Source organism: Brevundimonas sp., assembly GCF_036676055.1.
Lineage (GTDB): Bacteria > Pseudomonadota > Alphaproteobacteria > Caulobacterales > Caulobacteraceae > Brevundimonas.
This window is the reverse complement of sequence record NZ_JAKFDS010000055.1, coordinates 55,404-109,456: the sequence shown is the minus strand read 5'-3', so window position 1 is coordinate 109,456 and position 54,053 is coordinate 55,404. Positions and strand designations below refer to the sequence as shown.

Below are 54,053 nucleotides of genomic sequence, written 5' to 3'. Positions count from 1 at the left end.
CACATATATAATGCTCGATCTGCTGGCATCTAACCAGACACATCCCGATCATGGTAATAAGGTGAACGTCGGGACCAAACCATTCGTCGTCTTCGTCGTACTCAATCCGACCTTCACCAGAATCCATAGCCTTTAGCTCATCGGTTGCTTTTCTGCCTATAGATCGCATCCGCTCTATGCCGCACGGGATAAACTCCGTTACCTCATAAACGACGTCACCGAGGAGCATCTCCTGCTTGCCGCCAATCGTGCGGAAATCTGCTCCCAAGCCTTCAAAAAAGGCCCGGCCGTAAACGTACCAAGGCCATCTTCGGTCCTTTGGCTTCAGGTTTCGAATATATCGCCTTGCGACTTCGTCAGGCACTTCCTGGATATAGTCAGCTTCGACTTCGTCGAAGTCGAAGCCGTTCATGTGATACTCGACAGAGCGAGCACTACGGGCGTTCTTTGCGACTACGAAGCAATCCTCTAGACCGTCAGAGCTGACCCAGTAGAGTCGCCACGGACGGGGTTTCCGATGTGCCATAAGGATTCCTGCGCTTTTCCGTCGGGGCTAGGAACACGCGACTCACCTCAACTTTCAAGAGCGACTAGCCGCGCTGGATTGAGATGCACAATTCCCGCCCACCCCCCTTTCATCTTCCTTGGGTCTGGGCGACTGCGCCGCTTGCCCCGGGATGACGAAAGGGAGGATGCTATCCCTCCCCCTTCCCGCTCTCCAGCTCCGCGATCCGCGCGCTGATCTGCTTCTCGAACTTGTAGATGTCCGTCAGGTCGCCGAGCAGGTGCCGCTCCTCGTCCTTGGCCTTGAAGGTGCCGAGGTATTTCGTCGTGATGCCGTTGAAATGCAGCCGCGCCAGCGTCCGCCGGTTGTTGTCGTCCAGCAGGATGGCGCAATAGGATTTGGCGTCCCGCATGATGACCCGCTTGGGATCGACGTGGCGCGAGGCGATGGCCTGGACGATGTGAAAGCCGGAGATTTCCTCGGCCGTCGTGGAGATTCCGATGTCTTCCACATCGGCAGCTCCGCCCGCATCGCCGTCGCTCTTGGGCGAAGAGGCGTTGAGGGCTGAAGAAAGCCGGTCGTTGACGAGGTCCCGCACCAGCGAGGCGATGGACGCGACCACCAGCTTGGCGAAATTATCCTTCACCGCCGAGGTGACCCGGCCATCGTGCACCCGCTTGGCCAGCAGGCTGACGAACTCGTCCGAGGGCTCGGCGAACTCGTGTTCCAGCTCCTTGCGGATCAGCGACTGAAGCTTGAGATTTCCGGCTTCCTTGACGATGCGCTCGATGTCGAAGGTGGCCTTGGAGAAGGCCTCGATGGTCTTCACGTCGCCCGCCTTCAGGGCGGCCATCGAGAAGGTGAAGAACGGCTTGTCGTCCATCTTGTTGGGACGTTCGACGTCCGAATAGAACTGATAGATGACGCCGTTGGTCAGGATCGCCAGCCGCGCCTCGGTCACGCTGAAATAACGGAACAGCTGGCCGGCGTGGTTGATGCCGAGCTCCACCGAGGCCGGCTTGCACTCGACCAGAATGGTGACCTTACCGTCCTTGCAGATGGCGTAATCGACCTTTTCGCCCTTCTTGGTTCCGACGTCGGCGCAGAATTCCGGGATGACCTCGGAGGGATTGAAGACGTCGTAGCCGATGGCCTGAATGAACGGCATGACGAGGGCGTTCTTGGCCGCCTCTTCGGTCAGCAACACTTCTCTGTGCTGCAACGTTCTCTGCTGAAGCTCCGCCAGCCGCGACGCCAAATCCATCCGCCCCTCCCCAGGTACGTTTGAGAACGCATCATTGTCTTGAACGATAGCGCGCGTCCACCCGAGATTGTGGACTAACACACTCGACGGAACAAACTGGCAACGGCTACGTTCATTTTTCCACCGCATGGTGCGGCAGGAGACGATCATGGCGAAGAACGAACAGACGGGCTCCAAGGCCGGCAAGGCGGCGTCCAAGGTGCTGAAAGACGGTCGGACGGGCAAGGATTCCAAGACGGCCGCCAGCTCCGCGCTGTCCCAGCGGCCCGACAAGAAAAAATAGCGACGTCTCCCATCTCCCATTGGGAGCGGGCTTGAGCGCACGGCGGCGCAGCCGTCGTCCTGGCGCTCAAGCGCGAGGGTCGACCGTCCGGGGGCGGCTTCGCGTTCCTTCTCCCCTTGAGGGAGAAGGTGCCCCCGGAGGGGGCGGATGAGGGGTGAGACACCGCTGCCTCCGGTCAGCCGCTAACCGTCCCGCAGCGAACGCGCTGAAACAGCCCCCTCATCCGGCCCTCCGGGCCACCTCTCCCTCAAGGGGAGAAGGACGAGGCCTACCCCGTGAACCGCATCCACGCCCAGACCCCCAGTCCGATCACTGCCCCGGCCGCGAAGAACTGGTTGATCAGAATGTCCCATCGGCGGGCGGGCAGGATGTGGTCGGGATAGGCGATCGGCCAGCGCTTCGTGCGGACCGCCTCGGTCAACACCGCGACCGTGATCGGCATACGCCCGAAGCGCCGGTGGATCGGTTTGTAGAACAGGGCGCCGATGCTCCACCCCTCCTCGCCGTGGTGGAAATACCATCGGTAGTTCCCGGCCTCGACGTCGAACCGGGCGACGAAGGCGTCCATGAATTCGCCGGCGTCGTCGCCCTCGATTCCGAGGACGTCGAACAGGTCCGCGTCATCCGCGAGCGGCGCCTTCCAGCGCCAGAAATCTTCGATGAAGTTCAGAACCGCCGTGCGCGCGTCGCTCATGGCGCCAGCCTGGACCGAACGCCGTCATCCGCCAACACCGGGCCGTGCGATAGCCCTCGGGCCGCCCCCCTCTCCCATTGGGAGAGGGCTTGAGCGCACGGCGGCGCAGCCGTCGTCCTGGCGCTCAAGCGCGAGGGTCGACCGTCCGGGGGCGGCTTCGCCGCGTCCGCCGGCCCATTCCCTCCCTCCCTTTCGTCATCCTCCGGCAAGCCGCGCCTTCGCGGCGCAGACCGGGGGACCCAGCGGCGCGCGCGAGTGCGACACTGTCGGGAGCGCCGCGGCTCAACGCAGCCTGCGTGAACAGATCGCCTTCGGCGCCGCTGGGTCCCCCGGTCGCGCTACGCGCGCCGGAGGATGACGAAAAGGAGGGATCGCGGCATAGGTCCAAGACGATTCTCAGGAGCTGACGTGGACTTGCATTCTTTCGTCTCGCGGGGACCGAAGACCGGAACCCTGCTTTTTCCTCACCTGCACGAGGACGGCTCATACGTCGTGTCCAGGACCCGGTTCGAGAAAGACTACAAATTCGTCAGGGATCCGACGGAACTGCTTGGCTGGCTGGAGAGGGGCTACAAGCTCAGGATGTCCAACCCAGCCGAGGGTATCCCGGCGGCGAGCTTGATCTCTCCCAAATCCATCTTTCGCCCCGTGTCGATCTAGCCTCCCTTTCGTCATCCTCCGGCAAGCCGCCGGAGGCGGCGCAGACCGGGGGACCCAGCGGCGCGCGCGAGCGCGACCCTGTCGGGAGCGCCGCGGCTGAACCAGCCTGCGTGAACAGGTCGCCTTCGGCGCCGCTGGGTCCCCCGGTCTCGGCTTCGCCTCGCCGGAGGATGACGAAAGGAAAAAGAACCTCAGCGAGAACCCACCACCCGCTCCCCCGCTCCGGATGCAGATCGTCGACGCCCGCCCTCGCCGGACATACCCTGCCCGCATGGGGACGCACCGGACCTTCATCGCCACCTACATCATGGGCAGCGGGCGGAACGGGACGCTCTACGTAGGCATGTCCTCCAACCTCGTCGCCCGGGCGTGGCGGCACAAGACCCACGCCTTCCCCGGCTTCACCGACGAACACGACTGCACCCGCCTGCTCTGGTTCGAGCGCCACACCTGGGTGACGGCCGCCATCCGGCGCGAGAAGCGGATCAAGAAATGGCTGCGCGACTGGAAACTGGCCCTGATTGAGCGGGACAATCCCGGCTGGCTCGACCTCGCCGCCGACTGGTTCCCGCAGAACGACCCGGACTGGGTCCCGCCAGAAGAGCCGGACTGATCCTCGCCTCCACCCCCCATGACGCTGTGCTGACAATCCGCGGAAACATAGTCCGGCTCAGCCGAAATTCCCCCGCCCTTTCAGCACCCCGGCCGTTTTCAGACCCTGTCTTCCCGCCTGAGGAAAAAACCGGTCCAGACTCTCCCCGCGTCCGCCCGCCGGGCCCGGTCTTTGACAATCGCATCCCCGCCGAGAGGTGGACGGTTCGGACGGTTCGGACGGTTCGGACGGTGTTTTTCCGTTTTACCCGGGTAAAACCATCCGCTCCCTTCCCGCCCCCCGACCGGCTATCCTCCCCCAATGTGCGCCTCCTACGAAGCCCGGTTCTCGGTCACCCAGCTGGTCGAGGCCTTCGATCATCACGGGGCGCCGCTGCGCTTTCCGCGCGGCCTGCCCAATATCGAGCCGGTCGAGGAGGTCCGCCCCACCGACCTCGCGCAAGCGGTCCGCGCCGCGGCGGACGACGGCACCGCCGAGCTGGTCCCGATGCGGTTCGGCTTTCGCGGTCCCGCCCGGCCGGGAGGCGGCAAGCCGCCGCCGGTGATCAATTTCCGCTCCGAGGGGCGCAGCTTCGGCAATGGCGAGCGCAGCGGCCGCGCCCTCGTGCCCGTGTCCGGCTTCTATGAGTTCACCGGCGACAAATACCCCAAGACCCGCTGGATCCTGCGCGGCTTCGACCAGCCGTTCCTGGCCCTGGCGGCGCTGTGGCGGGCCGGGACCGAGGGCGAGCCGGACGCCTTCTCCCTGCTGACGGCCGCGCCCGGAGCGGACGTGGCGCCGTATCACGATCGCGGCGTCCTGCCCCTGCCGCCGGCCGCCTGGGCCGACTGGCTGTTCGACCGCCGGCCGGCGCAGGACCTGCTGACGCCGCCGCCGGCCGGGACCCTCGTCGCCGGGGCCGCGCCGCGCGGAGCGTAAGGCCTACTGTTCGGCCGGGCGGAACAGCAAGGCCGAGACCTTGCCCTCGGGCGTCAGGGCGATCATCCACTGGGTCGCCGCCTCGGCGAAGATGACGTTGAACAGGTCGATGCCGTCGCGGCTGCCGGCGAAGCTGACCGAGACCACGGCGCCGAAGCCCTGGACCATCGGCGTCACCGTCGCCTCCTGCTCGCGCACCGCGGCGGCGAGGTCGTCGGTCATCCGGCCATAGTCCAGCTCGCCGGCCTGCAGCTCGGCGATGATCGTCCGCAGCGTCTCTTCCGAAGCGGCGTTGGCCGGCTCGGGCGCCGCCTGGGGAGCGGGCGCCGAGACCGTCTGGGCCCGGGAGCCCGGATTGTCGAAGGTGTTGGGCACCGAGCCGGCGGCCACCTGGGCCTGGGCCGCGACGGGCGAAAGCAGAAGGACGGCGGCGGCGAGCAGAAGCGGCTTCATGGGGTCGTCTCCGGAGTGACTTCAGAGAGTGAGGGGCCAAAGCGACAGAACAAGGGCGGCGGCCGAGGCGGCCACGGCCAGGGTCACGCCGACGATCACCCAGGCCGGGGTCCGGGTCTCGCGGATGACCAGGGTGCGGGCCTCCGGCGGGTTCTGGGCCAGTTTCGACAGGGCCCTCAGCGTGGCCCGCAGCTCCTCCAGGGCGTCGCGGACCTGGGCCTGCGGCCCCAGCTCGCGCCGGATCCAGCGCTCCACCACCGGCTGGGACGCGGCCCACAGGTCGTGATCCGGGTTCAGCCGTCTGGCCACGCCCTCGACCGAGACCATGGTCTTCTGCAGCAGGATCAGCTCGGGCCGCAGATGCATGTCGAACAGGGCCGTGATCTCGAACAGCTGGCCCAGCAGCCGCCCCATCGACACCTGGCTGGCCGCCTTGCCGATGACCGGCTCCCCCACCGCCCGCAGCGCCTGGGCGAAGGCCTCGACCGAATGCTCCGGCGGCACATAGCCGGCCTCGAAATGGACCCGGCTGATGCGGTCGTAGTCGCGGCTCAGGAAGCCCCACAGGATCTCGGCCAGATAGCGCCGCTCCGCCGGGCCCAACCGCCCGACGATGCCGAAATCGATCGCCGTCAGCTCGGCCGGGGCATGGCAGAACAGATTGCCCTCGTGCAGGTCCGCATGGAACGTCCCGTAGTCCAGCGCCTGGGTCAGGAAGGCCTGGACCACATTGTCGGCCAGGGCGTTGCGGTCCAGCCCCGGCTGCTCCACCGCCGCCGGATCGGTCATCGGCAGGCCCGGGGCCCACTCCAGCGTCAGCACCCGCTTGCCGACCCCGTCCCAGACCACCGCCGGCGCGGTCATGTGGCCGCCGTCCCGGTCGCGGGCCCGGTCCATGATGTCCTTCAGCTCGGACGCCGCCGCCGCCTCCAGCCGCATGTCCAGCTCCAGCTGCAGCGCCCGGGCGATGGTCTCGACGAAGGCCGAGGGCTCGAGCCGCCGCGCCGGGGCCACGAAGCGCACCGCCAGCCGCGCCGCCAGCCGCATCGAATCCAGCCCCTGGGCCACCCGCCGCTCGACCCCCGGCCGCAGCACCTTGACCGCCACCTTGCGCCCGTCGGCCAGCCACGCCGGATGCGCCTGCGCCAGCGAGGCGGCGGCCACCGGCGGGCCGAAGTCGGTGAACAGGGCCTCGACCGGCCGGCCCAGCGAGCGCTCGACCTCGCGCCGCGCCTGATCCAGCGGGAAGGGCGCCAGCGCGTCCTTCAGCCGCCCGAGGTCGCGGGCGAACTCGACCCCGAAGATGTCGGCCCGCGTCGCCAGCACCTGACCCAGCTTGATGGCCACCGGCCCCAGATGCTCGAAGGCCTTGCCCAGCCTCTGCCCCGGCCGCCCGTCCCGGCTCTCCCGTCCGGCGAAGGCGTGCAGCAGATGGGCGATCCCCCTCACCCACACCGGCAGCAGAGGCGTGATCTCGCGCGGCAGCAGGGCGTCGTGCCGCACCAGCACCCAGCCCCAGCCGAGCAGACGCACGAAGGCGTCGACCGGCCGCCGCACCGGCACGGTGACCGGCGGCGGCGGCGGGGTCGCGGGATCGATCCGGCGGCTCAGATCGCCCACCCGTGATGGATCGCCGCCACGCCGCCCGACAGATTGGTCACCGTCACGCGGCTGAAGCCGGCGTCCTCGATCATGGCCTTGAAGGTCGCCTGATCCGGGAACCGCCGGATGCTCTCGACGAGGTACTGGTAGCTGTCGCGGTCGCCCGCCACCCAGCCGCCGATGCGCGGAATGGCGTGGAAGGACCAGGCGTCATAGGCCTTGCGGATCGCCGAGGCCGTCGGTCGCGAGAACTCGAGGCACAGGAACCGCCCGCCCGGCTTCAGCACCCGCCGCGCCTCCGCCAGCGCCTGCGGAATGTCGGCCACATTGCGGATGCCGAAGCTGATCGAATAGGCGTCCACCGAGGCGTCGGGCAGAGGCAGGGCCATGGCGTCGCCGACGCTCCACGACATCTCCGGCTCGCCGCCCTTCTGAACCCCGGCCATGATCATCTCGGCGTTGTAGTCGAGCACGATGACCGAGGCGTCCTCGCCCCCCCGCCGCTGCTGCGCCGCCCGCGCCATCTTCGCATAGCGCCGCGCCATGTCGCCGGTCCCGCCGGCCACGTCGAGGATGGTTTCGCCCGGCCGCGGGTTCAGCTTCGCCGCCGCCGCGTCCTTCCAGAGCCTGTGCACGCCCGCGCTCATCAGGTCGTTCATCAGGTCGTAGTTCGACGCCACGCTGTCGAACACGCCGCGCACCATCTGCACCTTCTCCTTCGCGTCGACATCTCGGAAGCCGAAGGAGGAGGTCTTGCCTGTGGAAGCGTTGGGAGCGGCCGCGTCGGTCATGCCAGCGGTCTAGCGCCTCGCCGCGGCGGCGTCATCCATCCGCTTGGCCGCAGGGGCCGCCGCCCGCTAATGGGCCGCCGCCTTGGGCCGCGGCACGCCCAGATCCTTCATCACCCCGCGCATCAGGGCGTAACAACCGCACGAGGCCCCCTCCAGCGCCTTGCGGTCCAGCACCTCGACCCAGCCGCGCCCGCGCCGGATCAGCCCCTTCTCCTCAAGCGCGGAGCCCACCTCCGACACGGTGGCGCGGCGAACGCCGAGCATGCCCGCAATGTCCAGCTGGGTCAGGGCGAACCGGTCGGCGTCGGAGCGATCGTGAATGGTCAGCAGCCAGCGCGCCAGCCGCTCGTCCAGCCGGTGCTGGGCGTTGCAGGCCGCCACCTGTTGCACCTGGGCGAACAGGCTTTCGGTGAATTTCGACAGGGCCGTCCGCATGCCCTCGCTGTGACTGAGCGCGTCGGCGAACACATCGGCCGGACAGCAGGCTGAGACGCCGTCGACCTGGGCGATCGCGCGGCTGGCGGCGCGGGCGTTCAGCGGGCCGCAGGTGACCCCGACCAAGCCCTCCCGTCCGATGGCCGCGGTCTCGATCATCCGGTCCTCGTCGACGAGGGTCATCAGCGAGACCACGCCGCTCATCGGGAACCAGACCTCGTCCACCGACTCGCCGGCGTCGTACAGCATCTGTCCCTGGCTGAAGGGCTTTTCGGTCAGGTGCGGCTCGATCCGCTTTCGATCGGCGGCGTCGAGCGCGGCGATCCACAGATTGTCCATGTGCAAGAGCTCCGCGTTCGAAAGGCGACGCCCCGTAACGCTCAAGCTTTCGACTGCGTTCCGGAGTCGGAATTTGGCGTCTTGTGGCAGGGAAGCGCGCGCGATACGGCTCTGGACGGACGACGAAGGACGACAAACATGGCTGAGCGGCTGGACGTGGAAGAAGTGCTGAAGGCCCTGCCTTTGTGGCGGTCCCATGAAGGCGACCGGCCGGCCATCGAGCGCAAGCTGGTCTTCGCGGACTTCAACGCCGCCTTCGGCTTCATGACCCGCGTCGCCCTGCTGGCCGACAAGGTCGACCACCATCCGGAATGGTTCAACGTCTACAACCGGGTTGAGGTGGTGCTGACCACGCATGACGCCGGCGGCGTAACCCGCCGCGACCTCGACATGGCCCGCTTCATCGACGAGACCGCCAGCGCCCTCGGAGCGAAGGCGTGAGCGGCCGGGTCTCCGGCAAGGCGGCCCTGATCACCGGCGCCGCCGGCGGGCTGGGCCAGGCCATGGCGTGGATGCTGGCGCGCGAGGGCGCCCGGGTCGCAGTCACCGACATGAACCTCGAGGGCGCCCGGGCCCTGGCCGCCGCCATCAACGCCGAATGCCCGGGCATGGCCTTCGCCTTCGCCCATGACGTCACCGACGAAGCCCAGTGGATCTCGGTGATCGACCAGGCGGTGGCCGCCATGGGAGGCTTGTCGATCCTCATCAACAACGCCGGCATCGGCTGCGATTTCGTCTGGGCCGAACAGGACACGCTTGAGAATTGGCGCCGGGTCCAGGCGGTCAACGTCGAATCGATCATGCTCGGCTGCAAGCACGCCATGCCCCACCTGCGGACCTCGGGCGCGGGCTCGATCATCAACATCAGCTCGGTCGCCGGCCTCGCCGCCGCCCCGGGCATGGGCGCCTACAACGCCACCAAGGCCGCCGTCTGGATGTACACCAAGACCGTCGCGCTCGAGGCGGCCAAGGCGGGCTGGAACGTGCGCTGCAACTCCGTGCACCCGGTGTTCATCAAGACCCCGATCCTCGACCCGTTTGTGGCCATGGCCGGCGGCGACGAGGGACTGGCGCACGAGAAACTGGCGCGCGGCATTCCGCTGAAGCGTATCGGCGAGCCCGACGACGTGGCGTATTGCGCCCTCTACCTCGCCTCGGACGAGAGCAAATTCGTCACCGGCGCCGAGTTCAAGATCGACGGCGGCATGCTGGCGCAGTGAAGGTCAGTCGATATCGGCCGGCAGAATCTGGCTGCTGAGCAGGGTCTCCATCGCGTCCCAGCGGTTCGGACCCTGCCGCTCGACCCAAGCCTGGACCACGTCTCGACCGAGGCCGTAGTTGATGATGTAGCTGCGGTAGGTGTCGATGAAACGCAGCCGCTGCGTCGCCTTGGCCCGGTCCGCCAGACTGTATTTCATCAGCAGTTCGATGGCCGCGTCGCGGTCGATACGGCCCGCCAGATAGCCGTCGGCGATGGTGTACTCGGCCCGCGCCAGGCGGCGGGTCAGCGCCTGCAGCTGCGCCTTCTTCTCGGCCGTCGAGGGATCGAGGCCGGCCAAGGGGAACAGAACTTCGCGCTCGAAATCCGTGCCCTCGTTGTCCGGGAAGGCCAGGTCGATGCCGTAGTTGGCGCTGCCTTCGGCCACGAACGACATCGGCGAAAACAGCGGATAGACGCTCATCTCGACCCAGCCGCGCTCACGAACGAAAGTCTGCTCCAGCAGGGCGTTGTAGACGTGGTGACCCGGATAGCCCTCATGGCAACCCAGATCGATCGCCCGCTCGGTGTAGATCGGGAAGTCGGCGTTGATCTCGATCTTCGACTGCGAATTGCCCTGGTAATAATTGTACCCGGACCACGGCTTGTCGCCGACGAAGGCGAGGGTGAAATTCTCATTGGCCGGCAGGGCGATATGCCGGGCCGTGCGGCGGCGGCATTCGGCGATTGCGGCGTCCATGACCACCTGGAGCCGGTCCTTCGGGATGACGTAGTGGGATTTGAACTCGGTCACGCGATCGGCCAGCGATCCGGGGCCCGGCAACAGGGCGTCGATCTCGGCCAGCACAGGGTCGTAGGAGGACAGCGGGGCCAGTTCCGGACGGACGCCGAACAGCGCCTCCGCCTCATCGGCGAAGTTCATTTTCTCGCCAGACAGCATGCGCAGCCGCGCAGCCGCCGCAGAAATATGGGCCAACAGATAGGCCTTGCGCTGGGCCACGACGGAATCCGCCCCGGCCGTCGACACCGCGTTCAGCCGGCCGGTCAGGGTGGCGGCGCCCTGGATCAACTGGGGCACGGTGCGAGGATTGGCCTCGGCGGCGGCGGCCCATTCGGGCGGCCCGTAGTAGGCGTCAACATAGCCCTCCTCATGCTCGCCGATCTCGAGGATCAGGGCCACATAGTCACGGGCGATTCCGTCCAGGCTGTCGCCGGAGCCGTCGGACGCGGCCCGTGGCGCGGAGGCGCAGGCCCCCAACAGGCACAGCAGGCTGATCAGTATCGCGCGCATTCAGGACCTCCCATCGGTAAGCGGTCGCACGCTAGGGCGTAGGGCGGGCTTCGCCAAGCCGTTGCGCATTCGGGATTGAGGGCGGGGCGGTCCTGCTGTAAGGCCCTTCGTCCGGCGTTTCGCCGCCAGACGCACCCGTAGCTCAGCTGGATAGAGTACTGCCCTCCGAAGGCAGGGGTCAGAGGTTCGAATCCTCTCGGGTGCGCCATTCTTCCCTCCGGATCGTCCCGACCTACGCAGCCCCTTGCCAAGCGCACGGCGTGGAGCATCATGTCGGTGTTGATCTGGGGAGGTCGCCATGAAAATCGCAGCTTGGGCAGGGGTCGTCGCACTGGCGCTGGGAGGGCCGGCCGCAGCCGAGACGTGGCAGGCGTTCTCGCGTAGCGCCGCCAACGCCTTCATGGCTGATGTGGACAGCATCACGACCGAGGGAGACATCACCTCGATCAAGGTCGCCACCGTGCCCCGGCAGGGCGAATCCGGCGACCTGAGCCATTCGATCGAAACCTACCAATTCCGCTGCAGCGCCGATCAGTGGCGCACCGCCGGCGTGGTCGAGCTGGGACCGGACGGAAGCGAGGCCGCCCGGTACCCGGAAGAGGGCTCCCCGTGGGAGCCGCTGCGCCAGAACACCATGCCCAACTATCTGAAGGAGATCGCCTGCGACGGCGCGCGGGCCACGCCGCCGCACTGGCCGTCGATACAGGCCTTCATCGAGGCCGGGCGGCCGTAACGATCGTCAGGCGTCGACGGCGGCGTCCAGGGCGTTGGCCTGGATGAACTCCCGGCGCGGCTCGACCACGTCGCCCATCAGCTTGGCGAACAGGTCTGAAGCGTCCTCCTGGTGCTCGACCGAGACCTTCAGCAGGGTCCGGGCGTTGGCGTCCAGGGTGGTCTCCCACAGCTGTTCGGGGTTCATCTCGCCCAGACCCTTGTAGCGCTGGATGGCGATGCCCTTCTTGCCGGCTTCGAGAACCGCCTCTAGCAGATCGAGCGGTCCCCGGATGGTCACGGTCTTGTCCTTGCGGCGATAGACCGCCGGCTTGTCGAACAGGCCTTCGAAGGCGGCCGAGCGTTCAGCCAGACGACGGGCGTCCAGCGAGCGGATCAGGGCCTCTTCCAGAACGATGCGCTCGCTAACGGCGCGGCGGACGCGTTCGAACACCACGGCCCCCTGGGCCCCCGGCGCCCCGGCCCAATCGCCATCGCCTTCCTCGGCGTAGAGGTTCAGGCGGGCGGCGGCCCTCGACGGATCGGCGGCCTCCTCGTCGAACAGGCCGGCCAGGGCCGCTTGCTCCACCGCGAAGGCGGGCGCGCGCTGGCTGAGGCGGTCGACGCCAGCCTTGAAGGCCTTGGCCTCACGCACCAACGCCTGCAGGTCCAGGCCGACGCGGCGCTCGCCGTTGGGCAGGTCCAGCTCGGCCTCGGCCGAGCCTTCCTCGATCAGGTAGGAATCCATCTCCGCCTGGTCCTTGAGGTAGCGCGACTGCTTGCCCTTGGAGACTTTGTAGAGCGGCGGCTGGGCGATGTAGACGTGCCCGCGCTCGATCAGCTCCGGCATCTGCCGGTAGAAGAAGGTCAGCAGCAGGGTCCGGATGTGGGCGCCATCGACGTCAGCGTCCGCCATCAGGATGATCTTGTGGTAGCGCAGCTTGTCGGCGTTGAAGTCGTCGCGGCCGATGCCGGTGCCCAGCGCCAGGATCAGGGTGCCAATCAGGTCGGAGCTGAGCATCCGGTCGAACCGCGCCCGCTCGACATTGAGGATCTTGCCCCGCAGCGGAAGCACCGCCTGGTTCTCGCGATTACGGGCCTGTTTGGCGGAGCCGCCGGCGGAGTCGCCCTCGACGATGAACAGTTCGGACTTGGCCGGGTCGCGTTCCTGACAGTCGGCCAGCTTGCCGGGCAGGGAGCTGATTTCCATCGCCGTCTTGCGGCGGGTCAGGTCGCGGGCCTTGCGGGCGGCCTCGCGCGCGGCGGCGGCCTCGATGATCTTGGCGACGACGGCCTTGGCCTCGACCGGATGCTCCTCAAACCAGGTCGACAGGCCTTCGGAGCACAGCCCCTCGACGGCCGGACGGACCTCGGAGGAGACCAGCTTGTCCTTGGTCTGGGAGCTGAATTTGGGGTCCGGCACCTTGACCGACAGGACGCAGGTCAGCCCCTCGCGGGCGTCCTCGCCCGAGACCGAGACTTTTTCCTTCTTCGCGGCGCCGGCCGCTTCGATATAGCCGCCCATGACGCGGGTCAGGCTGGCGCGGAAGGCCGACAGGTGGGTGCCCCCATCCCGCTGCGGGATGTTGTTGGTGAAGCACAGCATGGTCTCGTGGTAGCTGTCGTTCCACCACAGGGCGAGATCGATCTCGATCCCTTCCTTCTTGCCGCGAATGACGATGACGTCCTTGAGCAGGGGCGTCTTGGACTTGTCGAGGTGGCGCACAAAGGCTTCGACGCCGCCTTCGTAGTGCAGGACTTCCTCGAACGGCTCCGCGCCCCGGTGGTCCTGCAGCTTGATAACCACGCCCGAGTTGAGGAAGGCCAGCTCGCGCAGCCGGTGCTCCAGCGTCTTCAGGTCGAAGTCGATGTGCGAGAAGGTCGTCACCGACGGGAAGAAGGTGACCTCGGTGCCGGACAGCACCTTGCCGTTGTCACGCAGCGGCGCGTCGCCGGTGACGCGCAGGCTCTCGACCGTGTCGCCGCGCTCGAACCGCATCTCGTGGCGCTTGCCGTTGCGGTAGATGACGAGCTGGAGCCAGTCGCTGAGCGCGTTGACCACCGAGACGCCGACGCCGTGGAGGCCGCCGGAGACCTTGTAGGAATTCTGGTCGAACTTACCGCCGGCGTGCAGCTGGGTCATGATGACCTCAGCCGCCGAGACGCCCTCGCCCTCGTGGATGTCGGTGGGGATGCCGCGCCCGTTGTCGGTGACCGTGACCGAGCCGTCGGCGTTGAGGATGACCTGGACCAGGTCGGCATGGCCGGCGAGGGCCTCGTCGATGGCGTTGTCGACCACCTCATAGACCATATGATGCAGGCCCGAGCCGTCGTCGGTGTCGCCGATGTACATGCCGGGGCGTTTGCGCACCGCGTCCAGACCCTTGAGGACCTTGATGGAATCGGCGCCGTAGGCGGCCTCTTCGGCGGTGTCGACGTTGCGCGCGGTCGGGGTCTGGTCGGTCATATATTCGGTCGGATCATCGCCCGGTTCGGGCCGGAAAGGGCGACGCTGGAGCCGCCCGGAATCGCAGGTTTCCAGACGACGAATCTGATCCGCGCCTGAACCGCCAAGATATAGGATTTTCCGGGGGAATTGCGAGCGAAACCGACGCCTTTCCGGGGTCGACGAGCGGCGTCGGGAAGACGGGCGCGGGCGACCGCGGCGGCGGCCGGAAGGCCGCCGCCTTCAGGGCGTCAGGACAGCGAGCTGTCGATGTCCTTGCAGGCCTGAATCAGGCCCTGGACCGACTCCACCGACTTGGCGAACATCGCCTTTTCGTCGTCGTTGGTGGTGAACTCGATCACCTTCTCGACGCCGCCGGCGCCGATCAGGGCCGGCACGCCGACGTAGAGGTCCTTGAGGCCGTATTCGCCCGACAGCCAGACGGCGCAGGGCAGGACTCGCTTCTGGTCCAGCAGATAGGAGCGGGCCATGGCGATGGCGCTTTCGGCCGGGGCGTAGAAGGCCGAGCCAGTCTTGAGCAGGGCGACGATCTCGCCACCGCCCTTGCGGGTGCGATCGACGATGGCGTCCAGCTCGGCCTGCGACAGGAAGCCGGCCTTGACCGCGTCCGGCAGGGGCAGGCCGCCAACGGTCGAGTGGCGCACCATCGGCACCATGTCGTCGCCGTGCCCGCCCAGGGTCCAGGCATTGATGTCCTGGATCGACACGCCGGTCTTCTCGGCGAGGAAGTAGGCGAAACGGGCCGAGTCGAGCACGCCGGCCATGCCGACGACCTTCTCCTTCGGCAGGCCCGAGAATTTCTGCAGGGCCCAGACCATGGCGTCGAGAGGGTTGGTGATGCAGATGACGAAGGCGTCAGGGGCGTGCTGTTTGATGCCCTCGCCGACGGCCTTCATGACCTTCAGGTTGATGCCGATCAGGTCGTCGCGGCTCATGCCCGGCTTGCGCGGCACGCCGGCGGTGACGATGCAGACGTCGGCCCCGGCGATATCGGCATAGTCGTTGGCGCCCTTCAGCGACACGTCCGTACCGATGACGGCGGTGGCCTCGGCGATGTCCAGCGCCTTGCCCTGGGGCGTGCCCTCGGCGATGTCGAACAGGATGACGTCGCCCAGCGCTTCGCGCGCCGCGACGTGGGCCAGGGTGCCGCCGATCATGCCGGCGCCGATAAGGGCGATCTTCGCGCGAGCCATAGTGTCGTCTCCGGGAGGATGGATCTTTGCGGTTGCGAACCGCGGTCGGGCGGGGTCTAGACCCGGGAGCGCGGGCCTGCAACCGTGACGCCGCGTCACCGGAGCGCCCATGGCCCGCCCGCCCGAAACCCGTCCCGAGTTCGTCGCCGCCGACGCCGTGCCGTCGGACCTGACCACCGTCGTCGACGAGACCACGCTGCGCGCCGAGGTCGCCGCGTGGAGGGCGAAGGTGCTGAAACGACCGGGCCTGTGGGACAGGGCGACCCGCGGGACCCAGGACCGGATCAACAGGATTATTCCCGAGGGGGTGCACGCCGTCATCACCGCGGGCGTCGAGGCGATGACCAAGGGGATCCTGTTCGGCTCGGACCTGATCCAGACCCGGCCCGCGACCGACGGATCGCTGGCGGCGCGGGAGCTGCGGGCGCGGGCGCTCATCCGGACGTATCGCAACACCGCCAGCGTCGAGGGCGGAGTTGCGGGCGCCGGCGGCTTCGTCCTGGCGGCGGCGGACTTTCCGGCCCTGATGGCGATCAAGGTGAGGATGCTGGGCGACGTGATCGGAGCCTATGGCTGGGGCGGGGACACGGTGCGCGAGCGGCTGTTCCTTCTGCACATCTTCCACCTCGCCTTCGCCAGCGCGAAGCGACGGCCCGAGGCCCTGGCGGAGCTGGAGCGCTGGATCGCCGACGCCGACCAGCCCGAGGCCATCACCGAATACGACTGGCGGCGTTTCCAGATCGAGTACCGGGACTACATCGACCTGGCCAAGCTGGCCCAGCTGATCCCCGTCGTCGGCGCGCCGATCGGGGCGGTGGTCAACTGGCGACTGGTCGACCGGCTGGGCGAGACGGCGATGATGGCCTGCCGCATGCGATGGTTCGACGCGCCCTGAAGGCACGCTTGGAAATAGGACCAGTCGATTGTTTTTGAATCCGGAATAGCAGGAGCCTATCTAGAACGCATGCTCCCCACCTTGCGCCAGCTCCACTATCTCAAGCTCCTCGCCGAGCACGCCTCCTTCAGCCGCGCGGCGGAGGCCGCCCATGTCAGCCAGCCGGCCCTGTCCGCGGGCGTGCAGGAGCTGGAGAAGATTCTCGGCGCGCCGGTGGTCGAGCGCACCCGCGGCAATGTCCAGCTGACCGCCGTCGGCGCAGAGGCGGTGCGGAGGGCCGAGGATGTGCTGGCCCGCACCGAGGATCTGGTCGAGGCGGCCCGGAACGCCGGCAAGCCGCTGTCCGGCCGGTTCCGGCTTGGCGTCATCCCGACTGTCGCGCCCTTCCTCCTGCCCGCCAAGCTGCCCGGCCTGAAGGACGCCTATCCCGCCCTGCGGCTGTTCATCCGCGAAGATCTGACGCCGCGGCTGGTGGCCGGGCTGAAGGCGGGGCAGCTGGACGCGGCGGTGATCGCCCTGCCCTACTCCGCCCACGGCATCGACCACGCCCGCATCGGCGACGACGAGATTCTGGCCGCCGCCCCGGTCGGCCACGCCCTGGCGGGCTCGGGCCCGATTCCGCCAGGGTCGCTGAAGGCCGAGGATCTGATCCTGCTCGAGGATGGTCACTGCCTGCGGGACCAGGCCCTCGCCGCCTTCGACATCGATCCGCCGAAAGGCGAGGACGTCTTCGCGGCGACCTCGCTGCATACCCTGGTGCAGATGGTGTCATCGGGCCTCGGCGTCAGCTTCCTGCCGGAGATGGCGGTGCGGGCGGGTCTGGCCGACATGCCCGGCGTGGTGGTCCGCCACATCTCGGCCAAGGCGCCGCGCCGCGAGATCGTCGTCGCATGGCGCACCGGATCGAGCCGGGCGGCCGAGGCCAAACTGCTGGCCGAGGCCCTGCGGATCGACTGAGCGGCGCATTACGACTCCGTAAGGTGCGCCCGCTTTCGGCCCTGATAGGGTCGGCCCCGCCCGCACCCGACGGGCGTCCGGAGCCGCCCCCATGAAGTCCCGCCTGATCCTGACCGTCGCCGCCTCGGCGCTTCTTCTTGGCCTGCCCGTCGCCGCCCCGGCGATCGCCCAGATCGCGCCAGCCGCCGCCCCCGCCTCGATCACGGTGCCGCCGCTGGGCTTTGCGGAACGGACCCTGCCGAACGGGCTCAAGGTCTACACCGCGCGCGACACGGCTACCTCCAACGTCACCGTGCAGGTCTGGTACAAGGTCGGCGCCAAGGACGATCCGGAGGGGCGCTCCGGCTTCGCCCACATGTTCGAACACCTGATGTTCAAGGCGACCCGCAACCTGCCACAGGAGACCTTCGATCGCCTGACCGAAGACGTCGGCGGCACCAACAACGCCTCCACAGGCCTGGACGTCACCAACTATTTCGAGACCGTCCCGGCGCAGCACCTGGAGCGGATGCTGTTCGCCGAGGCCGAACGTATGGGCTCCCTCGTCGTCGACGAGACCTCATTCGAGAGCGAGCGCGACGTGGTCAAGGAGGAGTTCCGGCAGCGGGTGCTGTCGACGCCGTACGGGCGGTTCCAACGCCTTCACTCCCAAGCCTTCATCTATCAGACCAGCCCCTATCGCCGGCCCGGCATCGGCTCGATCGCCGACCTCGACGCCGCGACCATGGACGACGTGCTGCGCTTCCACGAGACCTTCTACCGGCCCGACAACGCCTATCTGATCGTCGCCGGCAATTTCGATCAGGCGCAGCTGGACCGGTGGATCGACCAGTATTTCGGCGGCATCGAGAACCCCGACCGGCCGCTGCCGGAGAACGACGTGGCCGAGACCTTCGGCCCGGCTCGTGAGGCCACCTTCTACGGACCGAACGTGCCCCTGCCGATGGTGCAGATCACCTGGCCGACCGTGCCGTATGATCACCCGGACCGGGCGGCGCTGGACGTGCTCGACGGCATCCTCTCGACCGGCGAAAGCTCGCGACTGTATCAGTCGCTGGTCTACCGCCAGCAGATCGCGACCCAGGCCAGCTCGTCGAACAGCCAGCAACAGCAGGTCGGGGTGCTGAACACCTTCGCCATCATGAGCGACGGCAAGACCCCGGACGAGGGCCTCGCGGCGCTGCGGGCCGAGGTCGCCCGCCTGCGCGACGAGCCGGTCACCGCCGCCGAACTGGCCGAGGCCAAGACCGAGCTGACGGCCCAGGCCCTGCGCGGACTGGAAACCATCGACGGCCGCGCCTTCCAGCTCGGCTACGCCCTGATCATGACAGGCGACCCGACCAGCGCTGATCGGGACATCCCGAACATCCAGGCTGTCACCGCCGAGGACGTTCAGCGGGTGGCGCGGCAGTATCTGCGCGAAGACCGCGCCATCGCCATGAGCTATCTCCAGGCCACCGACGAGAACCCGCCTTCGGAGGTGCAGGAGGTCTTCACCGCGCCGGTCACCCTGGCTGCCCTGGCCCCCGCGGGAGAGCCGGTCACACTGCTGCCCGAAGGCCAGCGCACGCCCCTGCCGGAGCCGGGCGCGGCCATCGACGCGGCCACGCCGGAGGTGGCGGAGCGCCGGCTGGCCAATGGCCTGCGGGTCCTGGTCGCGACCAGGCCGGGGCTGCCTCTGGTGTCCGCGCGGCTGAGCTTCAGCGCCGGGACCGCGGACGACGCGGCTGCCGGCAAGGCGGGGGTGGCCAATTTCACCGCCTCGCTGCTGACCCAGGGAACGCAGACCCGAACGGCGCCGGAGATCGCCACCGAGATCGAGCGGCTGGGGGCGGACATCGGCGCCGGGGCCGGCGTGGACTTCACCAATGTCTTCGCCTCGTCTCCGGCCAATGTCTTCCCGCAGACAATGGCGCTGATGTCCGACATCGTGCGCAACCCGGCCTTCACCGCCGAGGACCTGGAGCGCGAGAAGACCCAGACCCTGAACGGCCTGCGCGTGCAGCTGGCGCAACCGGGCCCCGTGGCCGGTCTGGCGGCGGCCCGCGCCGTCTTCGGCGACGCGCCCTATGCGGTCCCCGGATCCGGCACCCCGACCTCGATCCCTTCGATCTCGCGCGGGGACCTCGTCGCCTTCCACAGCGGCCTGTATCAGCCGTCCAACGCCACCTTGGTGTTCTCGGGCGACATCACGCCGGACGCGGCATACGCGCTCGCCGAACAGGCGTTCGGGGACTGGCAGGTTGGTCCGGCCGCCACGCCGACCGCCGATCCGGCGGGCCCGCCCGTAGCGCCCCGCGTCATCGTCATTGACCAGCCGGGCGCGGGACAGGCGGCGGTGGTGGCGGCGATGCGCGGCGTCTCCCGGATCGACGAGGCCTACTTCCCGGTGCTGGTGGGCAATGGCGTCATGGGCGGGGGCTTCTCGGCCCGCCTGAGCCAGGAAATCCGCATCAAGCGCGGCCTGAGCTACGGCGCCTATTCCAGCCTCAGCGCCCGGGAGGACGAAGGCCTGCTGTCGGCCTCGGCCCAGACCCGCAACGACGCCGTGCCGCAGGTGGCGGAGCTGATTCTGGCCGAGATCAGCCGCCTGTCAGAGACGGAAGCGACGGCAGATGAGCTGGCCCCGCGCAAGGCGACCCTCGTCGGATCCTTCGGGCGGGCGCTGGAGACTGTGGACGGGCTCGGCGGACTTGTGGCCGGGCTCGCGCTTGCCGGCCTGCCGATGTCCGACCTGGCGACCTACGACGACGATGTGAACGGCGTCACCCCGGCACAGATCCAGGCAGCCGCGGCGGCGCACCTGCCGCCCTCGAACGCCAGCCTTGTCATCGTCGGCGACGCTTCGGTCTTCATCGAGGCGCTGCGGGCGAAATATCCGAACGTCGAGGTCATCCCCCTGTCGGAGCTGAACATCGACTCGGCGACGCTGAGGTAGATCAGGCCGACAGGCAGACGACCTGGGCCACGCGCAGGTCGCGGCGCAGGTCGTCGGCGACGAGGCCGTAGTTGTCGATGGTGACGGTGCGGCCCGTCAGCGGCTCGTCGGCTCGCTGCAGGCCGCGGACGGCGGGACCGAAGGTGTCGGGCGCGGTGGTGTAGATGCGGCCGCGCCGCGGGCTCTCGGCGATGGTCACGCCGACGGCGCGACCCTGGCGGTCGAGCGCCGGGGCTCCGGACAGGCCGGACAGGGTGCCGCCCAGCCGGTCGGTGCGGCCCACCTCGGCCCAGGCCAGAACCGGTTCGTCGCGCTGCCCCCGGCCGCGAACCCGGAGCGTCTCGCGGCCGAGCAGGCGCGAGGTGACCTCGCCGGCGCGGCCTTGCGGATAGCCCGGATGGAAGGCGCGCTGGCCCTTGCGCAGGGGCTGGCCGACGGCGACCGGAACGGCTGCGGGACCACCGGCCGTCTGCAACACAGCGATGTCGGCGCGGGGGGCGAGGCGGACATCGGCGGCGACGGCGCGACCGCCCCCGACCATGATGGCCGGGCGCCGACAGCCCTCGACGACGTGCCGGGCGGTGACCCAGCGGCCCTCGCGCGCGATCGAGAAGGCGGTGCCGGCGGCCGGCTGGAACGGGATGTCCGGGGCGTTGACGGTGACGGCGGGGTCGAACGGGGTGACCGGACCCAGCAGGGCGCCCTCCATCTCGTCGGGGGCCGGCGGGGCGGGCGGGGCGTCGGCGTTTTCACGCTGTCCCAGCGAGAGGCCGATCAGGGCCGCGAGCACGAGGGTGTAGATCACCCAGTCGGGCGGACGGGCCATCGCCTCAACCGGTCAGGGCGGCGGCGAGGATGACCGCGGTCGCGAGCTTGGCGCCGACCAGCAGCACCGCGGCCGAAACCTCGCCCTCGCGAATGCGCTGGGGCAGGCCGGTGAGCAGCAGGTCGACGATGCGGAAGGCCAGCAGCTGGAGAACCACGGTGGCGACGCCCCAGATCAGGATGTCCCGCACCGAGGTCGAGACGCTGAGGCTGACCGCCAGCGGCACGGCGAGGCCGACCAGGACGCCGGCGAAGGCGACCGAGGCGGCGGCGTTGCCCTCGCGGATCAGGGCGATCTCTTTCCACGGCGTCAGCAGGGCGTAGACCACCGCGCCGAGGACCAGCAGGCCGAGCGTCACCCCCAGATGGGCCACGGTCGTGGGGAAGCCGGTCGCGAAGGCCTGGACCTCGGGGCTTTCAAGCACGGTGGTGAGAGACGGGGAGTCCATGGCTGTCCGGGCGGCTGACACAGCCAAGGCTGTGCCCCATTGCGGCCCCAATCCGCAAGCGCGGCGGGGCCACAGTTGGTGAGGAATTGTTACAAACCTCGGGTTGTAGCGCCCCCGCAGTTCTACCGAAGGATCAGGCCGCCTCGACCGAGCCGGCGACGGCGGCCTGTTCGGCGCGGCGGACGCTGGCGCGGACCTTTTCGCTCTCGGACTTGAGCTGGCCGCAGGCGGCGAGGATGTCGCGGCCGCGCGGGGTGCGGATCGGCGAGGCGTAGCCGGCCTTGTTGAGGATGGCCGCGAACCGCTCGATCGTCTTCCAGTCCGAGCATTCGTAGTCGGTGCCGGGCCACGGGTTGAACGGGATCAGATTGATCTTGGCGGGGATGCCCTCGATCAGCTTCAGCAAGGCGCGGGCCTCGTCGGGGCTGTCGTTGACGCCCTTCAGCATGACGTATTCGAAGGTCACGCGGCGGGCGTTGGAAAGGCCGGGATAGGCGCGGATGCCGGCCATCAGCTGGGCCAGGTCGAACTTCTTGTTCAGCGGCACCAGCACGTCGCGCAGGGCGTCGTTGGTGGCGTGCAGGCTGATCGCCAGCATGGCCTGGGTGCGGGTTCCCAGCGCGTCCAGCTGGGGCACGACGCCCGAGGTGGAGACGGTGATCCGGCGGCGCGACAGGGCGATGCCCTCGTTATCGCTGATGATGTCGATGGCGTCGGCGACGTGGTCCAGATTGTAGAGCGGCTCGCCCATGCCCATGAAGACGATGTTGGACAGGCGGCGGTCTTCCTTGGGGGACGGCCATTCGCCGAGGTCGTCGCGGGCGACCTGGACCTGGGCCACGATCTCGGCGGCGGTCAGGTTGCGGACCAGCTTCTGGGTGCCGGTGTGGCAGAAGGTGCAGTTGAGGGTGCAGCCGACCTGGGACGAGACGCACAGGGCGCCGGCGCGGCCGACGTCGGGGATGTAGACGGTCTCGATCTCGATGCCGGGGGCGGTGCGGATCAGCCATTTGCGGGTGCCATCGTTCGACACCTGACGCTCGACGATCTCGGGGCGGGCGAGGGTGAAGCGCTCGGCCAGCTTCGCCTGCATGTCCCTGGCGACATTGCTCATCGCTGCGAAGTCGGTGACCCCGTAGTGGTGGATCCAGCCCCAGATCTGGCTGGCCCGCATCTTCGCCTTCTCGGGCGGGCAGACCCCGGCGTCGATCAGCGCCTGACGCAGGCCCGCGCGCGTCAGACCGGACAGGTTGACGGGCGCCGCCGGGGCGGTCGCTGACGTGCGCGAAAGGTCGAGCGTGAGGCTCAAGGCTGCATCCTTGGGTGGCGGGAGGCGCGGCTTATACCACAGATCGGGAAGGATTTAAGGCGGGAGCCGGACGGGGGGCGTGGGCTTGATATTACCCGGGTAAAACACAAAAACACCGTCCGAACCGTCCGAATCGTGCGGACCGTCCGGTTTGACCGCCGGGCGACGGCGGAAGGTTCGAAAGACCGGCGCGATCCTACCACCGTCCCCTCCTATGGCGGGTTCAGGACGCTGGAGCGGGAGCTGTGTTGAGGAAAAACAACCGGTTGGCTGGCAAGATTGTGATGGCTGGCGGCGGATTTGCAGCGCAGCAATCCGGCTCAACCGTCCGTCAACCGACCGGATGCATCTTGTCCCGGATGAACCGGTTCCGGCGGAGGATGGCGGCCAGGGATGCGCGCGAGGCGCAACGTCTGACGCGTATCCAGCGCCGCTTCGGCAACGTTCATCGCCCGCATAATCGGAGGGTGGCCGCGCATCGATTTGGACGCTTCGCGCGGTCGTCAGCCCCCCCGTTTCTGATCGTCTTCGGCGGCGTGTTTATAGCGCTGGTTCTGAGCCCATTTCCGCCGCTCCAGTCGATCCGCCACGTCGCAGCGGCGCCGGGCTGCACGGCAAGCCGCGCCGTCGGCCTGGCGCCGGCGGTTGCAGGCGCCGCCGGTTACTGGACACGAAACGACCAAGACGGCGACGGCGTAGCCTGCGAGGCGCTTCCTCCAGCTCAGGCTGAGCGGGGCATGCCCTTTGCCAACTGCACGGCCGCCCGCGCGGCCGACGCCGCCCCCGTTCGCTGGGGCCGGCCGGGCTTCGGACCGCATCTCGACGCCGACGGAGACGGGGTCGGCTGCGAGCCTCACGGCCTCCGCTGATCCCCTTCAGTCCGCCCCCTCCTCGATCACGTCGATCCGATCGTCGTCGAGGCCGAAATGGTGGCCGATTTCGTGGATCAGGACGTGGGCGATGATTTCCGACAGGCCGACATCGCCGCGCTCGCACCATTCGTCGAGAATCGGCCGACGGTAGAGGAAGATGCGCGACGCTTCGGGGGCGGGACCCATGCCGTCCCGCAGGCCGATGTCGACGCCGTGATAGAGGCCGGTCAGCTCGAACGGGTCCTCCATCTCCATCATCGCCAGGGTCTCGTCGTCGGCGAAGTCGTCGACGCGGATGACCACGTCTCCGGCCAGGGAGCGAAACGGCTCGGGCAGCGCCGCGAACGCCTCGCGCGCCAGCCGGGCGAAGTCGTCGAGGGAGGGGGCGGGTTGGTCGGTCCACTTCATAGGAGGCAGTAGGCAGGAGGCAGCAGGAATTAGGAAGGGCGAACCTGGCTGACCTTACTGCCTGCTGCCCACTGCCTAATCCCTAGCCCCTGCTCCCTCATCGGGTATGGTTACCGAATCAGGGCGTGGGAGCTGATCAGACCAAATGGCCGAGGCCGACATCGCCTATGTCGCGACCGCGGGCGCCGCGGGGCTGGCCCTGGCGCTCAGCGCCTGGGCCGCGCGGCTGCGTCGGCGGCTGGCCGACCGGGTCCACGCCGCCGAGGCCGAACTGTCCGCGGCCCGCATCGCCCTGGCCGATCGGGATGGCGCCCTGGCGGCGTTCGAGGACGCGCGCCTGGCCCTGACCCCCGACGGACAGACCCGCCGGCTCGGGGCCCCGGCGGCCTGGACGGCGATCACCCGCGAACTTGTCGGCGAGGCGGCGGCCGACGCCGATCCGGCGCTGGCGGTGCTGGACGCCGTGCGCGCGGCGGCGGGGCCGCGGCTCGACGCCCTGATGGACCAGGGCGAGGCTTTCGACGCGGTGCTGGACGGCGCGGGCGGCGCCTGGGCGGTCGAGGGCCGGTCCTCGGCGGGCGCGGCCTGGCTGCGGCTGTCGCGGCTGGGCCTCGTGGGCACGGCGGCGGAAAGCGGCCTGGGCCTGCTGGCTGACGCCTATCCGGCCCCGACCTGGATCACCGACGCCGCCGGGCGGCTGGCTTGGGCCAACAAGGCGTGGCTGGCCGAGATGAAGGCCGACAGCATCGAGGCGGCGCGCGACAAGGGCCTGACCTTCGACCGCGGGGCCGACGCCATCGTCGCCGAGGCCGGGCGGCTGCACCAGCGGCAGGAAGGCTTCCGCTGGACCACCGGCGGCGGGCGGCGGCGGGCGTGGCGGATCGTGGCCGAGCCGGCCCCCGGCGGGGCCGGGGCGGTGCTGGCCTTCGCCCTCGACATGACCGAGGCGGAAGAGACGCGGGACACCCTGCGCCGCCACGTCGAGGCCCATGACGAGACGCTGAACCACCTCGCCGACGCCGTGGCCATCTTCGGCCCGTCGAAGCGGCTGGCCTTCCACAACACCGCCTTCCAGACCCTGTTCAACATCGATCCGGCCTGGCTGGACGAGCGGCCGACCCACGCCGAGCTTCTGGACCGGCTGCGCCAGCGCCGGCTGCTGCCGGAGGTCATCGACTACGCCGGCTGGAAGGCCAATGAGCTGGACTTCTACGGCGCCGCCGAGGCCGCGCCGGACGACAGCTGGTCCCTGCCGGACGGTCGGACGCTGCGGGTGGTGCGCCAGCCGCATCCGCTGGGCGGGGTGCTGCTGCTGTTCTCGGACATCACCGACGAGCTGAAGCTGCGCAGCCGGTTCAACGCCCAGATCCAGGTGCAGAAGGCGACGCTGGACAAGCTCAACGACGCCGTCGCCGTGTTCGGTTCGGACGGCCGCATCCGCCTGCACAACGAGGCCTTCGACACCTTCTGGGGCGTCAGCGGCGAGGCGCTGGACGCGGCCGGGGATTTCGACGCCGTGGCCGCCCTTTGCCAGTCGACCATGCCCGACCCGGCCCTGTGGCTGGGCCTCAAGGCGCGGGTGGCCGATCCCGATCCGGAAAGCCGGGTGCCGATCTCGGGCGAGGGCCGGACGACGGACGGCCGCATCGCCTCGTGGCAGACCCGGCCCCTGCCCGACGGCGCCACCCTGGTGGCCTTCTCGGACATCACGGCCCGGCGCGGACTGGAGCAGGCGCTGGCCGCCAAGGCCCAGGCGCTGGAGGAATCGACGGCGCTGAAGCGCGAGTTCGTCGGCAGCGTCTCTTATGAATTGCGCACGCCGCTGACGACCATCGTCGGCTATTCCGAACTGCTGGAAAGCCAGGCCGACCTGCCCGAGCGCAGCCGCCAGCACGCCGGGGCCATCCGCATCGCGGCCAGCCAGCTGGCCGGTTCGATCGACGACGTGCTGGACATGGCCCAGATCGACGCCGGCGAGATGGAGCTGACCCTCGGCGACATGCGGGTCTGCGACCTGCTGGACGAGGCGGCGGACCGGGTGCGCGAGCGGATCGAGGCCCGGGGGGCGACCCTGACCGTGACCTGTCCGTCCAGTCTGAAGCCGATCCGGGCCGACGCCCAGCGGGTCGGGCAGGCGCTGGAATATCTGCTCGACAACGCCGTCCGGGCCGTGTCCGAGGGCGGGGCGGTGACCCTGAGCGCCGAGGCCGCGCCGTCGGAGGTCCGCATCCGCGTCGAGGACACAGGGCGCGGCATTCCCTACCACCTGCAGGCCCACGTCTTCGACCGCTTCGTCAAGCGCGAGCGGGGCGGACCGGGCGTCGGCCTGGCCTTGGTCAAGGCCCTGGTCGAGCTGCACGGCGGCTGGGCCGAGGTCGAGAGCGAGCCGGGCAAGGGCGCGGCCTTCATCCTGCACCTGCCGCTGGAGGCGACCAGCGTGGCGGCGGCGCCGGAGTTGCGGCTGGGCTAGTCAACCCCATCCCGCTCGCCCCGTCGAAAGCCGGGACCCGGTGCTTTGGAAGATGACTCCGACCGAGGCCCCAGGCGGTCGTCACGCAGCGCGAGCGTCAAGCCGGAGAGGACCGGGTCCCGGCTTTCGCCGGGATGAGCGGGAGACTATGGAAGGTTCAGTTCCGCAGGACCCTCGCCATGGCCAAACCCCTCAAGACCGCGCTGATCTACGATTTCGACGGCACCCTCGCCCGCGGCAATATGCAGGAGGTCACCTTCATTCCCTCGGTGGGCATGGGGGTCGGCGACTTCTGGGGCGCGGCGGACAAGCTGACCCGCGAGGCCGATGGCGACAACATCCTGATGTACATGCAGCTGATGCTGCAGCGGGCGCGGGAGAACGATCATCCCATCACCCGCAAGCTGCTGGCCGAGCACGGCGAGGACGTGAAGCTGTTCGACGGGCTGAAGTCCGACCTGACCGGCAAGGGCTGGTTCGACCGGATCAACGCCGTCGGCGCGAAATACGGGCTGGAGATCGAGCACTACATCATCTCGGCGGGGCTGGAGGAGATGATCGACGGCTGCCCGATCCGGCCGGAGTTCCGGCACGTGTTCGCCTCGAAATTCGTCTACGACGACAAGGGGGTGGCGATCTGGCCGGCGGTCGGCGTCAACTACACGACCAAGACCCAGTACCTGTTCCGCATCAACAAGGGCGTGCTGAACCACTGGGAGCACGAGAAGATCAACCGCTTCATGGCCGACGACGACCGGCCGGTGCCGTTCGAGCGGATGATCTTCCTCGGCGACGGCGACACCGACGTGCCGACCATGAAGATGATGCACACCAAGGGCGGCTATTCGATCGCCGTCTATGATCCGCGCAACTCCGAGCGCGACCAGCAGAAGATTTACGGCCTGATCTCGGAGGACCGGGTCAATTTCGTCGCCGCCGCCGATTACCGCGAGGGCTCGGCGCTGGACCTGATCGTCAAGGGGCTGATCGGCCGGATCGCCATCACCGCCGGGACCATGCCGGACGGAGTCTAGCGCCCGCCGGAGCGCATCAGGGCGTCGCGGGCGGCGGCGAGGCGGGACGGGACCAGGCCGCGCAGCGAGGCCGCGGCCCCGAGACGCTTCACCCCGGCCTCCTGACCCTTGCGCCAGACCACCTCGGCTTCGACGGCGGTGGCCTGGGCGATGTCGACGATCACCACCCGGCCCGGCAGGGAGAGATTGCGGTCCAGCCGCAGGCGGGCGCCCGTGGTGGACAGATCGAGGATCAGGCAGGCCATCTCCAGCCCGGGCGCGACCACGAGGCCGCGCGCATTGGCGGGCGAGCGGGGCTCGAGCCGGCGGTCGTCTGGCCTGTTCATCGGTCGATCGCTACGGGCTGACGGTTTCGATCCAGTTTCACCGTGACGCTGGCGCGGACCCCGCCGGTCAGCATGCGGCGGGTGACGCGTTCGAAATACTGGATGAAGCCGGCCAGACGGCGGCGCTCGTCCTGCGGCAGATCGTCCGGGGCGACGCCGAGCAGGTCCGCCTCCTGCTGGCTGCGCCAGTCGAGCACGACCTCGAAGCCCGGCGCCTGGAGGAACAGGATGGCGTCGAAGCGGGCGGCGAAGTCCGCATAGGGGCCGGCCACGAAGGCGTTGACCGCGCGCCGCCAGCCGCCGTCCGGGTCGCGCTCGCGCTCGAGGGCGTTCAGGGGCGCGGCGAGGGCGGCCGCGTCCTCGGCCAGGGCGCCGAGACACCAGGCGTCGATCAGTATGGCCGAGGGGCGGCCCCGGAAGCGGCGCCAGCGGTCGCGGGGCCGGCGGTCGTCGCCGCGCTTGTCGAAATCGGGGATCAGGGTCTCGTCGTCCGGCCCCGCGGTCGAGAGGGCGTCGATCAGGTCCCCGAGCAGGGCCAGGTCGTGGGTCCCGGGCGGGCCGCGCGTGACGAACAGCGGATGGAGCTCGCACGCAAGGGCCTCGCGTTCGGCCCGGGTCAGATAGACGTCGTCGATGGAGATCTGCGCCGCGCCGAAGTGGTCGGCGGCGGCGCGGGCGAGGGTGGTCTTGCCCGACCCCTGGGCGCCGACGACGGCGATCAGCGGCGGGCGATCCCTGGGGCCGTCGGCGATCAGCCGGCCGACGAGCTCGACCAGGTCGGGGTGCGCGCGGCCCACGGCCTTCAGTGCTGGGATTCGGGCAGGCGGACGATCAGGCCGTCGAGGTCGTCGCTGACCCGGATCTGGCACGACAGGCGGCTGTTCGGCTGGACGTTCTCGGCGAAGTCGAGCATCGACTCCTCCATGGCCGAGGCGCGGCCGGTCTCGGCGGCGAAGGCCTCGTCGACATAGACGTGGCAGGTGGCGCAGGCGCAGGCCCCGCCGCAGTCGGCGTCGATGCCGGGCACATTGTTGCGGATCGCCCCCTCCATGACGGAGAGGCCGTTCTTCACCTCGACCACATGCTCGCGGCCGTCGTGCTCGATGTAGGTCACCTTGGCCAAGTCAGGCGGCCTCGGTCTTCTTCCGCGACGGCGAGACCATCAGCTTCTTGGTCTCGGCGATGGCCTTGGCCGGGTTCAGACCCTTGGGGCAGACCTGGGCGCAGTTCATGATGGTGTGGCAGCGGTAGAGCTTGAACGGGTCCTCGAGGTCGTCGAGCCGCTTGTCGGTGGCGTCGTCGCGGCTGTCGGCGATCCAGCGGTAGGACTGCAGCAGGGCGGCAGGGCCGAGGTATTCGGTCTGGTTCCACCAGTAGCTGGGGCAGGAGGTCGAGCAGCAGGCGCACAGGATGCACTCGTACAGGCCGTCCAGTTTCGAACGCTCCTCCGGCGTCTGCAGCCGCTCGGTCTCGGGGTCCGGGTCGTCGGACTGGAGGTAGGGCTGGATCGAGTCGTACTGGGCGTAGAACAGGGTCAGGTCGGTGACCAGGTCCTTGACCACCGGCTGGTGCGGCAGGGGGGCGATGGCGATGGTCGAGGAGGAACACTCCTCCCAGCCCTTGGTGCAGGCCAGGGTGTTGCGCCCGTCGATGTTCATCGAGCAGGAGCCGCAGATGCCCTCGCGGCACGAGCGCCGGAAGGTCAGGGTCGGGTCGATCTCGTTCTTGATGTGGATCAGGGCGTCCAGCAGCATCGGGCCGTGGTCGTCGGCCGAGACCTCATAGACGTCCCAGCGCGGGTCCGCGTCGACCTCGGGATCGTAGCGATAGACCTTGTAGGTCTTGACGTTCTTCGCGCCGGCCGGGGCCTTGTGAACCTTGCCGGTTGTGGGCTTCGAGCCCTTGGGGAGAGTCAGCTGGACCATCAGTACACCCGCGCCTTGGGTTCGATGTAATCGATGTCCGTCGACATCGTGTAGTTGTGGACCGGGCGGTAATCGATCTTCACCGCGTCGCCCGGGACCTTCCAGGCGAGGGTGTGCTTCATCCACTCGGCGTCGTTGCGGTCCGGATAGTCCTCACGGGCGTGGGCGCCGCGGCTCTCGGTGCGGTTCAGGGCGCCCTCGATGGTGACGAGGGCCTGATCGATCAGGTTGTCGTACTCGAGGGTCTCGACCAGGTCGGTGTTCCAGATCAGGCCGCGGTCGGTGGTCTTGATGTCATCGCCCGAGGCGTGGATGGCGCGCAGCTTGGACACGCCCTCCTCGAGAGTCTTGCCGGTGCGGAACACGGCGGCGTCGGACTGCATGGCGCGCTGCATGGCGATGCGCAGCTTCGCCGTCGGCGTCGAGCCGTTGGCGTTGCGGAAGCGATCGAGGCGGGCCAGGTGGGCGTCGGTGGCCGAGGCCGGGGCGTCGGGCACCTTCGAGGTCTTGTCGACCACCTCGCCGCAGCGCAGGCCGGCGGCGCGGCCGAAGACGACGAGGTCGGTCAGGCTGTTGGAGCCGAGGCGGTTGGCCCCGTGCACCGAGACGCAGGCCGCCTCGCCGACCGCCATCAGGCCGGGCACGACGCTGTCGGCATTGTCGCCGACCTTGGTCAGGACCTCGCCGTGATAGTTCGTGGGGATGCCGCCCATGTTGTAGTGGACGGTCGGCAGGACCGGGATCGGCTGTTTGGTGACATCGACGCCGGCGAAGATCTTGGCCGATTCCGAGATGCCCGGAAGCCGCTCGTGCAGGACCGCCGGGTCGAGGTGGTCGAGGTGCAGGTGGATGTGGTCCTTGTTCGGACCCACGCCGCGACCTTCACGGATCTCGATGGTCATGGAGCGGCTGACCATGTCGCGCGGAGCCAGGTCCTTCACGGTCGGCGCATAGCGCTCCATGAAGCGCTCGCCCTCCGAGTTGGTCAGGTAACCGCCCTCGCCGCGGGCGCCCTCGGTGATCAGGCAGCCGGCGCCGTAGATGCCGGTCGGGTGGAACTGCACGAACTCCATGTCCTGCAGCGGCAGGCCGGCGCGCAGCACCATGGCGTTGCCGTCGCCGGTGCAGGTGTGGGCGCTGGTGGCCGAGAAATAGGCGCGGCCGTAACCGCCGGTGGCCAGGATCACCAGCTTGGCCCGGAAGCGATGCATCGTGCCGTCGTCGAGCTTCAGCGCCGTCACGCCGGTGCAGGCGCCGTCCTGCATGATCAGGTCGAGGGCGAAATATTCGACGAAGAACTCGACCTCGCGACGAACCGACTGGCCGTACAGGGTGTGCAGGATGGCGTGGCCGGTGCGGTCGGCGGCGGCGCAGGTGCGCTGCACCGGGCCCTCGCCGAAGTTCCGCGTCATGCCGCCGAAGGCGCGCTGGTAGATCTTGCCCTCGTCTGTGCGCGAGAAGGGCACGCCCCAGTGCTCGAGCTCATAGACGGCCTTGGGGGCGTTGCGGACGAGGTATTCGATGGCGTCCTGGTCGCCCAGCCAGTCCGACCCCTTGACGGTGTCGTACATGTGCCACTGCCAGCTGTCCTCGCCCATGTTGCCGAGGGAGGCGGAAATGCCGCCCTGGGCCGCGACGGTGTGCGAGCGGGTCGGGAAGACCTTGGTGACGCAGGCGACCTTCAGACCCTGCTGGGCCGCGCCGAGAGCGGCGCGCAGGCCGGAGCCGCCGGCGCCGACGACGACGACGTCATAGGCATGGTCGACGAATTCATAAGCAGCCACGCGATCAGGCTCCGAAACCGGCCGGCAGCGGGGCGGAACCCAGCGCCAGTCGCACGATGAAGAAGACGCCCGCAGCGGCCAGCACGAGGCACAGCAGGCCGATGAAGGCGAGCAGGGCGGCGCGCGAGGCGGGCTTGTGGATGTAGTCGTCGACGATGACCTTGAGGCCCATGTTCATGTGCCACAGGCTGATCAGCAGGGTCACGGCCATCAGGGCCGCGTTGACCGGCGAGCGGAACCAGTCCAGCGCGCCGTCGTAGCCGGAGCCCGACATCGTCCAGCCGCTCCACAGGCCCCACAGCGTGAGGGGGACGAGGATCAGCGACGACAGCCGTTCCTGCACCCATTCGCCGGCGCCGTGGCGTTCGGAGACCTTCACGCCCTTGATGTAGCTCTTGGTCAGGCGGCTCAAAGGACGACCCTCCCGGTCATGAACAGTCCGGCCCAGAAGGCGATCGCGACGACGACGCCGATCACGATCGAAGCCGTGGACAGGGCGTTGGCCGACTTCGGCGTCAGCCCCTCGCCCGCATCCCAGATCAGGTGGCGGACGCCGCCGGCGAAATGCACGGCCAGGGCGACGGTCAGACCGAACCAGACCAGCAGGCCCAGCGGCGACCCCATCCAGCCGGTGAAGGTCGCATAGGCGTCGGGTCCAAAGGCCAGGGCCATCAGCCACAGCGCCACCAGCACGGCGCCGACAGCCAGCGCTCCGCCGGTCATCCGGTGCAGGATCGATCCCAGCATGGTGACGTGCCAGCGCCAGATCTGCAGGTGGGGCGAGAGGGGCCTGACGCGGCCGTTCGGCTGGCGCACGAAGCGGCCGGTCTGGTCTTCGGTCGGATCGTTGGAAGCGTCGCCCGACAAGGGGGAAGTCGACATGCGAATGGTTCTCAGAAACCTGAGCGAAATCAGCCGCTCGAAATCGGTGATCAGGCTTTAGTCCAGCGGCGCCGCAGGGGTCAACGAAGCGTAGGCGGATGCGACGCCGAGGAACACGAATTCGCGGTCGGGGGGCGCCGGCTTTGCGCCTTCGGGCCGAAGGCGGCAATGTGCGCCCATGTCGGGATTTCTGATCGCCGCGCTGGCCGGGTTGCTGACGCCGCAGGCCGCGCCCCATCCGTCAACGCTGGAGTCCTATACGGCGCCGGTGATCCGGCCGTTCGAGCCCGGTTCCGACCTCGGGCGGGAAGTCGCCCAGGGCGACTCCCCGGCTGCGCCGCATCGACCGGCCCTGACCGCGCCGGTCACGGTCGACGCCTACCGGGGCGCCTATGAGTTCGCCCCGACCGATGTGGAGATCGCCTACGACCAGGGCGTGGCGTCAGCGGAACGACGGGCCGACCAGACCGCGGGGCCGCTGGACGGGTCCTGGCGGGTGACCGACGCCGACGGCCGCCTCCTCTATGAACTGGTGCTGATGGATTCCGGCGCGGGCCCGGTCGAGGGGGGATGGCGCAACCGCGACGGGGCCGGCGGCGTCGTCTCCGACGGACGCACCCTGACGCTGGAGGGCGGCGGCGCAGTCGAACTGGATCGCGCCGGAACCGGCTGGCGTGGCCGGCTGACCGTCAATGGTCAGAGCCGGGCGGTGACGCTCAACCGGCCTGGCTGAGCCGGATCCGCGAGGCGGCGGCCTGCAGGGCGGCGGGCCCGTACGGCAGGGCGGCGCCCCGGCCCCAGACCGGATCGGGCCACAGGCCGTCATCGTGGCGGCGGCCCACCACATGGACATGAAGCTGGGCCGTGACGTTGCCGAGGGCGGCGACATTGAGCTTCTGCACCGGGCGATGGGCCGCCTCAGCGAGCATGCGAACTACATCCCCGGCGCGGACGATCTCCTCCATCAGGGCGGCGCGCCCGGCGGGGTCGAGGTCGGCGATCTCGTGCAGACCCTCGCGGCGCGGGATCAGGATCAGCCACGGAAAGCGGGTGTCGTCCTGCAGCCGCACCTGGCACAGCGGCCAGTCGCAAACCACGATGGAGCCCGGGTCGAAGGCGGGGTCGGCTTTGAAATGCGGCGTCATGCCCCTTCGGTCGCCCGGCCCGGCGGCCGCGTCAACCGCAGCCGCATCAGTTCAGCGCATAGACCACGCAGGCCCGGTCGGTCAGTTCGCGCAGCGGCGGCTGGAGGGCCAGGCGGGCCGACTCGATCTGCTGCTCGTTGGGCGCGCCGCGCTCCGCGGCCATGACGGGCGGCGGCGGCGGGGGAACGAAGGCGGGCTGGAATTCGACGTCGGTGGCGAGACCGCCGGAGCCGTAGGCGGGCCAGCCAGCCAGCACATCCGTTTCGCATGCCCTTCCGGTCGGATCGATCACCTTGACTCCGCCCAGGCCGGCGCCGGCGTTGGATGCCGCGGCGCGGGCCCGTCGGGCGGCGTCCTTGACCGCCTCGCCCTGAAGCCAGGTCTTCACGGCGTTGTCAGGCTCCAGGTTGAAGCCGACCGGGCCGATCGAGGTCGGCTGGGACGCCACGACGGTGGCGTAGACCCGCTCCAGCACCCGCGTGTCACGCACGGTGACGCTGATTGTCGCGTCGGCCTGGTAGCGTTCGATCTGGTCGGCCCGGGCGTTGTCGCGCAGCACGCCGCTTTCATCGCGGTACTGATCATACAGCGGGCGGGTGGACACGGTGGTCTCGACCCGGACCGCGTCCACGCCATAGGCGGCGAGCGCCTGACTGAGGGCCCGGACCTGATCAGCCGCCTTGCGCGAGGCGTCCGCGGCGGTCCTGTCGACAGACTGGAAGCTGGCGCTGAAGGCCGCGCGGTTGGCCGCGACCTGGGTTCGGACTTCGCCGATCGAGGCGATCACCGGCTCGCGCATCCACCACGGTGCAGGGATGTAGCGCTCGCCGATGGTGGCCGGCGGGGTCTGGGCGACGGCGACCGCCGGGGCGACGACGGGGGCGGCGAAGACGCCGGCGAGGGCGACCGCGATCAGTCGGTTCATGAGAAGCTCCTTGTCTCGTCGGATCGTGCCCGCAGCAAGGCTTGGGGTAAACCGCCGGGCGGCGATCGTCAGGCGGCGTCAGCCTATGGCGCTTATAGATAAAATCTATCGCTTCTTCGTGTTTCCAATCATTGACATTGTGCAACGCAACAGCCAATTCGCGGCTGCGGCGCCGCTCCCCCGGCGCTCCAGAGCTTCCCTATTCAGAACCATCAGGAGAACAGCGCATGCTGGGCGTCGGTCAAAAACTGCCGGACTTCAAGATCATCGGCGTCAAGCCGGGCTTCAACAGCCACGAGGAAAACGGCGTCTCGGCCTTTGAGCCGATCACCAACGAGAGCTTCGAAGGCAAGTGGAAGGTCATCTTCTTCTACCCGAAGGACTTCACCTTCGTGTGCCCGACCGAAATCGCCGAGTTCGCCTCGCTGGCGCGTGACTTCGACGACCGCGACACCGTCGTTCTGGGCGGCTCGACCGACAACGAGTTCGTCAAGCTGGCCTGGCGTCGTGACCACGCCGACCTGAACAAGCTGCCGATCTGGCAGTTCGCCGACAACGGCGGCAAGTTCGCCCGTGATCTCGGCGTGCTCGACGAGGCCGAGGGCGTCGCCCTGCGCGCCACCTTCGTGGTCGATCCGCACAATGTCGTGCAGCACGTCTATGTCACCAACCTGAACGTGGGTCGCGCCCCGGCCGACACCCTGCGTGTCGTCGACGCCCTGCAGACCGACGAACTGTGCGCCTGCAACCGCCCGGTCGGCGGCGAGACGCTCGCTGCGTAAGGCGGCGTCCTGAGTGGCGGGAGGCGGCGGCGTCTGTATCGCCGCCTTCCGCGCTCGCTCTCTTTTTTGGGCGCTATGCTCGGCTCGCGGAGCCTCGCGACTTGAGCGCGGCCGCGCCCGCCTCCCATGACTTACTGCGGCTCAAGCAGCGCGACCGCGTCGCGCGCGATAGCCGCTTCCCGAAGGGAACCTCCCAAAATGTCGATCGATACGCTCCGCGACCTCATCCCCGCCTACGCCAAGGACATTTCCCTGAACCTCGGTTCGCTCGCGTCGGAGACGGTGCTGAACGATCAGCAGAAATGGGGCTGTTTCCTCGCCTCGGCCCATGCGGTCGGCGTCGCGCCGGTGGTGCGGGCGATCGAGGCCCAGGCGGCCTCCGTCCTGACGCCCGAGGCGCTGAACGCGGCCAAGTCGGCCGCCGCCATCATGGGCATGAATAACGTCTACTACCGGACGCTGCACCTGATGAAGAACACCGAGTACACGACCATTCCCGCCCGCCTGCGGATGAACGTCCTGGCCAATCCGGGCGTCGAGAAGATGGATTTTGAACTGTGGTCGACGGCGGTCAGCGCCATCAACGGCTGCGGCGCCTGCCTCGACGCCCACGAGGGTGAGCTGCGCAAGCACGGCGTGCCGGCGACCCAGGTCCAGGCGGCGCTGCGCATCGGCGCCGTGGTCCACGCCGCCAGCCGGATCGTGGCTTCGGAAGCGGCGCTGGCGGGCTGAGGCTCAGGCCGCGGCGAAGGCCAGCGGCGCGCCCCAGAACTGGGCCACCAGATCGGACTGCGGCCCGGGCTGGCCGGTGGTGAGAAAGTCCCGCCGGCCCGAGCCGCCCAGGGCGTATTCGGGATGGCGCTGGAAATAGCGATCCAGCGCGTCGGCGACGGCGGTCGGCTGGTGGATCACCGGCGTGCCCGGCGGCAGGGCGGCCGCGAACAGGTCGGCGACGATCTCGTAGTGGGTGCAGCCGAGAATGGCCTTGTCCGGATGGCGGCCGATGCGGCGGCGCAGGGCGTCGACGTGGTCGTTGACGACCACCTTCAGCTCGTCCGTCGGGGCGCCAAGCTCGATCAGGCCGGCGAGGCCGGGGCAGGGCTCGGAGAAGACGGCCAGATCCTCGCGCCGCTTGTCGATCTCGATCTCATAGACGCGGCTCATCGCCGTGGCGGCGGTGCAGAAGACGCCGGTGATCTCGATGGCTTCCTTCTTCTCGCCCTCGGCGATCCGTTCGGCCTCGTAGGTCCACGGCAGGCCAGTGGCCGCCTCGATGGTCGGGACGATGATGCCCAGCACGTTGACGGGGCGGCCGTGCCGGGCGCGCGCCTCGGGGACCCAGCTCTGCTGCAGGCGGCGAAGGGCGATGGCGCTGGCGGTGTTGCAGGCCAGGACGATGACATTGGCGCCGGCCTCGAACAGCCGTTCGCAGCCGGCCCGGGTCAGGTCGACGATCTCCTCGCCGCCGCGCCCGCCGTAGGGGGCGTTGGCCTGGTCGGCCAGATAGACGAAGTCCCGCTCGGGGAACCGCCGGGTCAGCTCGCGGTGGACCGTCAGCCCGCCCACGCCGGAGTCGAATACGCCAATCGCCATGCCGCGCGCTTTAGACGCAGGGCCGGACCGCGTCCATGTCCAAGATTACGGCCCGTTCAGGTGACAGTCAGCGGCGGGAGCGCCTAGGTTGGTCCGAACCATTCGGAACCGACGGAGCCTGCCCATGCATCGACGCCAACTTCTCATCGCCGGGGGCAGCCTGTTCGCCCTGTCGGCCTGCGCCTCCGACGGCATGGACATGGGCGGCGGCTCGCCCTCCGGCCTCGGCGAAGACGCCCGGATCGGCCGGGCCGTGCTGCCCGCGCAGACGCCGCGCGCGGAGCTGCTGCAGCCGTGGACCGGACCGTATGAGGGCGTGCCGCCGTGGGACAAGGTCAGCGCGCCCAAGCTGCGCGAGGCGATCCTGGAAGGCATCGAACTGCAGCGCGCCGAGATCGAGGCCATCGCGGCCAATCCGGCCCCGGCCACCTTCGCCAACACCCTGGTCCCCTACCAGATGGCCGGCGAGCCGCTGGACCGGGCCTCGACCCTGTTCGGGGTGATGACCCAGAACATCGGCTCGGACGACTACCAGGCCGTCGACACCGAGGTGTCGCCCCTGCTGTCCGCCGCCGGCGACGAGATCACCTTCAACGAGCGGCTGTTCGCCCGCATCAAGGCGGTGGCCGACGGCGCCGCCGCGGCCGGCCTGACGGCGGAGCAGACCCGCCTCGCCGAGCGCACCCGTGACGCCTTCGTCCGCAACGGCGCGGCGCTGGACGCCGCTGGCAAGGCCGAGCTGGGCCGGATCAACACCGCCCTGTCCAACGCCTTCACCAGCTTCGGCCAGAAGGTGGTCGCCGACGAGAACGCCTTCACCCACATTCCGGACGAGTCCGGGGTGGCCGGCCTGCCGGCCTCGAACAAGGCCGCCGCCGCGGCCGCGGCGCGCAGCCGCAATCTGACCGGCTATGCGATCGTCAACACCCGCTCCAGCGTCGATCCCTTCCTGTCCTTCGGCGACGACCGCGGGCTGCGCGAGACGGTCTGGCGGAAGTTCGTCAACCGGGGCGACAACGGCGACGGCAATGACACCAACGCCATCATCGCCGAGATCGTGAAGCTGCGGGCCGAGCGCGCCCGCCTGCTGGGCTTCGCCAACCACGCCGAATGGCGGATGCAGGACACGATGGCGAAGACCCCCGCCGCCGCCATGGACCTGATGAACCGGGTCTGGGCGCCGGCCAAGGCGCGGGTGGCCGAGGAGGTCGCCGACATGCGTGCGATCGCGGGTCACGACATCGAGCCGTGGGACTACCTCTACTATGCCGAGAAGGTCCGGAAGCAGAAGTACGACCTCGATCAGAACGAGCTGAAGCCGTATTTCGAGCTGAACAACGTCAAGCGCGGCGCCTTCCATATGGCCGAGCGCCTGTACGGCTATCAGTTCACGCCGCTGCCGAAGGGGACGGTCCCGGTCTTCCATCCCGACGTCGAGGTGTTCGAGGTCACGAACAAGGCTGACGGCAGCCACGTCGGCCTGTTCTACTCCGACGACTTCGCCCGCTCCGGCAAGCGGTCGGGGGCGTGGATGACCACCTACCGGTCCTATTCGACCTATGACGGCGTCAAGAACGTGCTGGCGTCGAACAACAACAACTTCATCAAGGCCGAGGGCGGCGAGCCGATCCTGATCTCGCTGGACGACGCCGAGACCCTGTTCCACGAGTTCGGCCACGCCCTGCACTATCTGTCGTACAGGATCACCTATCCGGCCCTGGGCGGCACCCCGCGCGACTACGTCGAATATCCGTCGCAGGTGCACGAACACTGGGTGCTGAGCCGGCCGATCCTCGACGGCTTCATGAAGCATGTGGAGACCGGTCAGCCGATGCCGCAGTCGCTGGTCGACAAGGTCGAGGCCGCCGCCACCTTCAACCAGGGCTATGCGACGGTCAGCTATCTGTCGTCGGCCCTGGTCGACATGGACCTGCACACGCGGGCCACGCCGCCGACCGACATCGACGCCTTCGAGCGCGAGAGCCTGGCGCGCTACGGCATGCCGAAGGAGATCGTGATGCGGCACCGCCTGCCGCAGTTCAATCACCTGTTCACCTCGGACGCCTATTCGGCCGGCTACTACAGCTACCTGTGGTCCGAGGTCATGGACGCCGACACCTGGGCCTATTTCGAGGAGTCGGGCGACGTCTTCAACCCGGACATCGCGGCCCGCTACAAGGCCATCATCCTGTCCGAAGGCAACACCACCGACCGCGGCGAGGCCTATCGCCGGTTCCGCGGCCGCAACCCTGACGTGACAGCCCTGCTCAAGGTCCGGGGTTTCCCGGTGTCTTGAGCAAGGCTCGCCGCCTGAGCGCGATCCGATAAGAAAAGGGCCCGGCGGAGCGATCCGCCGGGCCTTTTCCTTGCGCTCAGGCGACCAGCGGAACGCGGCTGAGGGCGTAGTCGACCTGGGCCGCGCCCGGCAGGCGGGCGACGGCCTCGTCACGGACGGCGGCCCGGCAGTCGGCGCGGCCGGCCGTCATCGGCACGCCGCGGCACATCTTGCGGGCGGCGGCGCGAACCCGGGTGTCGAAGGCCTCCGCCCCGGCCGGGGTGGACAGGTCCAGATCGCCCCAGGCGATGCGGACCTCCCCGGCGGAGGCCGAACCGGCGGCGGCGAGGGTCAGGACGGCGACGAGAGAAGCGAGAGTTTTCATGGCGATCTCCTGCGGAGAGCTGCGTCGCTCATGGGCGGCGACGGAGCGGGAGATACGGCCCCGCTGTTGCGGCCTGATGTGGATTTCGCGGCAAAATAGCGACGTCGGGTGAATTCGCGGAAACCTGAACGCCGATCAGGGTCGCCTTGTCTTCGCCCGGCTTTTCCGCCATAAGCCGCCGCTTCCGACGCAAGTGAACCTCGCGTCTCCACCTGCACGACCCCCGAACCATCGGGACGAGGCAGGCGAGAACCCCCCGCCGACGTGATCGTCGCCGGGGGCTGTTGTCGTATGGAGCCGTTTCGCCTGCGCCAACAGAGGTTGTGAATGTTCGAGGCTCTGAACGAGCGGCTGACAGGCGTCTTCGACCGGATCACCGGGCGCGGCGCCCTGTCCGAAAAGGACGTGGCCGAGGCGATGCGCGAAGTGCGCGTGGCGCTGCTCGAGGCCGACGTCGCCCTGCCGGTCGTCAAGGACTTCATCGCCTTCGCCACCGAGCGCGCCACCGGCGAGGAGGTCATCCGTTCGGTCAAGCCGGCCGATCAGGTGGTCAAGATCGTCTATGACGGTCTGGTCGAGATGCTGGGCGGCGAGGAGCCGACCCCGATCAATCTGAACGCCGCGCCGCCCGCCGTCATCCTGATGGCCGGCCTGCAGGGCTCGGGCAAGACCACGACCTCTGCCAAGCTGGCGCTGCGGCTGACGAAGTTCGATCGCAAGAAGGTCATGATGGCCTCGCTGGACACGCGTCGTCCGGCGGCGATGGAGCAGCTGCAGACCCTCGGCAAGCAGATCGAGGTCGCCGTCCTGCCGATCGTGGCCGGCGAGAGCCCGGTGCAGATCACCAAACGCGCCCTCCAGTCGGCCAGGCTGCAGGGCTTTGACGTCCTGATCCTCGACACCGCGGGCCGGATCACCCTCGACGAAGCCCTGATGGCCGAGGTGGCGGAAGTCGCCGCCGTGTCGAAGCCGGTGGAAACCCTGCTGGTCGCCGACAGCCTGACCGGTCAGGACGCCGTGCGCACCGCCCGCGCCTTTCACGAACGCCTGCCCCTGACCGGCCTGGTCCTGACCCGCGCCGACGGCGACGGGCGCGGCGGCGCCATGCTGTCGATGCGGGCCGTCACCGGCCTGCCGATCAAATATCTGGGCGCCGGCGAAAAGGTCGACGCCCTCGAGGTGTTCGACGCCCGCCGCGTCGCCGGCCGCATCCTCGGCCAGGGCGACATCGTCGCGCTCGTCGAGAAGGCCTCGCAGGAACTCGACCAGTCCAAGGCCGAGGCCATGGCCCGCAAGCTGGCCAAAGGCCAGTTCGACCTCAACGACCTCGCCGCCCAGCTGCAGCAGATGAAGCGCATGGGCGGTCTGCAGGGCATCATGGGCATGCTGCCGGGCGTGGCCAAGATGAAGGCCCAGATGGCCGACGCCAATATCGACGACCGGATGATCGCCCGTCAGGAGGCCATCATCAGCTCGATGACCAGGATCGAGCGCAAGAAACCCGACCTGCTCAACGCGAGCCGCAAGAAGCGCATCGCCAAGGGCGCCGGGGTCGAGGTCCAGGAGATCAACCGCCTGCTCAAGCAGCACCGGCAGATGGCCGACATGGTCAAGTCGATGTCCAAGGGCGGCGGCAAGGGCCTGAAACAGATGGCCGCCATGATGGGCATGCCCGGCATGGGCGGCGGCGGCGACATGGCCCGCCTCAAGGCGTTGGGCGGCGGCAAGATGCCCGAGCCGACGGCCGAAGACATGAAAGCCATCCAGGACCGGCTCGCCGGACTGGGCGGCGGACAACTGCCGGGAGGCCTTCCGGGCCTGCCGGGCTTTCCTCCCAAGAAATGATTTCGCTTAAAGAAAGAGACTGAAAATGTTGAAGATTCGTCTGGCCCGCGGCGGCGCCAAGAAGCGCCCGTACTACTACATCGTGGTGGCTGACTCGCACTCGCCCCGCGACGGCAAATTCATCGAGCGCGTCGGCACCTACAATCCGATGCTGCCGCGCGACGGCGAGCAGAAGCGCGTCAGCCTGAAGGCCGACCGCATCGCCGAATGGCTCGGCAAGGGCGCCCAGCCGACCGACCGCGTCGCCCGCTTCCTGAGCCAGGACGAGACCCTGGCCGACAAGGTCAAGTGGACCCAGTCGAACAACCCGAAGAAGGCCGAGCCGGGCAAGAAGGCCCAGGAACGCGCCGCCGAGCGCGCCCAGCGCGAAGCCGACCGCGCCGAGGCCGAAGCCGCCGCCAAGATCGAGGCCGCTGAAGCCGCCGTCCGCGCCAAGGAAGAGGCCAAGGCCGCCGCCGAGGCCGCCAAGAACGCGCCGGCTCCGGAGCCGGAAGCCGCTGCTGAAGAGGCTCCGGCCGCTGACGCCGTGACCGAGGAGGCTCCGGCCGCCGAAGCCGCCGCTGAAGAAGCCCCGGCCGCTGAAGCGACCGAAGAAGAAAAGACCGAGGCCTAAGGGCCCGGTTTCCGCCCCGGCGGAGACGATGCGATCGGAAAGCAGCGCCCGGACGCCCGGGCGCTGCTTTTCTGTTATCGGGACAGACCAACAGGGAGGCGCGGATGCCCACCGACAGCAAACTCATCCTCGTCGCCCAGATCGCCGGCGGGTTCGGGGTCAAGGGCGAGGTGCGGGTGACGGCCTACACCGCCGACCCGATGGCCCTGCTGTCCTATGGGCCGTTGCTGCGCGCCGACGGCTCGGTCGGTCTGACCCTGACCTCGGCGCGGCCCGAGAAGAACGGCGTGGTCGGGCGGGCGAAGGAGATCGCCACCAAGGAGCAGGCCGACGCCCTGCGCGGCCTCAAGCTGCACATCCCGCGCGAGCGCCTGCCGGAGCCCGACGAGGACGAATTCTATCTGACCGATCTGGTCGGGCTGGAAGCCCGCGACCCGGACGGCGCGGTGCTGGGCGCGGTCAAGTCGGTGCAGAATTTCGGGGCCGACGACATGCTGGAGATCGCACCGGCCGCCGGCGGCCCGACCTGGTATCTGCCGTTCACCCGGGAGGCCGTGCCCGAACTGCACATCGCCGCCGGCTGGCTGCTGGCCGTGCGCCCGACCGAGGTCGGCGAGCGGGAGCCCGACTGACGGACGGCGCGTTCCGGAGGTCATGCCCTCCAGCGTCATCCGCCGCTTCAGCTATGACGAGCCCCGGCGCCGCCTGCGGGTGACCTTCGTCAGCGGCGACGTCTACGAGTACGACGGCGTCCCGCCCGAGGTGCACGCGGCCTTCCGCGAGGCGTTTTCGAAGGGCCGCTTCTTCGGGCCCAACATCCGCGACCGCTATCCCTTCCGACGCGTCGAGCGCGGTCTTCCCGCGGACTGAGACGCCGGTCGCCCGCTTTTGCCCGGGACCGAACCGTGCCTATGCTGCCGTTTCGCGACCGATCGGAGTGACGTGATGCGCCGGACCGTTCTCGCCCTGCTGGTCGTGACCGCCCTGGCGGCGGCCTGTCAGCAGCCAACCGCCGAAACGCCCGCGGCCGAACCCGGGCCGACCGCCGCCGCGCCGCCCATGATGCCCGCGGACGCCCCGCCGCAGGAAGAGATCGATCCGGCCCTGACCGCCGGAGCCACCGGCGAGCCGGTCTCCTGCCTCGATCAGATCGGGCCGGAGGCCTCGGCCCGACTGGTCGAACGCTGCGTCGCGGTCAGCCCCGCCACCCGGCCGCCGTGCAACGCGGCCAACCCCTGCGCCCTGATCCAGGGCGAGATCGACCGGGCCTGCGAAATGTACGCCCCCGGCGAGGCCCGCCCGACGGAGTGTGGCGCTTAACGGTTCCTACAACCTGACGTCCTAGTCTGGGATGGCCATGACGCCTGTCCAGACCCCTCCCGACCTGCGCGCCCTGACGACGCTGAGGTTCCTCGCGGCCCTGTGGGTGGTGCTGTTCACGGCCTGGCCGCATCTCGACGTCAGCTTCGTGCCGGTCGCGGTGACGAAGGGCTATCTGGGCGTCGAGGTCTTCTTCGTCCTGTCCGGATTCATTCTCAGCCACGTCTATCTCGAGGCCGCCGGGCGCGGCCGCGAGGGCGGCTTCAGCTATCGCGGCTTCCTGTGGGCGCGGATCGCGCGGGTCTATCCGCTGCATCTGGTCACGCTCGGGGGCATGATCGCGCTGGGCGTGGGGGCCACCGTCGCGGGCCTGACGGTCAGCGAAAGCCTGCTCGACTGGCGCTCCCTGCCCGCCCACCTCAGCCTGACCCATGCGTGGGGCCTGGCCTCCAGCGCCGCCTTCAACCATCCCTCGTGGTCGATCTCGGCCGAGTGGTTCGCCTATCTCAGCTTCCCCGCCTTCGCCTTCGTGGCGTGGCGGATGCGTGAGCGGCCGGTGCTGGCCACGGCCCTGGCCGCCGCCGGCGCCGTGGCGCTGTACGCCGTGTTCGAACCGGCGGCCGGCTACTCGCTGACCGAGGCGACCTTCCGCTGGGGGGCGCTCAGGATCGTGCCGTGTTTCGCGCTGGGCTGCGCCCTGTACCTGATCCACCGCCGCGCGCCCGTGCGCCACGGCGGCCTGATCGCCCTCGCCTGTGGAATCGGCCTGCTGGTCAGCGCCTCGCTGGGCCTGTGGGACCCGATCGTGGTGCTGTTCGCCGGGGGCCTGATCCTGGGCCTCGGCGGGCTCGACAACGACCGCGCCGGGGTTCTGGCCTCCAGGGCCGGCGTGTATCTCGGCGAGATCTCCTATTCGATCTACATGGTCTGCGCACCCGTGCTGCTGCTGGGCGTCAATGTCGCGGCGCGGCTGACCGGCGCGGAAGACAAACGACTTCACGTGATTGTGTGGCTGGCGGTTCTGGCGGCGATCCCGGTCGCCGCGGCCCTGACCTACCACCTGGTCGAACGCCCGGCCCGCAAGGCTTTGCGCGGGCTGGCCGCGCGCAACCGCCCAGCCGGCCCGGAGGTCGCCCAACAGGCGAATTCGCCCGAAAGGGTTCTTCAACCCTCGGAAACTATCGTCTAAGGCTGATTCACCAGCAGGTCGGGACCTACGCCAGCATGATGAAACGGCTCACAGCCGCCGCGGTTGCGGCGACCCTCGGATTTTTTGCGCTGGGCGGCATGGCCCCCGTCGCAAAGGCCGGCGAGCCCTACTGGCAATGCGTCACCTTCGCCCGGATGTTCTCGGGCATCGAAATCTTCGGCGACGCCCACACCTGGTGGTCCCAGGCCCAGAATCGCTTCCAGACCGGCGAACGCCCGCGGACGGGTTCGGTGCTGGCCTTCCAACCCAGCGGCCGCATGAGCCGCGGCCACGTCGCCGTCGTTTCGGAAGTGCTGACCGACCGCGTCATCCGCGTGACCCACGCCAACTGGGGCGGCAGCCGCGGCAAGGTCGAGGAGAACGTCACCGTCGTCGACGTCTCCGACAGCGGCGACTGGAGCGCGGTCAAGGTCTGGTACAATCCGATCAACGACCTCGGGACCAGCGTCTACCCGACCTACGGCTTCATCTACAAAGCCCCGGCCCAGCCGTCCGACGGCCTGCTGATGGCCTCGGCGCCCGCCGCCAGCGCCGGCCAGCCCTGAACCCCGGACCGACCGCGCGACACCCCGCTCGCGCTTGACGGCGGCCCACGTCCCGCGCTCCATGCCCGCAACCCGGGAGATTTCCATGCGCGCCCTCACCCCTCTCGCCCGGACGGCCCTTCTCGCCGCCCTCGCCCTGTCCGCCTGCTCGCCCTCGGCTGAGGATTCCGGCACCGCCGAGCCCGCCGCGGCCCCCGCGCCGACCCTGGCCGGGGCCGACCTGACCCGCCCCCTGCGGGTGGTCGGCACCGAGCCGTTCTGGGCGGTGGAGCTGACCGGGTCGGAGATGGTCTATTCCGGCGCCGACCGGCCCGAGCAGCGGGCCCCGCAGACGGCGCCCGTCATCCTGGGCTCCATGGCCGTCTGGGAGTCGACCACCGCCGCGGGCAACGCCCTCAAGGTGACCCTGACCGCCGCCGACTGCAGCGACGGCATGAGCGACCGCACCTGGCCGCTGACGGCCATGGTCGAGATCGGCGGAGAGACGCTGATGGGCTGCGCCGCCACCGTTAGCGCCGTCATGTCGGCCGGCGAAAGCGGTCGCGTCGTCGACGGACCTCAGCCGGCGGCCTGATCCCTCAGCGTCCTGAGCGCGCCCAGCCGGGCGAAGGCGATCGTCAGGGCCTTGCGCCGGGCCGGCGCCAGCGGTGCGGCGCAGGCCTCGCGCACCACCGCCCCGCCGAAGCCGTCGGCGACAATCAGCCCCGGTTCGTCCGGCAGGATGTCCGAGGGAAACTCCGGGGCCACGGCGAAATAGAACAGGTCGCAATACGGCCGGTACTCGCCCCATTTGCGGTCGACGCGGAAGTCCTCAAGCCCCGACTTGACCTCGCAGATGGCGATCTCGCCGCGCGGGCCCAGCGCCATCACGTCGGCCCGCCGGCCATTGGGCAGGCCGACCTCGAGCAGGGGCGCGAAACCCATGTCCGCCATCAGCCGCGCGGCGCCCCGGGTGACCGACACGGTCGTCGCGGGCCGGCTGAAGACGAGGTCGATAGAGAGGACGGCGGCGGACATGCCGACGTTATGTTCGGCTTTCGTTCCGGATTCAAGGCTTCGGGCTTAGCGGCCGGTGTGCACGATCCGGCTGGTGTCGAGGCCGGCGGCCCGGGCGCGGGCGATCAGTTGCGCCCGGATCGAAGGGGGCGGGGTCTGGCTCCTGTGCCAGACCCACCAGTCGGATCCGTCGGGCAGGGCGAGGATGGCCCAGCTGTAGTCCGCGGCCCGGTCCAGGACGCGGTAATTCTGGCCCGCCAGGCCGCCGAAGCTGAGCATGCCCGTCAGGGTGAAGCGGAAGCGGGTGTTGACGCCCGGATCGGTGACCCTGGCGTTGGCGCGCAGCAATTCGACCTCGTCATCGGGGCGCGTGCATCGAACCACGAGGCCGTAGCGGTTGGCGCGGTCCTGGGCGGTGAAATCGATCTGCGACCGGCGGCAGTCCCGCTGGATGTCGTTGGGACTTCGCAGGACCTCGAACCACCGCCCGCGGAACTGGTCCATGTCGACCGACAACGACTGGGCGGCGGCGGCCCCCGCCGACAGGTTCGTCAGGACGACGGCGACGGCGACGCCGAATGCACGGATCATGATGGCCTCCTCCGGTACAGCCCCACACCGCTGTACGACGGGCGAGGCCGACCGGATGAACGATCACAGAATAAACCGGCTCAGATCCGCGTCCCGCGCCAGATCGGCCACCTTGTCCCGCACCTGGTCCGCATCGAAGGCGATGGTCTGGCCGGCGAGGTCGGAGGCCTTGAAGCTGGTCTCCTCCAGCACCCGCTCCAGCACCGTCTGCAGCCGGCGGGCGCCGATGTTCTCGACCGTCGTATTGGCCGCCACCGCGGCGTCGGCGAGGGCCGCGATGGCGGCGTCGGTGAAGGTCAGGGTGACGTCCTCGGTGGCCAGCAGGGCCTGGTTCTGACGGATCAGATTGGCCTCGGGCTCGGTCAGGATGCGCACGAAGTCGTCGCGGGTCAGGGCCTTGAGCTCGACCCGGATCGGCAGCCGGCCCTGCAGCTCGGGCAGCAGGTCCGAGGGCTTGGCGACGTGGAAAGCGCCCGAAGCGATGAACAGGACATGGTCGGACTTCACCGGCCCGTATTTCGTCGACACCGTGGTGCCCTCGATCAGCGGCAGCAGGTCGCGCTGGACGCCCTCGCGGCTGACGTCGGCGCCCGAAGCCCCCTGCCGCGCCGCGACCTTGTCGATCTCGTCGAGGAAGACGATGCCCTCGTTCTCGGCCAGCAGCAGGGCCTCGCGGGTCAGGCTTTCCTGATCCAGCAGCTTGTCGCTCTCCTCGGTGACCAGCGGGGCGACGGCGTCGCGCAGCGGCAGCTTGACCGTCTTCGTCCGCCCGCCGCCCAGCTTGCCCAGCATCTCGGACAGATTGATCATGCCGATGCCGCCGCCGCCCGGCAGGTCGAGCCCCTGCATCGGCGAGGCCGTGTCGGCCAGCTGGAGTTCGACCTCCTTGTCGTCCAGTTCGCCGGCGCGCAGCTTCTTGCGGAAGCTGTCGCGGGTGGCCGGCTGGGAGCCCGGCCCGACGAGGGCGTCGAGCAGCCGCTCTTCGGCGGCGGCCTCGGCCCGCGCCTTGACGCCCGAGCGGCGCTTGTCGCGCACCATCACCAGCGCCGACTCGACGAGGTCGCGCATGATCTGGTCGACGTCGCGGCCGACGTAGCCGACCTCGGTGAATTTGGTCGCCTCGACCTTGAGGAAGGGCGCCCCGGCCAGCTTGGCCAGCCGCCGGGCGATCTCGGTCTTGCCGACGCCGGTGGGGCCGATCATCAGGATGTTCTTCGGCGTCACCTCGTCGCGCAGGTCCTCGGGCACGCGCTTGCGCCGCCAGCGGTTGCGCAGGGCCACGGCGACGGCGCGCTTGGCGTCGTCCTGGCCGACGATGAAGCGGTCGAGTTCGGAGACGATTTCGCGGGGGGAGAGGTCGGTCATGGCACTGAGATAGGGCGGCTCAGCCGCCGGCGGGAGGGGGCGGCGACGCGGGCGGCGGCGGAGGCGCCGGAATCAGCTGGGCGAGGACGATCCTTCAGCCGGCCTTCTGCCCGTTCCGCGGCGACCACGGGCGCGGCGTCCGGCTCCTGGGCGAGGGCGGGCGGGGCGAGCAAGGTCAGGGGCAGGACGAAGCGGGCGAGACGGCGCATGAGCGCGTATGGACGCCGGCCGGCCCGCCCTGTCCCGTCAAATCTCCGACGGACGGGTGCGCCGTTGCAGACGATCGGCTATGGCCGGATTCGCGTCGCTGCGCCGGAGCCGGCATGGATTTCCTCGTCATCGGTCTGGTCGCCTTCCTCGCCTCGGGCCTGACCCTCTATTCGGGGTTCGGGCTCGGCACCGTGCTGCTGCCCGCCTTCGCCCTGTTCTTTCCGGTCCCCGTCGCCGTGGCCGCCACGGGCGTCGTCCATCTGCTCAACGGCCTGTTCAAGGGCGGCCTGCTGTGGCGTCAGGCCCATTGGGGCACGGTGCTTCGCTTCGGCCTGCTCGCGATCCCCGCCTCGATCGCCGGGGCCTGGCTGCTGGGCCGCCTCGGCGCGGGCGCCGAACTGTTCAGCTGGAGTCTGGCGGGCCGCGCCTTCGGGCCGACGCCCGCCGCCCTCGTGGTCGGAGCGGTGATGATCGTGCTGGGCCTGCTGGAGCTCCAGCCGTGGTTCCAGCGCCTCGCCGCCCCGCCTCGCCTCGCGCCCCTCGGCGGGCTGGCGACCGGCTTCGTCGGCGGGCTGACGGGACAGCAGGGCGCGCTGCGCTCGATGTTCCTGCTGCGCTTCGGCCTCGACCCCGCCCGCTTCATCGCCACGGGGGTGATGATCGCCGTGCTGATCGACCTGTCGCGCCTCCCCGTCTACGCCCTCGCCGCGGGGGCCGCGTCCGGGGAGGTCGGCACGCGGCAGGGCCTGCTCGTCGCGTGGGCTGTGCTGTGCGCCTTCGCCGGCGCCTGGGGCGCGGTGCGCTGGCTGAAGAAGGTCACCATCGGACTCGTCCGGGGCGTGGTCGCCGCCGCCATGCTGGCGATCGGGGCGGCCCTCGTCGCGGGCCTGATCGGGACCTGACCGCGATCAGGACTCCAGGGTCTCCACGGTCAGATTGCCGTTGGTGTAGACACAGACCTCAGCGGCGATGGCCATGGATTTGCGGGCGATGGTCTCGGCGTCGAGGTCGGAGTTCTCGAGCAGGGCCCGCGCGGCGGAGAGGGCGTAGTTCCCGCCCGATCCGACCGCCGCCACGCCATGCTCCGGCTCGAGCACGTCGCCGACGCCGGTGACGGTGAAGATCGAGCTCCTGTCCGCGACCAGCAGCATGGCCTCGAGCCGGCGCAGATAGCGATCGGTGCGCCAGTCCTTGGCCAGGTCGACGCAGGCCCGGGCCAGCTGGTCCGGATACTGCTCCAGCTTGGCCTCCAGCCGCTCGATCAGGGTGAAGGCGTCGGCCGTGGCCCCGGCGAAACCCGCCAGCACCTTGCCGCCCGCCAGCACGCGCACCTTGCGCGCCGCGCCCTTGACGATGGTCGGGCCCATGGAGACCTGGCCGTCGCCGGCGATCACCGTGCGGCCGTCCTTGCGGACGGCGAGGATGGTGGTGCCGTGCCAGCCGGGGCTGGCGGTGTCGTTTGCGTTCATCATTCGTTTCAGATGGCGACGGAAATGCGGCGCGGCAAGCGGTTTGCGGAGGGATTCCAATGGCCCGTTGAGCCACATTCTCACCAATGTAACCCGTTACACTGGGAATTATCTGCCCCATAAGTCGCAATTCGAAGGAAGCACCGTGCTTCATCGCGTCATCTACGCAAGCGAAGCCGTCGGCATTACGGGCGCGTCGACCCTCTCGATCGCCCAGATTCTCGGCGTGTCAGAGCGCAACAACCGTCGCGATCACCTGACCAGCTGCGTGATGTTCCACCAGGGCCATATCCTGCAGGTGGTCGAGGGCGCGCGCATCGACCTCGACCGCCTGATGCGGCGCCTGCTGGACGATCCCCGGCACACCGGCTTCCGCGTTCTGGTCGACACTCCGATCGCGGAACGACGGATCGAAGAGCCCATGGGCGTGTGCGCGGATCCGTCCACGCTTCTGCGGCGCGTGGGACTAAGCTGCCTGTCCCGGATCACCGCCCGCGAGGCCGAGGTTCTGCTGGATATCCGCAAGGCCGCGTGACGGCGGGCCCGGGACCGCCTAATCGGGACCGGTGAGCTTCTCCGACGACGAAATCGAGCGCTACGCCCGCCACCTTGTGCTGGCCGAGCTGGGCGGACCCGGCCAGCAGCGGCTGAAGGCCGCGCGCGTGGCCATCGTCGGCCTGGGCGGGGTCGGCGCACCGGCGGCCCTGTATCTGGCGGCGGCCGGGATCGGCGTCCTGCGGCTGATCGACCACGACGCGGTGGCCCTGTCCAACCTTCAGCGCCAGATCGTCTTTTCCGAACAGGATGTCGGCCGGCTCAAGGTCGAGGCCGGCGCGGTCCGGCTCGCCGCTCTGAACGCCCATGTCGAGATCGAGGAGGCGGCCGAACGGCTGACTCCGGACAACGCCGCCTGGCTGCTCGAGGGCTGCGACATCGTCATCGACGGCACGGATGATTTCGAGACCCGGTTCGCGGTCAACGCCGCGTGCGTGGCGGCCGGAATTCCGCTGGTCTCGGGCGCGCTCGGGCGCTGGAGCGGTCAGGTCGGGGTCTTCACCGGCCGGCCCTGCTACCGCTGCCTCGTGGCCGAGACGCCGCCGGAGGCCGAGACCTGCGCCCGCGTCGGCGTCGTCGGCGCCCTGGCCGGAGTGGTCGGCTCGATGGCCGCGCTGGAGACGATCAAGCTGATCGCCGGCGCGGGCCAGCACCTGACGGCGCGGCTGCTGATCTATGACGGTCTGGCCGGAACCGCCCGAACCGTCGGCGTCGCCGCCGATCCGGCCTGTCCGGTCTGCGGCTGACCCGCGCCGCTACAGCATCGTCGGGATCACCCGATCGGGCGGACGATGGCCGTTCTGGAAGGTCTGGATGTTGACGATGACGCGGTCGCCCATGTCCTGCCGGGCCTCGAGGGTGGCCGAACCGAGGTGGGGCAACAGCACGACATTGGCGTGACCCAGCAGACCGGGGTGGATCGCCGGCTCGTGCTCATAGACGTCCAGTCCGACGCCGGCGATCGCCCGCCGCGCCACGGCGTCGGCCAGCGCCGCCTCGTCGATCAGCTCGCCCCGGGCGGTGTTGATCAGCAGGGCGTGCGGCTGCAGCCGGGCCAGACGTTCGGCCGACAGCAGGTGGTGCGTCTCCTTCGTCGCCGGGCAATTCAGCGAGATAATGTCCATCCGCGCCAGCATCTGGTCCAGATCGTCCCAGTACGTCGCGCCCAACTCTTCCGCGATCATGTCAGGGACGGGTTTGCGGTTGTGATAGTGGACCTGCATGCCGAAGGCCTTCGCCCGCCTTGCCAGCGCCTGGCCGATGCGGCCCATGCCGACGATTCCCAGCCGCTTGCCCCACAGCTTGCGCCCGGTCATCCAGGTCGGGGTCCAGCCTTCGAACCGTCCCTCGGCCACAACCTGGGCCCCCTCCACGATGCGGCGGCTGACGGCGAGGATCAGGCCCATGGCGAGATCGGCCGTGTCCTCGGTCAGAACGCCGGGCGTATTGGTGACGATCAGCCCGCGGCCGACCGCCGCCTCGACGTCGATGTGATCCACCCCGGCGCCGAAATTGGCGATCATCTTCAGCTGCGGGCCCGCCGCGGCGATCAGGCCGGCGTCTATGGCGTCGGTGATGGTCGGGACCAGCACGTCGGCGCGGGCGACCGCGGCCTCCAGCGCGGCCCGGTCCATCGGCGCGTCGGTCAGGTTCAACTCGGCGTCGAACAGCTCGCGCATGCGGGTTTCGACCGCATCCGGCAGCCGTCTGGTTAACACGACCTTAAGCCTGGGCGCGGACATTCGAAGCCTTCGATTTCACGGACGCCCAGTGTCTAGCAAAGCTCGTCCCCGCTTCCAAAGGCTGGCTGCGACCGCCGCCGTCATCGGCGCGGCGCTGTTCGCCAGCGCCGCCCAGACCATGCCCGATGGCCGGCCGACGCCGAGCGGCCAGCCGGTGCCCCGTTGGCTGTCGCTGAAGTCGTCCGAAGTGCATGCGCGGTTCGGCCCGGGCCTCGATCACCGCATTCTGTGGGAATACCGCGTCTCCGGCCTGCCGGTGCAGGTGATCGCCGAGACCACCGAATGGCGCAAGATCTGCGATCCCGAGGGCGCCGTCGCCTGGGTCCACCGCAGCGTGGTGTCCAGCCGCCGCAGCGTCTTCAACGCCTCTGACCACGAAATCCCGATCCATTCGGGGCGTTCGGAGACCGCGCCGGTGCGCGCCCGGCTGTCGCCCCGTTCGCTGGTGGCCATGGACGAATGCGAGGAGGGGTGGTGCAGGATTCGCGCCGGGCGGCTGCGCGGCTGGGTGCGGCAGACCGCAGTGTTCGGGGCCCAGGAACGGGCGCTGTGCAATGCGGCGCGGCCGGCGGGGACCGGCCGCCGCTGAACGTCCGGGCGGAACGCGGGTGGTTGAGCCCGCTCCCGTGCTCGTGTAACCCGGCGGCCACACCGGCCATGAACGGCGTCCGCGCCGCCGGCCCCCTGAGATGTGAGCGCCCGTGACCCAAACCGACCGTCCCTCCTCGTTCGACTATGAGGCGTTGCTGGCTTCGGGCCGGGGCGAGCTGTTCGGCGAAGGCAATGCGAAGCTGCCGGCCCCGCCGATGCTGATGTTCGACCGCATCATCACGATCAACGCGGACGGCGGCGCCCACGGCAAGGGCTATGTCGAGGCCGAGCTGGATATCCACCCCGACCTCTGGTTCTTCCAGTGCCACTTCATCGGCGATCCGGTGATGCCGGGTTGCCTCGGTCTCGACGCCATGTGGCAGCTGGTCGGCTTCTATCTCGGCTGGATCGGCGGCCCGGGTCGCGGCCGGGCCCTCGGCGTCGGCGAGGTCAAATTCACCGGTCAGGTGACCCCGGACATCAAGAAGGTGGTTTACAAGATCGACCTCAAGCGGGTCATCAACCGCCGCCTGGTCATGGGCATCGCCGACGGGGTGCTCGAAGCCGACGGCGTCCCCATCTATACGGCCACGGACATGCGCGTCGGGCTCTTCGGAGCGGCGGAACCGGTCGGCGGCTGATCCCATTCAAAGACCGCGGAAAACGCGGCGATCTGAGTTCAAGAAGGAAGCACCATGCGGCGTGTCGTCGTCACCGGACTGGGTATCGTCTCCTCCATCGGCACCGGGCAGGATGAGGTCGCGGCCTCCCTGCGCGCGGCGAAGTCGGGCGTGCAGCACGCCGCCGACCACGCCGCACACGGCTTCCGCTCGCAGGTCTGGGCCCCGCCGTCTCTGGGCGTGACCGCCGAGGACTGGGCCCCCCACGTCGATCGCCGCGCCGCCCGCTTCCTCGCCAACGGCACCGCCTGGGGTCACATCGCTTTCGAGGAGGCGCTGAAGGACTCGGGTCTGAGCGCCGAGGAGATCCAGGACGAGCGCATCGGCCTGATCGTCGGCGAGGGCGGCCCCTCGACCCAGGTCATCCTGCAGGCGGCCCAGACCACTATCGAAAAGGGCTCGCCCAAGCGCATCGGCCCGTTCGCGGTGCCCAAGGCTATGGCCTCGGGACCCTCGGCCGTGCTGGCCACCTGGTTTCAGCTGAAGGGCATCAACTATTCGATCAGCTCGGCCTGCGCGACCAGCGCCCACTGCATCGGCGCGGCGGCGGAACAGATCGCCTGGGGCAAACAGGACGTGGTCTTCGCCGGCGGCTGCGAGGACATCGACTGGTCGATGTCCAACATGTTCGACGCCATGGGCGCCATGTCCTCGAACTTCAACGACACGCCCTCGAAGGCCAGCCGCGCCTATGACAAGGATCG

61 protein-coding genes and 1 tRNA gene (2 of these 62 cut by a window edge) are annotated in these 54,053 nt (G+C 69.1%); 31 read left to right on the top strand and 31 right to left on the bottom strand.

The features are described 5' to 3' along the window. Together V6M45_RS09825 and V6M45_RS09820 are read right to left on the bottom strand one after the other, a co-directional pair. On the bottom strand, nt 1–412 hold the 5' portion of the coding sequence (locus V6M45_RS09825; RefSeq protein WP_332655938.1) for a hypothetical protein. 98 nt of this gene lie to the left of the window's left edge; only the first 412 of its 510 coding nucleotides appear in the window; the start codon lies at nt 410–412; its stop codon lies beyond the left edge, outside the window. 283 nt (nt 413–695) lie between these two features. Then, a complete protein-coding gene (locus V6M45_RS09820; RefSeq protein WP_332655936.1) occupies nt 696–1,769 on the bottom strand; it encodes a type I restriction endonuclease in 1,074 nt (357 codons plus the stop codon). A gap of 148 nt (nt 1,770–1,917) precedes the next feature. On the opposite strand from V6M45_RS09820, the gene V6M45_RS09815 reads away from it, so the two are divergent. After that, nucleotides 1,918–2,052, top strand: coding sequence for a hypothetical protein (locus V6M45_RS09815; RefSeq protein WP_332655934.1), 135 nt, complete (start codon nt 1,918–1,920; stop codon nt 2,050–2,052). Nucleotides 2,053–2,320: 268 nt separating this feature from the next. On the opposite strand, the gene V6M45_RS09810 is transcribed toward V6M45_RS09815, so the two are convergent. After that, nucleotides 2,321–2,746 carry a DUF1493 family protein gene (locus tag V6M45_RS09810; protein WP_332655932.1) on the bottom strand — a complete coding sequence of 142 codons (426 nt, stop codon included), beginning with the start codon at nt 2,744–2,746 and terminating at the stop codon, nt 2,321–2,323. A gap of 931 nt (nt 2,747–3,677) precedes the next feature. On the opposite strand from V6M45_RS09810, the gene V6M45_RS09805 reads away from it, so the two are divergent. Both V6M45_RS09805 and V6M45_RS09800 read left to right on the top strand, forming a co-directional pair. Then, nucleotides 3,678–4,019, top strand: a complete 342-nt coding sequence (locus tag V6M45_RS09805; RefSeq protein ID WP_332655931.1) for a GIY-YIG nuclease family protein — start codon at nt 3,678–3,680, stop codon at nt 4,017–4,019. 300 nt (nt 4,020–4,319) lie between these two features. After that, nucleotides 4,320–4,937, top strand: a complete 618-nt coding sequence (locus V6M45_RS09800) for an SOS response-associated peptidase family protein (RefSeq protein ID WP_332655929.1) — start codon at nt 4,320–4,322, stop codon at nt 4,935–4,937. Between the two features lie 3 nt (nt 4,938–4,940). On the opposite strand, the gene V6M45_RS09795 is transcribed toward V6M45_RS09800, so the two are convergent. The 4 genes from V6M45_RS09795 to V6M45_RS09780 form a co-directional block, all read right to left on the bottom strand. Beyond that, the gene (locus V6M45_RS09795) at nt 4,941–5,390 is read right to left on the bottom strand and encodes a hypothetical protein (RefSeq protein WP_332655927.1); all 450 of its coding nucleotides are present in this window, start codon (nt 5,388–5,390) and stop codon (nt 4,941–4,943) included. A 21-nt stretch (nt 5,391–5,411) separates the two neighbouring features. Continuing rightward, on the bottom strand, nt 5,412–7,010 hold the full coding sequence (gene ubiB / locus V6M45_RS09790) for a 2-polyprenylphenol 6-hydroxylase (RefSeq protein ID WP_332655925.1): 1,599 nt from the start codon (nt 7,008–7,010) through the stop codon (nt 5,412–5,414). Further along, nucleotides 6,998–7,783 carry a class I SAM-dependent methyltransferase gene (locus V6M45_RS09785; RefSeq protein WP_332655923.1) on the bottom strand — a complete coding sequence of 262 codons (786 nt, stop codon included), beginning with the start codon at nt 7,781–7,783 and terminating at the stop codon, nt 6,998–7,000. The genes ubiB and V6M45_RS09785 overlap by 13 nt, the downstream gene beginning before the upstream one ends. Before the next feature lie 66 nt (nt 7,784–7,849). Continuing rightward, the gene (locus tag V6M45_RS09780) at nt 7,850–8,557 is read right to left on the bottom strand and encodes a Crp/Fnr family transcriptional regulator (protein ID WP_332655922.1); all 708 of its coding nucleotides are present in this window, start codon (nt 8,555–8,557) and stop codon (nt 7,850–7,852) included. A 138-nt stretch (nt 8,558–8,695) separates the two neighbouring features. Between V6M45_RS09780 and V6M45_RS09775 the strand changes: the two genes are divergently transcribed. Beyond that, nucleotides 8,696–8,998, top strand: coding sequence for a 4a-hydroxytetrahydrobiopterin dehydratase (locus V6M45_RS09775; protein ID WP_332655920.1), 303 nt, complete (start codon nt 8,696–8,698; stop codon nt 8,996–8,998). After that, a complete protein-coding gene (locus V6M45_RS09770; RefSeq protein ID WP_332655918.1) occupies nt 8,995–9,777 on the top strand; it encodes an SDR family oxidoreductase in 783 nt (260 codons plus the stop codon). The genes V6M45_RS09775 and V6M45_RS09770 overlap by 4 nt, the downstream gene beginning before the upstream one ends. A 3-nt stretch (nt 9,778–9,780) precedes the next feature. Here the strand turns inward: V6M45_RS09770 and V6M45_RS09765 are convergent, their stop codons facing one another. Further along, nucleotides 9,781–11,067 (bottom strand): hypothetical protein, encoded by a 1,287-nt coding sequence (locus V6M45_RS09765; RefSeq protein ID WP_332655917.1) that lies wholly within the window; start codon nt 11,065–11,067, stop codon nt 9,781–9,783. A 131-nt stretch (nt 11,068–11,198) separates the two neighbouring features. Here V6M45_RS09765 and V6M45_RS09760 point away from each other — a divergent pair. After that, nucleotides 11,199–11,275, top strand: a tRNA-Arg gene (locus V6M45_RS09760). Between the two features lie 90 nt (nt 11,276–11,365). Beyond that, nucleotides 11,366–11,800 carry a surface-adhesin E family protein gene (locus tag V6M45_RS09755; protein ID WP_332655916.1) on the top strand — a complete coding sequence of 145 codons (435 nt, stop codon included), beginning with the start codon at nt 11,366–11,368 and terminating at the stop codon, nt 11,798–11,800. A gap of 6 nt (nt 11,801–11,806) precedes the next feature. On the opposite strand, the gene gyrB is transcribed toward V6M45_RS09755, so the two are convergent. Next, nucleotides 11,807–14,245 (bottom strand): DNA topoisomerase (ATP-hydrolyzing) subunit B, encoded by a 2,439-nt coding sequence (gyrB, locus tag V6M45_RS09750; protein WP_332655914.1) that lies wholly within the window; start codon nt 14,243–14,245, stop codon nt 11,807–11,809. A gap of 230 nt (nt 14,246–14,475) precedes the next feature. Then, nucleotides 14,476–15,438, bottom strand: a complete 963-nt coding sequence (gene mdh / locus V6M45_RS09745) for a malate dehydrogenase (protein WP_332655912.1) — start codon at nt 15,436–15,438, stop codon at nt 14,476–14,478. Between the two features lie 109 nt (nt 15,439–15,547). Here mdh and V6M45_RS09740 point away from each other — a divergent pair, with 109 nt between their 5' ends. From V6M45_RS09740 to V6M45_RS09730, 3 genes are all read left to right on the top strand, one after another. Then, nucleotides 15,548–16,333, top strand: coding sequence for an EcsC family protein (locus V6M45_RS09740; protein ID WP_332655910.1), 786 nt, complete (start codon nt 15,548–15,550; stop codon nt 16,331–16,333). 69 nt (nt 16,334–16,402) lie between these two features. Beyond that, entirely contained in the window at nt 16,403–17,290 is an 888-nt protein-coding gene (locus V6M45_RS09735; protein WP_332655908.1) for a hydrogen peroxide-inducible genes activator, read from the top strand. A 91-nt stretch (nt 17,291–17,381) separates the two neighbouring features. Beyond that, a complete protein-coding gene (locus V6M45_RS09730; protein WP_332655906.1) occupies nt 17,382–20,228 on the top strand; it encodes a M16 family metallopeptidase in 2,847 nt (948 codons plus the stop codon). 1 nt (nt 20,229) lies between these two features. Here the strand turns inward: V6M45_RS09730 and V6M45_RS09725 are convergent, their stop codons facing one another. From V6M45_RS09725 to rlmN, 3 genes are all read right to left on the bottom strand, one after another. Then, nucleotides 20,230–21,054 (bottom strand): S1 family peptidase, encoded by an 825-nt coding sequence (locus V6M45_RS09725; RefSeq protein WP_332655904.1) that lies wholly within the window; start codon nt 21,052–21,054, stop codon nt 20,230–20,232. A gap of 4 nt (nt 21,055–21,058) precedes the next feature. Next, on the bottom strand, nt 21,059–21,502 hold the full coding sequence (locus V6M45_RS09720) for a DUF350 domain-containing protein (RefSeq protein ID WP_332655902.1): 444 nt from the start codon (nt 21,500–21,502) through the stop codon (nt 21,059–21,061). Nucleotides 21,503–21,635: 133 nt separating this feature from the next. Further along, the gene (rlmN, locus tag V6M45_RS09715) at nt 21,636–22,811 is read right to left on the bottom strand and encodes a 23S rRNA (adenine(2503)-C(2))-methyltransferase RlmN (RefSeq protein WP_332655900.1); all 1,176 of its coding nucleotides are present in this window, start codon (nt 22,809–22,811) and stop codon (nt 21,636–21,638) included. Between the two features lie 248 nt (nt 22,812–23,059). On the opposite strand from rlmN, the gene V6M45_RS09710 reads away from it, so the two are divergent. Then, nucleotides 23,060–23,680 (top strand): excalibur calcium-binding domain-containing protein, encoded by a 621-nt coding sequence (locus V6M45_RS09710; RefSeq protein WP_332655898.1) that lies wholly within the window; start codon nt 23,060–23,062, stop codon nt 23,678–23,680. Nucleotides 23,681–23,686: 6 nt separating this feature from the next. Here the strand turns inward: V6M45_RS09710 and V6M45_RS09705 are convergent, their stop codons facing one another. Next, the gene (locus tag V6M45_RS09705; RefSeq protein ID WP_332655896.1) at nt 23,687–24,091 is read right to left on the bottom strand and encodes a metallopeptidase family protein; all 405 of its coding nucleotides are present in this window, start codon (nt 24,089–24,091) and stop codon (nt 23,687–23,689) included. Between the two features lie 145 nt (nt 24,092–24,236). On the opposite strand from V6M45_RS09705, the gene V6M45_RS09700 reads away from it, so the two are divergent. Beyond that, on the top strand, nt 24,237–26,561 hold the full coding sequence (locus V6M45_RS09700) for a PAS domain-containing sensor histidine kinase (RefSeq protein WP_332655894.1): 2,325 nt from the start codon (nt 24,237–24,239) through the stop codon (nt 26,559–26,561). Nucleotides 26,562–26,740: 179 nt separating this feature from the next. After that, nucleotides 26,741–27,595, top strand: coding sequence for an HAD family hydrolase (locus V6M45_RS09695; protein WP_332655892.1), 855 nt, complete (start codon nt 26,741–26,743; stop codon nt 27,593–27,595). Here V6M45_RS09695 and V6M45_RS09690 read toward each other — a convergent pair. Genes V6M45_RS09690 through sdhC form a run of 7 tightly spaced genes read right to left on the bottom strand, consistent with a single transcriptional unit; the run spans nt 27,592 to nt 32,512 of the window. Then, on the bottom strand, nt 27,592–27,921 hold the full coding sequence (locus tag V6M45_RS09690) for a PilZ domain-containing protein (RefSeq protein WP_332655890.1): 330 nt from the start codon (nt 27,919–27,921) through the stop codon (nt 27,592–27,594). The genes V6M45_RS09695 and V6M45_RS09690 overlap by 4 nt on opposite strands. Beyond that, entirely contained in the window at nt 27,918–28,718 is an 801-nt protein-coding gene (locus tag V6M45_RS09685; protein ID WP_332655888.1) for a kinase, read from the bottom strand. The genes V6M45_RS09690 and V6M45_RS09685 overlap by 4 nt, the downstream gene beginning before the upstream one ends. 5 nt (nt 28,719–28,723) lie before the next feature. Continuing rightward, nucleotides 28,724–29,044 carry a 2Fe-2S iron-sulfur cluster-binding protein gene (locus tag V6M45_RS09680; RefSeq protein WP_332655886.1) on the bottom strand — a complete coding sequence of 107 codons (321 nt, stop codon included), beginning with the start codon at nt 29,042–29,044 and terminating at the stop codon, nt 28,724–28,726. A 1-nt stretch (nt 29,045) separates the two neighbouring features. After that, nucleotides 29,046–29,846, bottom strand: a complete 801-nt coding sequence (locus V6M45_RS09675) for a succinate dehydrogenase iron-sulfur subunit (protein ID WP_332655884.1) — start codon at nt 29,844–29,846, stop codon at nt 29,046–29,048. Then, on the bottom strand, nt 29,846–31,630 hold the full coding sequence (gene sdhA / locus V6M45_RS09670; RefSeq protein ID WP_332655882.1) for a succinate dehydrogenase flavoprotein subunit: 1,785 nt from the start codon (nt 31,628–31,630) through the stop codon (nt 29,846–29,848). The genes V6M45_RS09675 and sdhA overlap by 1 nt, the downstream gene beginning before the upstream one ends. A gap of 4 nt (nt 31,631–31,634) precedes the next feature. Continuing rightward, entirely contained in the window at nt 31,635–32,042 is a 408-nt protein-coding gene (gene sdhD / locus V6M45_RS09665) for a succinate dehydrogenase, hydrophobic membrane anchor protein (RefSeq protein WP_332655881.1), read from the bottom strand. Further along, nucleotides 32,039–32,512, bottom strand: coding sequence for a succinate dehydrogenase, cytochrome b556 subunit (sdhC, locus tag V6M45_RS09660; RefSeq protein WP_332655880.1), 474 nt, complete (start codon nt 32,510–32,512; stop codon nt 32,039–32,041). Before sdhC ends, sdhD begins: the two co-directional genes overlap by 4 nt. Before the next feature lie 178 nt (nt 32,513–32,690). Here sdhC and V6M45_RS09655 point away from each other — a divergent pair, with 178 nt between their 5' ends. Further along, a complete protein-coding gene (locus tag V6M45_RS09655; RefSeq protein WP_332655878.1) occupies nt 32,691–33,245 on the top strand; it encodes a hypothetical protein in 555 nt (184 codons plus the stop codon). Here the strand turns inward: V6M45_RS09655 and V6M45_RS09650 are convergent. After that, nucleotides 33,229–33,657: an HIT domain-containing protein gene (locus V6M45_RS09650; RefSeq protein ID WP_332655877.1), complete on the bottom strand. Its 429-nt coding sequence runs from the start codon at nt 33,655–33,657 to the stop codon at nt 33,229–33,231. The genes V6M45_RS09655 and V6M45_RS09650 overlap by 17 nt on opposite strands. Nucleotides 33,658–33,703: 46 nt before the next feature. Continuing rightward, on the bottom strand, nt 33,704–34,582 hold the full coding sequence (locus V6M45_RS09645; RefSeq protein ID WP_332655875.1) for an SIMPL domain-containing protein: 879 nt from the start codon (nt 34,580–34,582) through the stop codon (nt 33,704–33,706). Nucleotides 34,583–34,809: 227 nt separating this feature from the next. Here V6M45_RS09645 and V6M45_RS09640 point away from each other — a divergent pair, with 227 nt between their 5' ends. Together V6M45_RS09640 and V6M45_RS09635 are read left to right on the top strand one after the other, a co-directional pair. Continuing rightward, a complete protein-coding gene (locus tag V6M45_RS09640) occupies nt 34,810–35,364 on the top strand; it encodes a peroxiredoxin (protein ID WP_332655873.1) in 555 nt (184 codons plus the stop codon). 198 nt (nt 35,365–35,562) lie between these two features. Next, entirely contained in the window at nt 35,563–36,096 is a 534-nt protein-coding gene (locus tag V6M45_RS09635) for a carboxymuconolactone decarboxylase family protein (RefSeq protein WP_332655871.1), read from the top strand. A gap of 3 nt (nt 36,097–36,099) precedes the next feature. Here the strand turns inward: V6M45_RS09635 and V6M45_RS09630 are convergent, their stop codons facing one another. Next, on the bottom strand, nt 36,100–36,957 hold the full coding sequence (locus V6M45_RS09630; RefSeq protein WP_332655869.1) for a glutamate racemase: 858 nt from the start codon (nt 36,955–36,957) through the stop codon (nt 36,100–36,102). Nucleotides 36,958–37,081: 124 nt separating this feature from the next. Here V6M45_RS09630 and V6M45_RS09625 point away from each other — a divergent pair, with 124 nt between their 5' ends. Then, the gene (locus tag V6M45_RS09625; protein ID WP_332655868.1) at nt 37,082–39,253 is read left to right on the top strand and encodes a M3 family metallopeptidase; all 2,172 of its coding nucleotides are present in this window, start codon (nt 37,082–37,084) and stop codon (nt 39,251–39,253) included. 76 nt (nt 39,254–39,329) lie between these two features. Here the strand turns inward: V6M45_RS09625 and V6M45_RS09620 are convergent, their stop codons facing one another. Further along, nucleotides 39,330–39,617, bottom strand: a complete 288-nt coding sequence (locus V6M45_RS09620; protein WP_332655867.1) for a UrcA family protein — start codon at nt 39,615–39,617, stop codon at nt 39,330–39,332. 327 nt (nt 39,618–39,944) lie between these two features. Here V6M45_RS09620 and ffh point away from each other — a divergent pair, with 327 nt between their 5' ends. The 8 genes from ffh (at nt 39,945) to V6M45_RS09580 (ending at nt 45,724) form a co-directional block, all read left to right on the top strand. Beyond that, nucleotides 39,945–41,462, top strand: coding sequence for a signal recognition particle protein (gene ffh / locus V6M45_RS09615; protein WP_332655866.1), 1,518 nt, complete (start codon nt 39,945–39,947; stop codon nt 41,460–41,462). A gap of 25 nt (nt 41,463–41,487) precedes the next feature. Further along, a complete protein-coding gene (gene rpsP, locus V6M45_RS09610) occupies nt 41,488–42,075 on the top strand; it encodes a 30S ribosomal protein S16 (RefSeq protein ID WP_332655865.1) in 588 nt (195 codons plus the stop codon). Between the two features lie 104 nt (nt 42,076–42,179). After that, a complete protein-coding gene (gene rimM / locus V6M45_RS09605; RefSeq protein ID WP_332655863.1) occupies nt 42,180–42,707 on the top strand; it encodes a ribosome maturation factor RimM in 528 nt (175 codons plus the stop codon). 22 nt (nt 42,708–42,729) lie between these two features. Beyond that, the gene (locus tag V6M45_RS09600; RefSeq protein ID WP_332655861.1) at nt 42,730–42,945 is read left to right on the top strand and encodes a KTSC domain-containing protein; all 216 of its coding nucleotides are present in this window, start codon (nt 42,730–42,732) and stop codon (nt 42,943–42,945) included. 75 nt (nt 42,946–43,020) lie between these two features. After that, nucleotides 43,021–43,395, top strand: coding sequence for a hypothetical protein (locus V6M45_RS09595; RefSeq protein ID WP_332655859.1), 375 nt, complete (start codon nt 43,021–43,023; stop codon nt 43,393–43,395). 37 nt (nt 43,396–43,432) lie between these two features. Next, nucleotides 43,433–44,584: an acyltransferase family protein gene (locus V6M45_RS09590; protein ID WP_332655858.1), complete on the top strand. Its 1,152-nt coding sequence runs from the start codon at nt 43,433–43,435 to the stop codon at nt 44,582–44,584. Between the two features lie 98 nt (nt 44,585–44,682). Beyond that, a complete protein-coding gene (locus tag V6M45_RS09585) occupies nt 44,683–45,150 on the top strand; it encodes a CHAP domain-containing protein (protein ID WP_332655857.1) in 468 nt (155 codons plus the stop codon). Between the two features lie 85 nt (nt 45,151–45,235). Then, nucleotides 45,236–45,724 carry a COG3650 family protein gene (locus V6M45_RS09580; protein ID WP_332655856.1) on the top strand — a complete coding sequence of 163 codons (489 nt, stop codon included), beginning with the start codon at nt 45,236–45,238 and terminating at the stop codon, nt 45,722–45,724. On the opposite strand, the gene mmcB is transcribed toward V6M45_RS09580, so the two are convergent. The 4 genes from mmcB to V6M45_RS09560 form a co-directional block, all read right to left on the bottom strand. Beyond that, entirely contained in the window at nt 45,709–46,167 is a 459-nt protein-coding gene (gene mmcB, locus V6M45_RS09575; RefSeq protein WP_332655855.1) for a DNA repair putative endonuclease MmcB, read from the bottom strand. The genes V6M45_RS09580 and mmcB overlap by 16 nt on opposite strands. 45 nt (nt 46,168–46,212) lie before the next feature. Continuing rightward, nucleotides 46,213–46,737, bottom strand: coding sequence for a lipocalin family protein (locus tag V6M45_RS09570; protein WP_332655854.1), 525 nt, complete (start codon nt 46,735–46,737; stop codon nt 46,213–46,215). A gap of 63 nt (nt 46,738–46,800) precedes the next feature. Continuing rightward, on the bottom strand, nt 46,801–48,102 hold the full coding sequence (gene hslU / locus V6M45_RS09565; protein ID WP_332655852.1) for an ATP-dependent protease ATPase subunit HslU: 1,302 nt from the start codon (nt 48,100–48,102) through the stop codon (nt 46,801–46,803). Further along, nucleotides 48,099–48,311 (bottom strand): hypothetical protein, encoded by a 213-nt coding sequence (locus V6M45_RS09560; protein ID WP_332655850.1) that lies wholly within the window; start codon nt 48,309–48,311, stop codon nt 48,099–48,101. The genes hslU and V6M45_RS09560 overlap by 4 nt, the downstream gene beginning before the upstream one ends. 114 nt (nt 48,312–48,425) lie before the next feature. On the opposite strand from V6M45_RS09560, the gene V6M45_RS09555 reads away from it, so the two are divergent. After that, nucleotides 48,426–49,214 (top strand): sulfite exporter TauE/SafE family protein, encoded by a 789-nt coding sequence (locus V6M45_RS09555; protein WP_332655848.1) that lies wholly within the window; start codon nt 48,426–48,428, stop codon nt 49,212–49,214. 6 nt (nt 49,215–49,220) lie between these two features. Here V6M45_RS09555 and hslV read toward each other — a convergent pair whose 3' ends face one another. Next, a complete protein-coding gene (hslV, locus tag V6M45_RS09550; protein ID WP_332655846.1) occupies nt 49,221–49,781 on the bottom strand; it encodes an ATP-dependent protease subunit HslV in 561 nt (186 codons plus the stop codon). Nucleotides 49,782–49,926: 145 nt separating this feature from the next. Between hslV and V6M45_RS09545 the strand changes: the two genes are divergently transcribed. Together V6M45_RS09545 and V6M45_RS09540 are read left to right on the top strand one after the other, a co-directional pair. Next, nucleotides 49,927–50,316, top strand: a complete 390-nt coding sequence (locus V6M45_RS09545) for a BLUF domain-containing protein (RefSeq protein WP_332655844.1) — start codon at nt 49,927–49,929, stop codon at nt 50,314–50,316. Nucleotides 50,317–50,347: 31 nt separating this feature from the next. Continuing rightward, nucleotides 50,348–51,082 carry a HesA/MoeB/ThiF family protein gene (locus V6M45_RS09540; protein WP_332655842.1) on the top strand — a complete coding sequence of 245 codons (735 nt, stop codon included), beginning with the start codon at nt 50,348–50,350 and terminating at the stop codon, nt 51,080–51,082. Nucleotides 51,083–51,091: 9 nt separating this feature from the next. On the opposite strand, the gene V6M45_RS09535 is transcribed toward V6M45_RS09540, so the two are convergent. Next, entirely contained in the window at nt 51,092–52,078 is a 987-nt protein-coding gene (locus V6M45_RS09535) for a 2-hydroxyacid dehydrogenase (protein WP_332655840.1), read from the bottom strand. 28 nt (nt 52,079–52,106) lie between these two features. Between V6M45_RS09535 and V6M45_RS09530 the strand changes: the two genes are divergently transcribed. The 3 genes from V6M45_RS09530 to fabB all read left to right on the top strand — a co-directional run. After that, nucleotides 52,107–52,667, top strand: a complete 561-nt coding sequence (locus V6M45_RS09530) for an SH3 domain-containing protein (RefSeq protein ID WP_332655838.1) — start codon at nt 52,107–52,109, stop codon at nt 52,665–52,667. 112 nt (nt 52,668–52,779) lie between these two features. After that, nucleotides 52,780–53,310: a 3-hydroxyacyl-[acyl-carrier-protein] dehydratase FabA gene (fabA, locus tag V6M45_RS09525; RefSeq protein WP_332655836.1), complete on the top strand. Its 531-nt coding sequence runs from the start codon at nt 52,780–52,782 to the stop codon at nt 53,308–53,310. A 54-nt stretch (nt 53,311–53,364) separates the two neighbouring features. Further along, nucleotides 53,365–54,053, top strand: the 5' portion of a protein-coding gene (gene fabB, locus V6M45_RS09520) for a beta-ketoacyl-ACP synthase I (protein ID WP_332655834.1). It continues 547 nt past the right edge of the window; 689 of the gene's 1,236 nt are visible here — the first part of the coding sequence; its start codon is at nt 53,365–53,367; its stop codon lies off the right edge, out of view.

Coding starts and splice junctions, on each gene's coding strand:
- V6M45_RS09820 (WP_332655936.1), bottom strand. CDS start 1,769: ATGGATTTGGCGTCGCGGCTGGCGGAGCTTCAGCAGAGAACGTTGCAG.
- V6M45_RS09815 (WP_332655934.1), top strand. CDS start 1,918: ATGGCGAAGAACGAACAGACGGGCTCCAAGGCCGGCAAGGCGGCGTCC.
- V6M45_RS09810 (WP_332655932.1), bottom strand. CDS start 2,746: ATGAGCGACGCGCGCACGGCGGTTCTGAACTTCATCGAAGATTTCTGG.
- V6M45_RS09805 (WP_332655931.1), top strand. CDS start 3,678: ATGGGGACGCACCGGACCTTCATCGCCACCTACATCATGGGCAGCGGG.
- V6M45_RS09800 (WP_332655929.1), top strand. CDS start 4,320: ATGTGCGCCTCCTACGAAGCCCGGTTCTCGGTCACCCAGCTGGTCGAG.
- V6M45_RS09795 (WP_332655927.1), bottom strand. CDS start 5,390: ATGAAGCCGCTTCTGCTCGCCGCCGCCGTCCTTCTGCTTTCGCCCGTC.
- V6M45_RS09785 (WP_332655923.1), bottom strand. CDS start 7,783: ATGACCGACGCGGCCGCTCCCAACGCTTCCACAGGCAAGACCTCCTCC.
- V6M45_RS09780 (WP_332655922.1), bottom strand. CDS start 8,557: ATGGACAATCTGTGGATCGCCGCGCTCGACGCCGCCGATCGAAAGCGG.
- V6M45_RS09775 (WP_332655920.1), top strand. CDS start 8,696: ATGGCTGAGCGGCTGGACGTGGAAGAAGTGCTGAAGGCCCTGCCTTTG.
- V6M45_RS09765 (WP_332655917.1), bottom strand. CDS start 11,067: ATGCGCGCGATACTGATCAGCCTGCTGTGCCTGTTGGGGGCCTGCGCC.
- V6M45_RS09755 (WP_332655916.1), top strand. CDS start 11,366: ATGAAAATCGCAGCTTGGGCAGGGGTCGTCGCACTGGCGCTGGGAGGG.
- gyrB (WP_332655914.1), bottom strand. CDS start 14,245: ATGACCGACCAGACCCCGACCGCGCGCAACGTCGACACCGCCGAAGAG.
- mdh (WP_332655912.1), bottom strand. CDS start 15,438: ATGGCTCGCGCGAAGATCGCCCTTATCGGCGCCGGCATGATCGGCGGC.
- V6M45_RS09740 (WP_332655910.1), top strand. CDS start 15,548: ATGGCCCGCCCGCCCGAAACCCGTCCCGAGTTCGTCGCCGCCGACGCC.
- V6M45_RS09735 (WP_332655908.1), top strand. CDS start 16,403: ATGCTCCCCACCTTGCGCCAGCTCCACTATCTCAAGCTCCTCGCCGAG.
- V6M45_RS09730 (WP_332655906.1), top strand. CDS start 17,382: ATGAAGTCCCGCCTGATCCTGACCGTCGCCGCCTCGGCGCTTCTTCTT.
- V6M45_RS09725 (WP_332655904.1), bottom strand. CDS start 21,054: ATGGCCCGTCCGCCCGACTGGGTGATCTACACCCTCGTGCTCGCGGCC.
- V6M45_RS09720 (WP_332655902.1), bottom strand. CDS start 21,502: ATGGACTCCCCGTCTCTCACCACCGTGCTTGAAAGCCCCGAGGTCCAG.
- V6M45_RS09705 (WP_332655896.1), bottom strand. CDS start 24,091: ATGAAGTGGACCGACCAACCCGCCCCCTCCCTCGACGACTTCGCCCGG.
- V6M45_RS09700 (WP_332655894.1), top strand. CDS start 24,237: ATGGCCGAGGCCGACATCGCCTATGTCGCGACCGCGGGCGCCGCGGGG.
- V6M45_RS09695 (WP_332655892.1), top strand. CDS start 26,741: ATGGCCAAACCCCTCAAGACCGCGCTGATCTACGATTTCGACGGCACC.
- V6M45_RS09690 (WP_332655890.1), bottom strand. CDS start 27,921: ATGAACAGGCCAGACGACCGCCGGCTCGAGCCCCGCTCGCCCGCCAAT.
- V6M45_RS09675 (WP_332655884.1), bottom strand. CDS start 29,846: ATGGTCCAGCTGACTCTCCCCAAGGGCTCGAAGCCCACAACCGGCAAG.
- sdhC (WP_332655880.1), bottom strand. CDS start 32,512: ATGTCGACTTCCCCCTTGTCGGGCGACGCTTCCAACGATCCGACCGAA.
- V6M45_RS09655 (WP_332655878.1), top strand. CDS start 32,691: ATGTCGGGATTTCTGATCGCCGCGCTGGCCGGGTTGCTGACGCCGCAG.
- V6M45_RS09650 (WP_332655877.1), bottom strand. CDS start 33,657: ATGACGCCGCATTTCAAAGCCGACCCCGCCTTCGACCCGGGCTCCATC.
- V6M45_RS09645 (WP_332655875.1), bottom strand. CDS start 34,582: ATGAACCGACTGATCGCGGTCGCCCTCGCCGGCGTCTTCGCCGCCCCC.
- V6M45_RS09640 (WP_332655873.1), top strand. CDS start 34,810: ATGCTGGGCGTCGGTCAAAAACTGCCGGACTTCAAGATCATCGGCGTC.
- V6M45_RS09635 (WP_332655871.1), top strand. CDS start 35,563: ATGTCGATCGATACGCTCCGCGACCTCATCCCCGCCTACGCCAAGGAC.
- V6M45_RS09630 (WP_332655869.1), bottom strand. CDS start 36,957: ATGGCGATTGGCGTATTCGACTCCGGCGTGGGCGGGCTGACGGTCCAC.
- V6M45_RS09625 (WP_332655868.1), top strand. CDS start 37,082: ATGCATCGACGCCAACTTCTCATCGCCGGGGGCAGCCTGTTCGCCCTG.
- V6M45_RS09620 (WP_332655867.1), bottom strand. CDS start 39,617: ATGAAAACTCTCGCTTCTCTCGTCGCCGTCCTGACCCTCGCCGCCGCC.
- ffh (WP_332655866.1), top strand. CDS start 39,945: ATGTTCGAGGCTCTGAACGAGCGGCTGACAGGCGTCTTCGACCGGATC.
- rpsP (WP_332655865.1), top strand. CDS start 41,488: ATGTTGAAGATTCGTCTGGCCCGCGGCGGCGCCAAGAAGCGCCCGTAC.
- rimM (WP_332655863.1), top strand. CDS start 42,180: ATGCCCACCGACAGCAAACTCATCCTCGTCGCCCAGATCGCCGGCGGG.
- V6M45_RS09600 (WP_332655861.1), top strand. CDS start 42,730: ATGCCCTCCAGCGTCATCCGCCGCTTCAGCTATGACGAGCCCCGGCGC.
- V6M45_RS09595 (WP_332655859.1), top strand. CDS start 43,021: ATGCGCCGGACCGTTCTCGCCCTGCTGGTCGTGACCGCCCTGGCGGCG.
- V6M45_RS09590 (WP_332655858.1), top strand. CDS start 43,433: ATGACGCCTGTCCAGACCCCTCCCGACCTGCGCGCCCTGACGACGCTG.
- V6M45_RS09585 (WP_332655857.1), top strand. CDS start 44,683: ATGGCCCCCGTCGCAAAGGCCGGCGAGCCCTACTGGCAATGCGTCACC.
- V6M45_RS09580 (WP_332655856.1), top strand. CDS start 45,236: ATGCGCGCCCTCACCCCTCTCGCCCGGACGGCCCTTCTCGCCGCCCTC.
- mmcB (WP_332655855.1), bottom strand. CDS start 46,167: ATGTCCGCCGCCGTCCTCTCTATCGACCTCGTCTTCAGCCGGCCCGCG.
- V6M45_RS09570 (WP_332655854.1), bottom strand. CDS start 46,737: ATGATCCGTGCATTCGGCGTCGCCGTCGCCGTCGTCCTGACGAACCTG.
- hslU (WP_332655852.1), bottom strand. CDS start 48,102: ATGACCGACCTCTCCCCCCGCGAAATCGTCTCCGAACTCGACCGCTTC.
- V6M45_RS09560 (WP_332655850.1), bottom strand. CDS start 48,311: ATGCGCCGTCTCGCCCGCTTCGTCCTGCCCCTGACCTTGCTCGCCCCG.
- V6M45_RS09555 (WP_332655848.1), top strand. CDS start 48,426: ATGGATTTCCTCGTCATCGGTCTGGTCGCCTTCCTCGCCTCGGGCCTG.
- hslV (WP_332655846.1), bottom strand. CDS start 49,781: ATGAACGCAAACGACACCGCCAGCCCCGGCTGGCACGGCACCACCATC.
- V6M45_RS09535 (WP_332655840.1), bottom strand. CDS start 52,078: ATGTCCGCGCCCAGGCTTAAGGTCGTGTTAACCAGACGGCTGCCGGAT.